This is a genomic window from Kitasatospora sp. NPDC059577 (assembly GCF_042735475.1).
Taxonomy (GTDB): Bacteria; Actinomycetota; Actinomycetes; order Streptomycetales; family Streptomycetaceae; genus Kitasatospora.
The window spans coordinates 21,486-70,420 of the sequence record NZ_JBHWBZ010000030.1; the positions used below are offsets into that span (position 1 = coordinate 21,486).

General features: G+C 74.9%; 46 protein-coding genes. 20 read left to right on the forward strand and 26 right to left on the reverse strand.

Annotated features, from left to right (window positions below; all coding sequences use genetic code 11):
- Together ACFV0O_RS22925 and ACFV0O_RS22930 are read right to left on the reverse strand one after the other, a co-directional pair.
- The coding region (locus tag ACFV0O_RS22925; protein ID WP_380344728.1) for an NAD(P)H-binding protein at nt 1-240 on the reverse strand (240 nt) is incomplete at its 3' end.
- Between the two features lie 66 nt (nt 241-306).
- Nucleotides 307-1,227: an EamA family transporter gene (locus tag ACFV0O_RS22930; RefSeq protein ID WP_380344731.1), complete on the reverse strand. Its 921-nt coding sequence runs from the start codon at nt 1,225-1,227 to the stop codon at nt 307-309.
- Nucleotides 1,228-1,338: 111 nt separating this feature from the next.
- On the opposite strand from ACFV0O_RS22930, the gene ACFV0O_RS22935 reads away from it, so the two are divergent.
- On the forward strand, nt 1,339-1,836 hold the full coding sequence (locus ACFV0O_RS22935; RefSeq protein ID WP_380344734.1) for a MarR family winged helix-turn-helix transcriptional regulator: 498 nt from the start codon (nt 1,339-1,341) through the stop codon (nt 1,834-1,836).
- A gap of 68 nt (nt 1,837-1,904) precedes the next feature.
- Here ACFV0O_RS22935 and ACFV0O_RS22940 read toward each other — a convergent pair whose 3' ends face one another.
- A complete protein-coding gene (locus tag ACFV0O_RS22940) occupies nt 1,905-2,738 on the reverse strand; it encodes a methyltransferase domain-containing protein (protein ID WP_380344736.1) in 834 nt (277 codons plus the stop codon).
- 50 nt (nt 2,739-2,788) lie between these two features.
- On the opposite strand from ACFV0O_RS22940, the gene ACFV0O_RS22945 reads away from it, so the two are divergent.
- Both ACFV0O_RS22945 and ACFV0O_RS22950 read left to right on the forward strand, forming a co-directional pair.
- Nucleotides 2,789-4,264 (forward strand): PLP-dependent aminotransferase family protein, encoded by a 1,476-nt coding sequence (locus ACFV0O_RS22945; RefSeq protein ID WP_380344739.1) that lies wholly within the window; start codon nt 2,789-2,791, stop codon nt 4,262-4,264.
- A gap of 393 nt (nt 4,265-4,657) precedes the next feature.
- Nucleotides 4,658-5,680, forward strand: coding sequence for a glycoside hydrolase family 3 N-terminal domain-containing protein (locus ACFV0O_RS22950; protein WP_380344742.1), 1,023 nt, complete (start codon nt 4,658-4,660; stop codon nt 5,678-5,680).
- Between the two features lie 172 nt (nt 5,681-5,852).
- Here ACFV0O_RS22950 and ACFV0O_RS22955 read toward each other — a convergent pair whose 3' ends face one another.
- Nucleotides 5,853-6,677, reverse strand: a complete 825-nt coding sequence (locus ACFV0O_RS22955) for a polysaccharide deacetylase family protein (RefSeq protein ID WP_380344745.1) — start codon at nt 6,675-6,677, stop codon at nt 5,853-5,855.
- Nucleotides 6,678-6,900: 223 nt separating this feature from the next.
- Between ACFV0O_RS22955 and ACFV0O_RS22960 the strand changes: the two genes are divergently transcribed.
- The 3 genes from ACFV0O_RS22960 (at nt 6,901) to ACFV0O_RS22970 (ending at nt 8,159) form a co-directional block, all read left to right on the forward strand.
- The gene (locus tag ACFV0O_RS22960; protein ID WP_380344747.1) at nt 6,901-7,368 is read left to right on the forward strand and encodes a hypothetical protein; all 468 of its coding nucleotides are present in this window, start codon (nt 6,901-6,903) and stop codon (nt 7,366-7,368) included.
- Nucleotides 7,369-7,615: 247 nt separating this feature from the next.
- A complete protein-coding gene (locus tag ACFV0O_RS22965; RefSeq protein ID WP_380344887.1) occupies nt 7,616-7,960 on the forward strand; it encodes an ArsR/SmtB family transcription factor in 345 nt (114 codons plus the stop codon).
- Between the two features lie 43 nt (nt 7,961-8,003).
- Nucleotides 8,004-8,159 carry a DUF6126 family protein gene (locus ACFV0O_RS22970; protein ID WP_380344750.1) on the forward strand — a complete coding sequence of 52 codons (156 nt, stop codon included), beginning with the start codon at nt 8,004-8,006 and terminating at the stop codon, nt 8,157-8,159.
- A gap of 52 nt (nt 8,160-8,211) precedes the next feature.
- Here the strand turns inward: ACFV0O_RS22970 and ACFV0O_RS22975 are convergent, their stop codons facing one another.
- The gene (locus ACFV0O_RS22975; protein ID WP_380344753.1) at nt 8,212-10,674 is read right to left on the reverse strand and encodes a cytochrome P450; all 2,463 of its coding nucleotides are present in this window, start codon (nt 10,672-10,674) and stop codon (nt 8,212-8,214) included.
- Between the two features lie 353 nt (nt 10,675-11,027).
- On the opposite strand from ACFV0O_RS22975, the gene ACFV0O_RS22980 reads away from it, so the two are divergent.
- The 5 genes from ACFV0O_RS22980 to galE all read left to right on the forward strand — a co-directional run bounded on the left by ACFV0O_RS22980 (nt 11,028) and on the right by galE (nt 16,984).
- Nucleotides 11,028-11,798, forward strand: a complete 771-nt coding sequence (locus tag ACFV0O_RS22980; RefSeq protein WP_380344756.1) for a sigma 54 modulation/S30EA ribosomal C-terminal domain-containing protein — start codon at nt 11,028-11,030, stop codon at nt 11,796-11,798.
- Nucleotides 11,799-11,981: 183 nt separating this feature from the next.
- A complete protein-coding gene (locus ACFV0O_RS22985; protein WP_380344759.1) occupies nt 11,982-12,419 on the forward strand; it encodes a hypothetical protein in 438 nt (145 codons plus the stop codon).
- A 262-nt stretch (nt 12,420-12,681) separates the two neighbouring features.
- Entirely contained in the window at nt 12,682-14,892 is a 2,211-nt protein-coding gene (locus tag ACFV0O_RS22990; protein WP_380344761.1) for an RICIN domain-containing protein, read from the forward strand.
- 262 nt (nt 14,893-15,154) lie between these two features.
- Nucleotides 15,155-15,817 (forward strand): hypothetical protein, encoded by a 663-nt coding sequence (locus tag ACFV0O_RS22995; protein ID WP_380344764.1) that lies wholly within the window; start codon nt 15,155-15,157, stop codon nt 15,815-15,817.
- 153 nt (nt 15,818-15,970) lie between these two features.
- Nucleotides 15,971-16,984: a UDP-glucose 4-epimerase GalE gene (gene galE / locus ACFV0O_RS23000; protein WP_360257543.1), complete on the forward strand. Its 1,014-nt coding sequence runs from the start codon at nt 15,971-15,973 to the stop codon at nt 16,982-16,984.
- 186 nt (nt 16,985-17,170) lie between these two features.
- On the opposite strand, the gene ACFV0O_RS23005 is transcribed toward galE, so the two are convergent.
- Both ACFV0O_RS23005 and ACFV0O_RS23010 read right to left on the reverse strand, forming a co-directional pair.
- A complete protein-coding gene (locus ACFV0O_RS23005; protein WP_380344767.1) occupies nt 17,171-17,857 on the reverse strand; it encodes a transglycosylase SLT domain-containing protein in 687 nt (228 codons plus the stop codon).
- Between the two features lie 72 nt (nt 17,858-17,929).
- Entirely contained in the window at nt 17,930-18,136 is a 207-nt protein-coding gene (locus tag ACFV0O_RS23010; RefSeq protein WP_380344769.1) for an antitoxin, read from the reverse strand.
- A 258-nt stretch (nt 18,137-18,394) separates the two neighbouring features.
- Here ACFV0O_RS23010 and ACFV0O_RS23015 point away from each other — a divergent pair, with 258 nt between their 5' ends.
- Together ACFV0O_RS23015 and ACFV0O_RS23020 are read left to right on the forward strand one after the other, a co-directional pair.
- On the forward strand, nt 18,395-19,012 hold the full coding sequence (locus tag ACFV0O_RS23015) for a DUF6542 domain-containing protein (RefSeq protein ID WP_380344772.1): 618 nt from the start codon (nt 18,395-18,397) through the stop codon (nt 19,010-19,012).
- Complete coding sequence (locus ACFV0O_RS23020) at nt 19,005-20,657, forward strand: LCP family protein (protein ID WP_380344775.1); 1,653 nt, start codon at nt 19,005-19,007, stop codon at nt 20,655-20,657. Before ACFV0O_RS23015 ends, ACFV0O_RS23020 begins: the two co-directional genes overlap by 8 nt.
- A gap of 36 nt (nt 20,658-20,693) precedes the next feature.
- On the opposite strand, the gene ACFV0O_RS23025 is transcribed toward ACFV0O_RS23020, so the two are convergent.
- Entirely contained in the window at nt 20,694-21,539 is an 846-nt protein-coding gene (locus tag ACFV0O_RS23025; protein ID WP_380344778.1) for a nucleotidyltransferase, read from the reverse strand.
- Nucleotides 21,540-21,662: 123 nt separating this feature from the next.
- Between ACFV0O_RS23025 and ACFV0O_RS23030 the strand changes: the two genes are divergently transcribed.
- Entirely contained in the window at nt 21,663-22,100 is a 438-nt protein-coding gene (locus tag ACFV0O_RS23030) for a DUF4259 domain-containing protein (RefSeq protein ID WP_380344780.1), read from the forward strand.
- 194 nt (nt 22,101-22,294) lie between these two features.
- Here ACFV0O_RS23030 and ACFV0O_RS23035 read toward each other — a convergent pair whose 3' ends face one another.
- Nucleotides 22,295-23,524: a DUF6777 domain-containing protein gene (locus ACFV0O_RS23035; RefSeq protein ID WP_380344783.1), complete on the reverse strand. Its 1,230-nt coding sequence runs from the start codon at nt 23,522-23,524 to the stop codon at nt 22,295-22,297.
- Nucleotides 23,525-23,974: 450 nt separating this feature from the next.
- Between ACFV0O_RS23035 and ACFV0O_RS23040 the strand changes: the two genes are divergently transcribed.
- Nucleotides 23,975-24,934: a streptophobe family protein gene (locus tag ACFV0O_RS23040; protein ID WP_380344785.1), complete on the forward strand. Its 960-nt coding sequence runs from the start codon at nt 23,975-23,977 to the stop codon at nt 24,932-24,934.
- 83 nt (nt 24,935-25,017) lie between these two features.
- Here the strand turns inward: ACFV0O_RS23040 and ACFV0O_RS23045 are convergent, their stop codons facing one another.
- The 5 genes from ACFV0O_RS23045 to ACFV0O_RS23065 form a co-directional block, all read right to left on the reverse strand.
- A complete protein-coding gene (locus ACFV0O_RS23045) occupies nt 25,018-25,515 on the reverse strand; it encodes a hypothetical protein (RefSeq protein WP_380344788.1) in 498 nt (165 codons plus the stop codon).
- Between the two features lie 85 nt (nt 25,516-25,600).
- A complete protein-coding gene (locus ACFV0O_RS23050) occupies nt 25,601-25,975 on the reverse strand; it encodes a DUF1304 domain-containing protein (RefSeq protein ID WP_360257521.1) in 375 nt (124 codons plus the stop codon).
- The gene (locus tag ACFV0O_RS23055) at nt 25,963-27,027 is read right to left on the reverse strand and encodes a serine/threonine-protein kinase (RefSeq protein WP_380344791.1); all 1,065 of its coding nucleotides are present in this window, start codon (nt 27,025-27,027) and stop codon (nt 25,963-25,965) included. Before ACFV0O_RS23055 ends, ACFV0O_RS23050 begins: the two co-directional genes overlap by 13 nt.
- Nucleotides 27,024-27,758: a hypothetical protein gene (locus ACFV0O_RS23060; RefSeq protein ID WP_380344794.1), complete on the reverse strand. Its 735-nt coding sequence runs from the start codon at nt 27,756-27,758 to the stop codon at nt 27,024-27,026. Before ACFV0O_RS23060 ends, ACFV0O_RS23055 begins: the two co-directional genes overlap by 4 nt.
- Before the next feature lie 172 nt (nt 27,759-27,930).
- Nucleotides 27,931-30,315, reverse strand: coding sequence for an FHA domain-containing protein (locus ACFV0O_RS23065; protein WP_380344797.1), 2,385 nt, complete (start codon nt 30,313-30,315; stop codon nt 27,931-27,933).
- Between the two features lie 158 nt (nt 30,316-30,473).
- Here ACFV0O_RS23065 and ACFV0O_RS23070 point away from each other — a divergent pair, with 158 nt between their 5' ends.
- Nucleotides 30,474-31,823: an acyltransferase gene (locus tag ACFV0O_RS23070; protein WP_380344800.1), complete on the forward strand. Its 1,350-nt coding sequence runs from the start codon at nt 30,474-30,476 to the stop codon at nt 31,821-31,823.
- A 48-nt stretch (nt 31,824-31,871) separates the two neighbouring features.
- On the opposite strand, the gene ACFV0O_RS23075 is transcribed toward ACFV0O_RS23070, so the two are convergent.
- The 12 genes from ACFV0O_RS23075 to ACFV0O_RS23130 form a co-directional block, all read right to left on the reverse strand.
- Complete coding sequence (locus ACFV0O_RS23075) at nt 31,872-32,660, reverse strand: DUF3050 domain-containing protein (protein WP_380344803.1); 789 nt, start codon at nt 32,658-32,660, stop codon at nt 31,872-31,874.
- 217 nt (nt 32,661-32,877) lie between these two features.
- On the reverse strand, nt 32,878-33,849 hold the full coding sequence (locus ACFV0O_RS23080) for an alpha-ketoacid dehydrogenase subunit beta (protein ID WP_380344806.1): 972 nt from the start codon (nt 33,847-33,849) through the stop codon (nt 32,878-32,880).
- Nucleotides 33,846-34,982: a thiamine pyrophosphate-dependent dehydrogenase E1 component subunit alpha gene (locus ACFV0O_RS23085; protein ID WP_380344808.1), complete on the reverse strand. Its 1,137-nt coding sequence runs from the start codon at nt 34,980-34,982 to the stop codon at nt 33,846-33,848. Before ACFV0O_RS23085 ends, ACFV0O_RS23080 begins: the two co-directional genes overlap by 4 nt.
- Nucleotides 34,979-35,893 carry a phytanoyl-CoA dioxygenase family protein gene (locus ACFV0O_RS23090; protein WP_380344811.1) on the reverse strand — a complete coding sequence of 305 codons (915 nt, stop codon included), beginning with the start codon at nt 35,891-35,893 and terminating at the stop codon, nt 34,979-34,981. Before ACFV0O_RS23090 ends, ACFV0O_RS23085 begins: the two co-directional genes overlap by 4 nt.
- A 32-nt stretch (nt 35,894-35,925) precedes the next feature.
- Nucleotides 35,926-36,912: a 4-hydroxyphenylpyruvate dioxygenase gene (gene hppD / locus ACFV0O_RS23095; protein ID WP_380344814.1), complete on the reverse strand. Its 987-nt coding sequence runs from the start codon at nt 36,910-36,912 to the stop codon at nt 35,926-35,928.
- A gap of 77 nt (nt 36,913-36,989) precedes the next feature.
- Entirely contained in the window at nt 36,990-38,345 is a 1,356-nt protein-coding gene (locus tag ACFV0O_RS23100) for a beta-ketoacyl-[acyl-carrier-protein] synthase family protein (RefSeq protein WP_380344817.1), read from the reverse strand.
- A complete protein-coding gene (locus ACFV0O_RS23105) occupies nt 38,342-39,958 on the reverse strand; it encodes a class I adenylate-forming enzyme family protein (RefSeq protein WP_380344819.1) in 1,617 nt (538 codons plus the stop codon). Before ACFV0O_RS23105 ends, ACFV0O_RS23100 begins: the two co-directional genes overlap by 4 nt.
- 271 nt (nt 39,959-40,229) lie before the next feature.
- Nucleotides 40,230-40,757, reverse strand: coding sequence for a hypothetical protein (locus ACFV0O_RS23110; RefSeq protein WP_380344822.1), 528 nt, complete (start codon nt 40,755-40,757; stop codon nt 40,230-40,232).
- Between the two features lie 13 nt (nt 40,758-40,770).
- Nucleotides 40,771-42,036, reverse strand: a complete 1,266-nt coding sequence (locus ACFV0O_RS23115; RefSeq protein WP_380344825.1) for a beta-ketoacyl synthase N-terminal-like domain-containing protein — start codon at nt 42,034-42,036, stop codon at nt 40,771-40,773.
- Between the two features lie 56 nt (nt 42,037-42,092).
- Complete coding sequence (locus tag ACFV0O_RS23120; protein WP_360257484.1) at nt 42,093-42,377, reverse strand: acyl carrier protein; 285 nt, start codon at nt 42,375-42,377, stop codon at nt 42,093-42,095.
- Complete coding sequence (locus tag ACFV0O_RS23125; protein ID WP_360257482.1) at nt 42,374-42,649, reverse strand: phosphopantetheine-binding protein; 276 nt, start codon at nt 42,647-42,649, stop codon at nt 42,374-42,376. Before ACFV0O_RS23125 ends, ACFV0O_RS23120 begins: the two co-directional genes overlap by 4 nt.
- Before the next feature lie 82 nt (nt 42,650-42,731).
- Nucleotides 42,732-44,186 (reverse strand): class I adenylate-forming enzyme family protein, encoded by a 1,455-nt coding sequence (locus ACFV0O_RS23130; protein WP_380344828.1) that lies wholly within the window; start codon nt 44,184-44,186, stop codon nt 42,732-42,734.
- A 178-nt stretch (nt 44,187-44,364) separates the two neighbouring features.
- On the opposite strand from ACFV0O_RS23130, the gene ACFV0O_RS23135 reads away from it, so the two are divergent.
- The 4 genes from ACFV0O_RS23135 (at nt 44,365) to ACFV0O_RS23150 (ending at nt 48,803) form a co-directional block, all read left to right on the forward strand.
- Nucleotides 44,365-45,465, forward strand: coding sequence for an alpha-hydroxy acid oxidase (locus ACFV0O_RS23135; protein WP_380344831.1), 1,101 nt, complete (start codon nt 44,365-44,367; stop codon nt 45,463-45,465).
- A gap of 45 nt (nt 45,466-45,510) precedes the next feature.
- Nucleotides 45,511-46,338, forward strand: a complete 828-nt coding sequence (locus ACFV0O_RS23140) for a class I SAM-dependent methyltransferase (protein WP_380344834.1) — start codon at nt 45,511-45,513, stop codon at nt 46,336-46,338.
- Nucleotides 46,339-46,584: 246 nt separating this feature from the next.
- A complete protein-coding gene (locus ACFV0O_RS23145; protein WP_380344836.1) occupies nt 46,585-47,520 on the forward strand; it encodes an alpha/beta hydrolase in 936 nt (311 codons plus the stop codon).
- Nucleotides 47,517-48,803: a PLP-dependent aminotransferase family protein gene (locus ACFV0O_RS23150; RefSeq protein WP_380344839.1), complete on the forward strand. Its 1,287-nt coding sequence runs from the start codon at nt 47,517-47,519 to the stop codon at nt 48,801-48,803. The genes ACFV0O_RS23145 and ACFV0O_RS23150 overlap by 4 nt, the downstream gene beginning before the upstream one ends.
- Nucleotides 48,804-48,935: the final 132 nt, after the last annotated feature.

Sequence of the window (48,935 nt, forward strand, 5' to 3'; positions counted from 1 at the left end):
GGGGCGCCGGCGCGCGCGCGGGGGGGGCGCCGCGCCCCGCGCGCGCGCGCGCGCGCCCCCCCCCCCCGCCGCGCGGGGCCCCCCCCGCCCCCCCCCGACCGCGATGGCGGCGGCGGACGGCAGGCCGTGCGGCTTGGCCGGGTCCCGGAGGACGGCGGTGACCTGGTGGCCGCGGGCGAGTGCCTCGGCGACGACCCGGCCGCCGACGTTGCCGGTGGCGCCGAACACGGTGATGCGCATGGGGAGTTCTCCTTGGACGTGATGCGTGCGGATGGGTGACGAAGGGGCCGGGGTGGCCGCGCGGGGTCAGGCGTTCTCGCGCACCGGTGGTGCGGAGGCCGACCGGGCCCCCGGCGCGGACGGACCGGTCGTGCGGGGCCGCTGGGTCTGGGCGACGACGAGCGAGCCGAGCACGATCAGCGCGCCGAGCGCCTGCAGCGGGCTGAGGTCCTGTCCGAGCGCCAGCCAGCCGATCACGGTGGCGACCACCGGGCTGAGCAGGGCGAGGAAGGAGACCGAGGTCGGTGTGAGCGCCCGCAGACCGCGGAACCAGAGCACGTAGGTGAACGCCGCGCCGATCAGGCAGAGGTAGCCGTAGCCGAGCAGGTTGGCGCCGGTGTAGTGGGTCGGCGGCGCGCCCTCGGTGAGCAGCGTGACCGGCACCAGCAGCAGTCCGCCGGCGGTGAGCTGCCAGCCGGTGGTGGCGAGCAGCGGGGCGGGGGACGCCCAGCGCTTGGAGAGGACGACGCCGGCGGCCATGACCACCGCGCCGCCGAGGGCGGCGGCCACCCCGAGCGCGTCCAATGTCGCACCGGCCCGCAGGACCAGCAGGCTGACGCCCGCCACGCCCGCGATGCCGGAGAGCACGGTGCGCAGGGTGAGCCGGTCGCCGAGGACGGCGGCCGAGAGTCCGGCGGTGATCAGCGGCTGGACGGCGCCGACGGTGGCCGCGATGCCGCCGGGCAGGCGGTAGGCCGCGATGAAGAGGAGGGCCTGGAACGCCCCGATGTTGAGCGCGCCGAGGACCAGCGCGCGCCACCACCAGCTGCCCTGCGGCAGCCGGCGGGTGAGGGCGATCAGCAGCAGCCCGGCGGGCAGGCAGCGCAGGACGGCGGCGAGGAGCGGACGGTGGGGCGGGAGCAGCTCGGTGGTGACGAGGTAGGTCGTCCCCCAGACGGCGGGGGCGAGGGCGGTCACCAGCACGACGGCGAGGCGATGTCTTAGCACTAAGCCAATGTATCTCAGCGCTAAGGCATTCTTCGCCGCTCCTTGGCGGTGACGTGGCTCACAGTTACCTCACCGCTAAGGAAACCCTCGCGCATCGCCTACCCTGGTGCCGTGGCAGATCATGTGGACCGCGTCGTCGCGCAGTGGGCCGCGGAGCGCCCCGACCTGGACGTCTCCCCGATGGAGGTGTTCGGCCGGCTCAAGCGCCTCTACCGCCTGGTGGACGCGGCGCTCAACCGCACCTTCGCCGAGCACGGCCTCGACGCCGCCTCCTTCGACGTCCTCGCCACCCTCAAACGCAGCGGCCCGCCCTACCGCCTCACCCCCACCGGCCTGATGCAGTCCGCCATGGTCACCTCCGGCGCCATCACCCAGCGCCTCGACCGCCTGGAGGCCCGCGGCCTGGTCACCCGGACCCGCAGCGACCAGGACGGCCGCAGCCGCGAGGTCGCCCTCACCCCCGAGGGGCACGCCCTGATCGAACGCGCCCTGCCCGACCACCTCGCCACCGAGTTCGGCCTCCTCCAGGGGCTGGACGACGACCGCACCGCCGCACTGGTCGACGCGATGCGCACCCTGCTGGCCACCCTCGGGGACGGCGAGGAGTAGCCGGGCGATTCCGTCCCGGGGGACCACCCGCTGCCGCGGCCCGGGCGGCCGTCCGCCGCGGCGCGGCCTCACGGGTTGACCGCGACCGCCTTGAAGAAGGTGTAGTGGAACGTCCCGCCCGGCCCGGCCGCGCGGCGCAGCTCCGCGATGCCCCGGTCGAAGTCGTCCGGCGTGCTCAGCCCGGCGGCCAGCGCCTCCGCCCGGACGGCCTCGACCATCGCGACGAAGGTCCGCAGGGTGAAGCCCTCCGCCAGGGCCGGGCGGCCGTCGTCGGCGTAGACCGTCCGCGGGCGCACCGCCACGTCCGTGAAGCCCGCCTCCGACAGCAGCGGGTGGAGGCGGCGGCCGAGCAGCCCGTCGCCGCCCGCCTCCGCCTGGAGGCGGACCAGGTGGTCGATCGTGCGCCGGGCCGCCGGGCTCTGCGGGTGGAAGAAGGCCGAACCGTGGTCGCCCTCGATCACCGTGATCGTGCCGCCCGGCCGCAGCACCCGCCGCAGCGCCGCCAGCCCGGCCGCCGGATCGGGCAGGTGCTCCAGCACGAAGCAGAGGAAGACGTGGTCGAACGCGCCGTCCGGGAAGGGCATCCGGTGCAGGTCGCCGTGGTGCCAGGTGACCTCCGCGTCGGGCGCCTGCGCCGCCACCCGGGCGCGGGCCTGTGCGAGCGACTCCGCCGACAGGTCCATCGCGGTGAGCAGGACGCCGGGGCCGGAGGCCAGCAGGTGCACCGTCTGCGCCCCCACCCCGCAGCCCGCCTCCAGCACCCGGCTCCCGGCCGGGTACGCCGTGCCCGCGTGCAGCAGGTCGGCGAGGGTGTCCGCCTGGTCCCCGAGGCGCTGCGCCTCGGTGTCCGAGTAGCCGTGGACGTAGTTCGTGTTCTCGGGCCGTGCCGTTTCCGTGGTCATGGGCCCCACCCTCGCGCCACTATGGTCCGGTGAACAGGTCCAAACGTGCCGTGTCCGACAGGTCCAAAGAGGCCGGTGCCGACTTCCTCCAGCTCGACACCGCGGACGCCCCGCCCGGCGGCCTCACCGACTGGCTCGCCCGCCGACTGCGTGAGGCCGTCGCCGACGGCCGGCTTCCGGCCGGCAGCCGACTGCCCGCCGGCCGGGTGCTGGCGGCCGAACTCGGCGTCTCCCGCGGGGTGGTCACCGACGCCTACCGGCGGCTCGCCGAGGAGGGGCAGCTCTCCGGGCGCGGGCGCGGCGGCACCGTCGTGGTCGGGGCCCCGGCCGCACCCGTCGCCCCGCCCGCACCCGAGCCGCCCCACCCCGCTGCGGCGGCACCCGAGCTCTTCGGGGACGACCCCGACGCCGAGGTGTTCGACCGGCTGCGCGGCACCCCCGCCCGGATCGACCTCACCCCCGGCCTGCCCGACCTCGCCGCCTTCCCCCGCACCGCCTGGCTGCGGGCCGAACGCGCCGTCCTGGACGGCCTCGCCGCCCACGACCTCGGCTACGGCGACATCCGCGGCACCCCCGCCCTGCGCCGGGCCGTCGCCCACTGGCTCGCCCGCAACCGGGGCATCCGTGCCGACCCCGACGAGGTCCTGATCGTCGCCGGGACGGCCCAGGCCCTCGCCCTGCTCGGCCGGGCCTTCGAACGGACCGGCATCACCGAGGTCGCGGTCGAGGACCCGGGCTCCCTCGGCGCCCGCCGCCACCTCGCCCACTGGCTCGCCGCCACGCCGCCCGTCCCGGTCGACGCCGAGGGCATCCGGGTCGACGCCCTGCGCGCCACCGGCGCCCCCGCCGTCCTGCTCACCCCCGCCCACCAGTACCCGACCGGCGTCGTCCTCGGCGGCGACCGCCGCCGCGAGCTGCTGCACTGGGCGGCCGAGGGCGGCCTGGTCATCGAGGACGACTACGACGCCGAACACCGCTACGACCGGCCGCCCGTCCCCGCCCTGCGGGCCGCCCTGCCGGACCGGGTCTGCTACGCGGGCAGCGTCTCCAAACTGCTCGCCCCCGCGCTGCGCACCGGCTGGCTGCTGGTGCCGGCCCGGCTCCGCGACGCCGTCCTCGACGCCAAGCGCTTCGCCGACCTCGGCAACCCCGTCCTGCCCCAGCTGGTCCTCGCCCGCCTGATGGAATCCGGCGAACTCGACCGCCACCTGCGGCTGCTGCGCCGCCGTCACCGCCGCCGCCGGGACGCCATGATCGCCGCCATCCGCAGCGACCTCCCCGGCGCCACCGTCCACGGCGCGGCGGCCGGCCTCCACCTGATGCTCACCCTGCCGGAGGACCTCGGCTGCACCGACACCGAACTGGCCACCGCCGCCCTCGCCCGCGGCGTGAAGGTCCAGCCCCTCTCCTGGCACACCCGCCTCCCGGCCCCGCCCGGACTGGTCCTCGGCTACGCGGCGGGCGCACCAGCGGAGATCGCCGAGGGCATCGCCGTCCTGGGGCGGCTGGTCCGCCACGCAGGGTGAGCGCGCCCGGTCCGGCCGCCCGGCGACGAGGTCCTCTCCGTTGACCGGTACCGGAGCGGGGCGGGGACGCGCGGGCGCGGCGGAGCGTCCTGGTCCCGGTCGGAAGGCATCCGGGCACCTCGCGTTCCTGCGGTGAAGTAGCTGTCGGATTATCGGATGAATCTGATGCGGGGCGGACTGGTGGAACCGGGCCGTGGGTACGCTGACGGGCCGTAGTCCGCTGTCGACCCAGGAGACGTGATGGCTCCCTTCCGGCGAGTCGCCCAGTTCGGGGCCATGCTGGCGGTCCTGGGGGCCGCACTCGGGCCCGTGCCGACCGGGGCCGCGCCCGGGCCCGTGCCGACCGGAGCCGCGCCCGGGCCGCGCCTCATCCACCCCGAGAGGACCGTAGCGATGGACGCCCAGGAGCAGGAGGACTCCCGCGTGCTCGCCGGCCGGCGGATCGTCCTCTCGTACGCGGGCCCGACCCCACCGCCCGAGGTGCTGCAGACGATCCGGGAAGGCCGGGCGGCCGGAGTGATCCTGTTCGGCGAGAACATCACCGGGCCGGAACAACTCGCCGAAGCGGTCGACGCGTTGAAGCAGGCGGCGGCCGAGGCGCCGAAGCCCCGCACGCTGCTGCTGATGACCGACCAGGAAGGCGGCAAGGTCCGTCGGCTGCCCGGTGCGCCCGAACTCTCCGCCCGCCGCGTCGGGTCGGCGCCGAACCCGCGCGCCGCCGCGGTGGCCTCCGGCACCGGCGCCGCCCGGACCCTCACCGACGCCGGGCTCAACGTCAACCTCGCCCCGGTGCTCGACGTCTACGACACCCCGGACAACTTCATCGACCACCACGAGCGTTCCTTCGGCCAGGACCCCGCCACGGTCGGGCGCCTGGGCAGCGCCTTCCTCGCCGCCCAGCAGGGCCTCGGCGTGGCCGCCACCGCCAAGCACTTCCCGGGTCTGGGCACCGCCCCGCTCGACGGAAACACCGACGAGCGCCCGGTCACCCTCACCGCGCCGCTGCAGGAGATCCGGGCGCGGGACGAGGCCCCCTACCGGGCCGCCATCGCGGCGGGCGTGGGGCTCGTCATGGCCTCCTGGGCGGTGTACCCGGCGCTGGACCCGGAACGCCCGGCCGGGCTGTCTCCCGCCGTCATCCAGGGCGAACTCCGCGGCCGCCTCGGCTTCGACGGCGTCACCGTCACCGACGCGATGGAAGCCGGCGCGCTCGCCCCCTACGGTGACACCGGCGACCGCGCGGTGGCTGCCGCGGAAGCCGGCATGGACCTGCTGCTCTGCTCCGCCCGTGACCCCCGGCAGGGCGCGGACGCCGCCGAGGCCCTGGCCGCCGCCCTCGACTCCGGCCGGCTCGACCGTCACGCCTTCGCCACCGCCGTCTCCCGCGTCGACGCCCTGCGCGCCGCCCTCGACTGACGGGCCGGGCAGCGGAGCAGGCGGCGGGCGGTTGGTGGGCGGCGGAGCGGTCGGTCGGCGGGTGGGCGGCGGAGCAGGCGGGCGTCGGCCCGGTGCGGGAGCCAGGCGGCGATGCGCGGACGCGCCGCCGCCGGCTGCCCCGGCGCGCGGGGCTGCTCCCCGGGCCGGAGGGTCACGGGTCGAGCAGTGTGCGCGGGTCGATGACGCGGTAGCCGCGTGCCCGGGCGCCGTCGATGATGCGGGGGAGGGCTTCGGCGTCGAGGCAGGTGTCGGGTCCGCCCTCGTCGGTGGCGCCGACGTGGAGCTGGAGGACGGCGCCCGGGGTGAGGGCGGCAAGGGCGCGTTCGACCGCGCGGTCCGCCGTCATGCCGTGGCCGGGGCCCAGGTAGCCGTTGGTGTCGGCGGTGAACTCCAGGTCGGCGTAGCCGAGTTCGTTGACGGTGGCGATGGCCTGCGGGGTGGTCTCGCTGTACGGGAAGCGGAAGAACGGCAGCGGGTCGGTTCCGGGGGCGGCGCGGCGGATCGCGGTGTCGGCACGCCGTACCTCGGTGCGGGCCCGCTCGGCGGTGAGGGCGGAGAAGTCCGGGTGGCTGTAGGAGTGGTTGCCCAGGCCGTGGCCGGCGGCGGCGATGGCGCGGATCGCCCCGGGGTGCCGGTCGGCGAAGTCGCCGGTGGGGAAGAACGCGGCCGGGGCGGCGCGGTCGCGCAGGACGTCGAGGACGGTGTCGAGTCCGGTCTCGTCCCAGGCGGCGTTGAAGGTGAGGACGAGGACGCGTTCCTCGGTCGGGATCCGGCGGATCTCGGTGCCCAGGAGGGACGCCGGGGGTGAGGCCGGCCGGGCGGCGCGTGGTGGGGCGGGCGGCGCGGAGGGCGCCGGTGGTGGCGGTGGTGCCGGTGGTGCGGCGGCCGGCGTGGCGGCCGGTGGGCCGGCGGCCGTCAGGGCGAGGAGGGTGGGGAGGGTGAGGAGGCCCGCGGCGGCGGTGCGGAAGCGGTTCACCTGGGGTCAACGCTGCCGTCGCCTGGAAGGTTGTGGCCGTTCGGCCGGTCGAGGGTGATCGCGCCATCGAAGGTCTGGTTTCGGTCGAGGCGGCCGTTCCAAGGGTAAAAGCGTTCGGGGCATAGGAATCGCATGGCAGAGTTTCTGTCGTGGACCTATGAAATGTCATATGTGCCACGCCACCTGTCTCTGATCGTCCTCACCGCCTCCCAAGGAGCAGTCAATGAACCGCATCGCCAGGATCGCGGCGGGCACCGCCGGTGCCGTCGCCCTCTTCGCGGCGCCCGTGCCGGCGTTCGCCTCGGCCGCGACGGCCACCGCCGCCGCGACGACCGTCACCACCTGCGGGTGGTCCGGCCTGCAGGCCGGGCTGTCGACCAAGGTCTGCGCCGACGTCACCGGCGACAGCGTCGTGCTGTACGGGCAGATCGGCCTGGCCGGCCCGCCGTCGCCGGGCACCCCGTGGCCGCCGGCGCCGCAGGAGCTGCTCACCCGGCTGTCGGCCGACGTGGCCGGTGGCACCTCGCTCGGCGCGGTGAACGGCCGCACCGTGTTCACGGTCAGCACCGTGCGGGTCGACGGCATCTCCACGACCGTGCCGTGCGGTTCGACCGTGCACGCGTCCTTCTCGGTGGAGGCGATCTGGCGCGGACCGGCCCCGGTGACGGTCGATGTGCCTGTAGTCTGCTGACGGCTCGTCACCGTGACTGCCGAGCCCGGGAGTTGGCAGCGTCCCGGGCTCGGCGTCGGCGTGCCCGGGCGCGGTCGCAGGTGTGGCGCGGGTCACTTCCGCGCGTCGACGGGAAGCCGCCGGGCTGTGACGACTTGAAGAAATCTTCATCTGTCCGCGATGATGCCTACCGGCCGCGGCACGGACCCGCCCGGTCAGGACGATCACCGAGCCGGCCCGAGCCGGACCCGAGGGAGGCATGCGGACGATGCCGGTCCCGCTGTACCAGGCCAAGGCGGACTTCTTCCGCACCCTCGGCCACCCCGTGCGGATCCGGGTCCTGGAACTGCTCCAGGACGGACCCCGGCCGGTGCGCGAGCTGCTGGCGGAGATCGAGGTCGAGCCGTCCAACCTCTCCCAGCAGCTCGCGGTGCTGCGGCGCACCCAGCTGGTCACGGCCACCCGTGAGGGCAACACGGTGGTGTACGCGCTCAGCACCCCGGACGTCGCCGAACTGCTGCGCGCGGCACGCCGGATCCTGACCGAGCTGATCACCGACCAGGGCGCGCTGCTCACCGAGCTGCGCGCGTCCGGCGTCCGACAGCCCCGCTGAGCCGCACCCGGCCCGTCCGCCGACCCGAGGAGAACCGTCCGCCATGAGCGACAGCACGAGTGACAGCACGAGCGACAGCACGAGCGAGGAGAAGCGGCGCCGCAAGGCGATGCTGATCCGCGCGGGCATCTACGTCTTCGCCACGCACCTGTTCGCCGGTTTCGTGCTGCTGCTGTTCGCACTCGGCGGCCGGAAGTAGGCCCTGTCCGCCCGTGCCCGGGGAGCCCGGCCCGCCGCAGGCGCCCGTCCGTTCACCGGCGCCGCTGCCCGCCGTCCCGCACCAGGTAGCGGTCGGTGGTACTGGTCCAGGCCTGCACGCCGGCGACCAGCTCCCGGGTGCCGTCCAGGTACCAGCGCCCCGCCGGGTGGCGGCGCTGCAGGTCGCGGCGCAGCTCCTCGCTCTCCCGGCGCAGCAGTGCGACCCGGTCGCGGACCGCGCGGACGGCCCGGCTGCGGGTGCAGCCGCGGGCCCGCTGCAGGGTGAGTACGGTGTTGAAGGCGGCCGCGGCCTGCCGTTCCTCCCGTTCCAGTGAGTAGAGGTCGTTGATCAGGGTGGCGGCGTCGGCGGTGTTGGCCCGCAGCCGGTGCAGCGCGGGTTCCGCGTGGAGGGCGGCGGGGGCTTCGGTGCCGTGGACCCGTTCCAGTATGTTCATGAACGGGTAGAGGCAACTGCCGTGCCGGCGCAGCCGCATGGTGTCGGCCAGGCCGAGGCCGCGGGCGGGCACGGTGCCGCGGGCGCGGTGGTCGGCTTCGGCGGGGAAGGTGGCCAGGCACGCCCGCCACTCGCGGGCCGCGCGGGCGCACCAGGCGGGGGACATCGACGCGCTCTGGCGGTTCCACAGTTCCCGCCAGGAGTCGAGGAGCGGGGAGTCCGGCGGGGTGTCGTCGCCGTCGAGGAGGGCGATCAGCGGGTCGACGAGGGCGTGGGCCTCGGCCGGGCGGCGACCGGGGGTGCCGTCGAAGCGGTCGTCGAGGATGGTGAACCAGCCCAGGACGTCCACCAGCAGGTCGAGTTCGGTGCCCCGGGTGCGGGGGAAGGCGTGGCCGATCAGCTCGTGCAGGGCGTAGGCCCGGTAGCCGGGCAGCTCCGCGGGGGTGAGCAGGCCGCGGCGGACCGCCCAGTCGGCGTGCCGGTCGGCGGCGGCGAGCAGGTCGCCGGGCGGGCGCGGTGGCAGTGCGGCTGCGGGGGCGGCGGTGAACGGGCAGCCGCCCGGTGCGGCGGGCTCGTCGGGCGAGGGCGTCGCGCCGCTCCCGGGCGCCGGCCGTTCGGCGCGAGCGGTCATGGGGGCCCGTGTCCCGCCGGACGTCCGCTGGTCGCGCGGGACCGGCCGGACGCACAGCCCCTGCGCCTGGACCGTGGTCCACACCACCTCCCGGGCCCGCGATCCCGGCTCGGCGACCGGCCGCCAGCGGCGCAGGACGCCGGCTGCCGCGACGGTCAGTTCCGCCCAGGCGAAGGCCTCGCCGATGCACTTGTGCTTGCCCGCCCCGAACGGCAGGAAGGAGGGCCGGCCGGCGCCACCGCCGTCCTGCCAGCGCTCGGGGCGGAAGTCGAGCGGTTCGGGGTAGCGCACGGGGTCGCGGTGCAACGCGGTGAGGCTGTAGAGCAGTTCGGTGCCGGCCGGGATCCGGTACGGGCCGAGTTCGACGGGGACCCGGGCGGTGCGCATCAGGAAGGCGTTGGGCGCGTGCAGCCGCACCACCTCCTGGGTGACGCCACGGGTGTAGGTGAGCCGGGCCAGTGCCTCGGGGGTGGGGACGGTGCCGGCGGGCAGGTGCTCGTCGAGTTCGGCCAGGACGCGGGCCTCCACCTCGGGGTGGCGCAGCAGTTCGTCGAGCAGCCAGGTCAGGGTGGTGGAGACGGTCTCGGTGCCCGCGCCGAACATGGTGATCGCCTCGGACCGGACGTCGGCCTCGGTGAGCGGGCGGCCGGTGGCCGGGTCGGTCGCGGCGCGCAGCAGGGCGGGCAGGGTGCCTCGGCCCTCGGCGGAACGGGCTTTCGCCGCAGGTCCGTTGACGGCCTGGTCGACGACCCGGTTGAGCACCCGCACGGCGGCGTCGAAGCGCCGGTTGACGGGCAGGGGCAGTCGGGCGAGTGACGGGTGTGGGTAGAGGGACTGGACGATCTGGCCCTTCACCAGGTCCGGCAGCGCCCGGTGGAAGGCGAGGGTGGCGTCCTCGCTGAGGCGGGCGCCGAACAGGGAGCGGGTGACGATCTCCAGTGCGAGGTGGTTCATCTCCTTGGCGACGTCGAGGACCTGACCGGGGCGCCAGCGCCCGACGCGTTCCTCGGTGACCTGGTGCATCACGGCCAGGTACTCGGCCATCCGGTCCGGGCCGAAGGCGGGCTGGATGATCCGGCGCCGGTCACGGTGGGCCTGTCCTTCGGACATCAGCAGGCCGTCGCCGAAGGCCGTCTTGAGGGTGTCCTGGACGGCGCCGCGCGGGCAGTCGTGGGCGAGCGCGACGAGCAGGGTGTGGACGAGCCGGGCGTCGGTGACCACGCAGACGGTGCGTGGTCCGAGCCGGATGCGGACCACGCCGCCGTGGCGGGCGAGGGAGCCGAGGAAGCCGAGCGGGTCGCGCAGCAGGGCGGCGGCGTGCCCGAGGCCGGGGAGGGCGCCGGGGGCCAGCGGCGGGACGGCCGCGCGGGCCAGGGGGGACGGGCGCGGCGCGGTTCTCGGGGGGACGATCCGTTTCCGTGTCTCGGTCATCAGGGTCATGACACTACCTCTCACAGAGGGGCCGGCGCGGACGGTGCCGGGAGGGGCACCGGCGGGTCGGCCGCGAGGCGGGGGGACCGGCCAGTGCGGTCCCCGCGCGCACCCCCACTGGAGGGCGCACGCCATGGCAAACGCGCCCGTTCCACGGGCGTTGCGCCGAACGCGCGGGGATCACTCCAACGGCCGATCTCCCTGACCCTTCCGTGCCTGCCCGGGAGAGTCGGGTTGACCTGCGCCGATGTGCTGGACCCGAAGGCCCCCCGCAGGGCCCGACCGCAGGGTCTTTGGACCCTCGCCGCGCGGCCGCCCGAAGGCCAGCATGGTGGCGGAGAAGGAGGGCTCTGATGACCCGTTTGCGCCACCGGCCCGCGCTCGACGTCCGGGTGGAGATCCGCGGCGAGCTGCCGCGCGAGGACGCCGAGTATGCCAGGGCCCGGGCGCTGGTCACAGCCACGGCGCTCGGGCCGGACACGCACGCGCTGCGGCTGCGGCTCACCCGGACGGTGAGCGGGGACCGGTGGCTCAGCCGGCCCGCGCTGGCCCAGGTGGACGTCGAACTGGAGGACACCGGGCCGGTCCGGGTGCAACTGGCCACCGGGACCGCACGGGAGTCCGTCGACCTGGTGCTGGGAACGCTCACGGGACGGGTCGTCCGGCTGCGCGAGCAGGGCGACATCGGCTTCGCCGCCACGTACGAGAGCGCCTACCGCCCGCAGTACGTCGACCGTCCGCTGGCCCGACGGCGGATCGCCCGGCACAAGACGGTGGTGCTCGCCACCCGCACCCCCGGGCAGGCCGCACGCGAACTGCTGGCGCTGGACCGGCGGTTCCACCTCTTCGCGGACGCCGCGACCGGACGCGACAGCCTGGTGCACCGCTGCCCGCTCAGCGGCGTCGTGGAGCCGTGCGCCGTCGGCAGCGACGCAGTGCCGCCGCTCGACCCCGCCGAGGCGGCCCGCCGGCTCTGGCTCACCGGCCGCCCGTTCGTCGGGTACACCGACGTCGCCGACGAGCGACTGCGCGTGCTCTACCGCCGCTACGACGGCCATTACGGCTTGATCGAACCGGTGTCGGGCCGCCGGAACGGGGCAGGAACCCAGTCGGCACGGGACTGACACGGCGATGACACGACCGCACACGGATGCTCCACGAACTCCGGCACCCCGGCACTCCGGTGCTCCCGGCGGTCAGGGGGCCCCGGTGCTCCGCGGAACGCCGGTGCCGTACGAAGCACCAGTACTCCACGAACTCCACGAACTCCACGAACTCCACGAACTCCACGACGAGGGGCCGGGACCATGGACTGCGACGAGGTCATGCTGACCGTCCGGATCACCGCAGCCGAACGGGCACTGCTGCGCGAACTCGCGCGCGGGCACGGCGGCGACGTGTCCGACGTGGCGGTGGACGGCCTGCTGGAGGTCATCCCCGCCCTGCACGACGACGCGTCCGTGCTGCCGCTGATGCGGGTCCTGGCCCGGCCCGCGCCCTTCGCCCTCACCTTGTGGCTGCCCGCCCCGGTCGCGGACCTGCTGCCGCTGCTCGGCGAGCGGCTCGTCCGTGCCGGCGGCCCGTCGGCCGGGCCGGCCAGCGCCGCGCTCTCCGCCGCCCTGCGGCTCTGGCTCGCCGGGGACCGCGTCGCCCTGGCGGGTGCGCTGGCCCGACTGCACGGCGGCTGCGGCGCCGCAGCCGTGGCGGCGTCCGCCGGGGCGCGGGCCGTGGGGGCCGCGGCCTGACTCTCGTCCGTCGCTGACGGACCGCCACGGTCCGGACGGTGCGCACACTTCCGGGTGCGCCTTCGGCCCTCCCACGCCGTTTCCTCGGTCCACGGACGGTTCTCCCGTGCCGTCGGCCTGCGCCGCCCGATCGAACGGATCGAAAAGTTTCGCAAGAGGTTTCTGTTATTCCCTGGGGTCCCTTTCGCTCTCCGGAGTGTCGGAAGGCCTGCGCCGCTCATTCACCACAGGGCGCGGGTCGTCGCACGAGGAAAGGAACGCGATGGGACACCGGAGCAGCGAGCTTCGTCGGCGAAAGCGCCGCAGGCTCACCCGCAGGAGCGCCCTGGTCGCCGCAGCCGTGGCGGCAGGGCTGGTGGCGGGGACGCTCGGCATCCGCACCGCGCTGGAGCCGGCGGGCGTGCACGGCGCCGTCACGGCCGCGGCGGACGTGGCCGACAACTCGGGCTCGCAGGCCGGGTTGATCGGCGACGACGGCGGGCCGGGGGAGACCGGCACCGCCGAGGGCGCCACCCAGGCGCCCGCGCCGAAGCGGGACGAGAAGGCCGTGCCGCTCAAGGCGATACCCAAGGACCAGCCCGATCGCGGCCTGGTCTACGCGGGACTGAGCCTGCCGGGCAGCGACCGCTGCGGCGGCACGCTGGAGGTCACCGGCAGCACCCAGTGCAGCCACGGCCCGGACGTTCCGCCCAAGGGCGTCGACATCCACCAGGACGTCGCGCCGGTCGCGGCCCCGGCCGCGCAGGCACCCGCGCTCACCCCCGCAGCCGGTGCCCAGCCGCCCGCCGCCGCCGACCTGCTGAAGGGCTCCGCGCCCGTCCTGGACGCCACGCAGAAGGCGCTGCTCGGCGGCTCCGGCACCGCTGCCGCGGAGCCGGCCGGGGCCGCGCCCGCCGGGTCGAAGCTGATCTGCGACGGTGACGGCAGCAGCGGCAACCGCGTCCAGGTGGTGTACGTCCACGCTCCGGGCAGCGACCGGTTCGCCCAGTACCTGCCCTCGTTCAAGAAGTGGGCCGCCGACGTCGACGTCATCTACAACGCGAGCGCCGCGGAGACCGGCGGCGAGCGGCACGTCCGCTTCGTCACCGAGGGTGACTGCACGGCCTCGGTGCTGAACGTGCAGATCTCCGACTCCGAGATCCAGGACTTCAACGCGAGCAACCGGGCCCTCGCCGCGCAGGGGTTCAACCGCAAGGACCGCAAGTACATGATGTTCACCGACGCCAAGGTGTACTGCGGGATCGGCACCTTCGCCGGGGACGAGCGCCCCAGCCAGGACAACCTGAGCAACTTCGGCCCCTCGTACGGCCGGACCGACTCCGGCTGCTGGAGCGGCAGCACCGCCGCCCACGAACTCGGGCACAACCTGGGCGCGGTGAACAACAGCGCGCCCAACTCCAGCAAGGCCGGGCACTGCGTCGACGAGTGGGACATCATGTGCTACTCGGACGCCCCCAACTACCCGCAGATGCGGACCGTCTGCCCGGACCGCGCCCATGACGACCGGCTCGACTGCAACCACGACGACTACTACAACACGTCTCCCGCGCCGGGCAGTTACCTCACCACGCACTGGAACGTCGCCAACAACCGCTTCCTCATCTCCGGCGGCGGCACCGGTCCGAACCCCACTCCGACCCCGACCCCGACCCCCACGCCGACCCCGACCCCGACTTCGACGACCTCGCCCACCCGCACGCCCTCGCCGTCCCCGACGCCCACCGGCAGCCCCACCGCCACGCCGACCGGCTCCCCGTCGCCGACCGCGACCCCGACTGCGGGCAACACCGGTCCTGACGTGACGGTCAGCCAGATCACCCAGAACTCCGTCATGCTGAGCTGGAAGGCCGCTCCGTCGGCGGCCGGCTACGACGTGCTGCTGAACGGCCAGGCGATCGGCACCGTCCGCTCGACCGTGGTCGGCGTGGTCCGCCTCGCCCCCGGCACCTCGTACACCGTGGCGGTCGCCGTCCGCGACGCCGCCGGCGCCGTCGGCAAGCCCGGCCGCGCCGCCACCTTCCGTACGGTCTCCGACGCCGGTCGCCCGCAGCCCGGCGCGAACTACACCATGGTCAACGGCCTCACCGGCCAGGCGGCCGACCTGTGGGGCAGCTCGATGAACGACGGCACCGTGGCCATCGCCTACCAGCGCACCGGCTACGCCAACCAGAAGTGGCAGTTCGAGGACGCCGGCGACGGCTCGGTGCGGATCAAGTCGGCGCGCTCCAACAAGTGCCTGCAGCTCGGCGGCGCCCCGGTCGCCGGCCAGTACGTCGCCCAGCAGCCGTGTTCCGACGCGGCCGCGCAGAAGTGGCAGCTCACCGCCGCGGACGGTGGGTTCACCGTCACCGCGAACGGTGGTTCGATGGTGCTGGGGCTCAGCGACCGTTGGTACTACGGCGGTTGGCTGCTGGAGCTGCAGCAGGCGAACGGCCGGCCGTACCAGACCTGGTCGCTGCTGAAGACCTCGTGAGCCGGTAGGCCCGCGAGTCCGCGGGGCGCTGCGGCAGTGGCGCGTCACGACCGCCGTGACCGTTGCGACTGTTGCGACCGTTGCGACCGTCATCACTGCGACCGTCGAGCGTCACGACCGCCGAGCGCCACGACCGCGAGCCGCACGACCTGAACCGTTCGGTTCCCACGCCGGGTCCGGCCGTCCTCCCTCCCGAGGCGGCCGGGCCCGGCGCCCCCGCTTCCCGCGCCCGTCCCGCACACCGCCACGAGGAATGACCGTCATGCGAACCCGCCCGATCCTCGCCGCCGCCGCGCTCGCCGTGGCGGCCGTCCTGCCCGTCGCCGTGCCCGCGGCCGCCCACGGGGACAGCGTCCACCTCGACGTCACCGGCCAGCAGAACGGCCATGTCAGCACCGTCGCCACCTGGGAGAACGACCGCGACCCGGTCACCGAGGGCTTCGCCGGCACCCTCTCCGCCACCGCCGCGGACGGCCGCGCGGTGGGCCCGTGGCGCCTGGTCACCGTCCCGGGCCACCCGGGCACCTACACCACCCGGGAGATCCTCCCCGCCGGGCACTGGCAGGTGACCGTGGACTGCGCGTTCCCTTCCCTGGGCCACGCCCAGCGCGAACTCGACGTCGACGCCACCGTCATCAACGACCCCGTGCCCGCAGGCACGGCGGCCTCGCCGTCGGCCGGCTCCACCGCCGGGCCCGCCCCGGAACCGGCCACCGGGCCGACCCTGGAACCGGTCACCGGGTCCGCCCCCGCCCCGACGTCCGGTCCCGCGCAGCCGACCACCGCCGGGGCCACCCGTGACACCACGGCCGCCCCCGACGGCGGGTCCGGCTCCGACAGCACCACCTGGGCCGCCGTCGGCACCGCCGCCGCGGCCGTCCTCCTGACCGCCGCCGGTCTCTGGCTCCGCCGCCGCCGGTCCTGAACGGCCCGGCCCTGCCCAGCCTCCGGGCGCCCCGCCCCCGGACGCCCCCGGCCCCGGGACGCCTCCGCGGGAACCGCCCGGGTACGAACCGACGTCCCTTCCTGTCATCGGGCGCCACCGGGCGCCCGGCCGATCGCAGGGGAGCGTCCGCGCATGAAGAAGGTCCTGATCGCCGGCGGTGCGGGGTTCATCGGCAGCACGGTGGCGTCCGCGCTGATCGACCGGGGGATCACCCCGGTCGTGCTGGACGACCTGTCGAAGGGCCGCGCCGAGTTCGTCGAGGACCGGATCTTCTACCGGGGCGACATCGCCGACACGGCCCTGCTCGACCGGATCTTCGCCGACCACCCGGACATCGACGCGACGGTGCACTGCGCCGCGAAGATCGTCGTACCGGAGTCGGTGGCCAAGCCGCTGTACTACTACCGGGAGAACGTGGCCAAGACCATCGAGCTCCTGGACTCCCTCCAGCGGCACGGCTGCACCCGCGTCCTCTTCAGCAGCTCCGCCTCCATCTACGCGCCGACCCCGGACGCCCGGGTCGACGAGAGCAGCCCGGTCGACGCCAACAGCCCGTACGCGCGCACCAAGCAGATGATGGAGCAGGTGCTCCAGGACTGGACCCGCGGCGAGGGGGCCGAGCGCCAGCGCGTCATCGCCCTGCGCTACTTCAACCCGATCGGCGCCGACCCGCAGCTGCGCACCGGCCTGCAGGACCTCCACCCCACCCACGCCCTCGGCAAGTTGATCGAGGCGCACACCACCGGTGCGCCGTTCACCGTGACCGGCGTCGACTGGGCGACCCGGGACGGCTCCGGCATCCGCGACTACGTCCACGTCCAGGACCTCGCCGAGGCGCACGTCGCGGCGCTGCTCCGCTTCGACGGGGTGATCGCGCCGGACGCGGCGGACCGCTACCGCGTGATCAACGTCGGGACGGGGGACGGCACCACCGTCCGTGAGCTGATCGCCGCCTTCGAACAGGCCGTCGGCACCCGGCTCGACGTCCGGGAGGCGGGGCCACGCCCCGGTGACGTGATCGGCTGCTACGCCGCCGTCGACACCGCCCGCGAGCTGCTCGACTGGCAGCCCCGGCGCGGCATCGCCGAGGGCGTCGCCGACGCGCTCGCCTGGCGCGCCGCGTGGGCCGCCCGCCTCGGCGTCTGACGCCCGGGGAGCCGGGGCCGACGGCAGCCGGCCCCGGCTCCCCGGCTCATGCCGCGCGCCACGGTCCTGTTTCACGCCGTCACTTCACTCCGCCGTTGCACGGCGTCACTTCACCGGTGTCACTTCACGGTGTCACTTCACGGTGTCACTTCACGGCGTCACTCCACCGGTGTCACTTCACGGGTCTCACTTCACGGCGTCGCCGGACTTCGCCCAGTTGTCGCGCAGCCGGTCCAGGTAGGACTGCGCCTGGGAGCCGATCTTGACGCCCCGGGCGAAGGCCAGCATGTTGCCCGCGCCCGCGTTGTAGCCGAGGGCGACGAGTTCGTCCCGGCTCAGCGACACGCCAGGGTGGGCAGGTAGTCGAGCCGCGAGGTCGTGCAGGTGCCAGGCGGCCGCCTGGACGGCCAGGTTGCGGTCGTCCGGGAGCTCCTCCCACTGGCGGGTGGCGAACGGGCGGCCCGGCTTGGTGTCGTCGAACGCGGCCCGGTGCATGTTGGCGATGCCGAAGGAGGCGTCCGGTTTGCTGCGCTGCCAGGCGCGTTCGAGCTCGGGGTCGTGCGGCTTGTACGACTCGTTGTAGAGGATCGCCATCAGCAGCTGCGGGTTGACCCCGGCCTCGGCGGCGTACTGGCGGACCGGCGCGGCGTAGTCGGCGGGGTCGTACCGGCCCGGGGGCTTCGACGGCTCGGCCGGGGCTCCGGTCGACGGCGCGGTGCCGGACGCCGGGGACGACGCGGCGGCGGACGGCGAGGGGTCGGCGGAGGTCGGGCCGTCGTGGCCGTTCCCGCGGACGAGGCCGAGTCCGGCCACGACCACGACGCCGATCACCAGCCAGCGCCCCCAGCCCGACCCCTTCTGTTCCTCGCTCACCGCTGCCGGCCCCTCCCCGTTCGCCCGTGTGTCCGTTCGATCGCCGTACGGTCGGTCGTGCCCGGTGGCAGGTTACTCGGCGGGCTTCCGGTCGTCGTCGAGGTTGTGCAGGAAGTCCTTCGCCTTCGCGACGCCGGTGTCGATCTGCCCGCTGTACTTGCCGTCCGTGCGGTCGTCGATCGCGTCACCGACCTTCTCCAGGCCTTGCCCGATCACGTCGCCGTGCTCGCGGGCGAGGTCGGTGGCCTTGTCCGCGAGGTTCTTCAGACTCTCAAACATGGTGACGCTCTGCTCCTCTGATGCGTTCCTGATGGTGTGCCGACGTGGCGGGGATCATGACCATCCTAACGACGGCCCGCCGAACGGTTCGCCTGCTGCCGGTCGGCGGCGAGTGACGTGGTCGACTCGGGTTTGTATGCTCCAAACCGACTTCTACAGAGGTGTAGAGGACGGGATCGCCGCCGGGACCGAAGGCGTCCCGGCGTCGGCGACGGTGCGATCGCGCCGCCGCAGCCGCAACGATCGAGGGAAGTGCGCATGGCCGGCCAGCGGGCGAGAACGCCGTACCAGGACGCGGGACCGCGCACCGAGGACCGTGCCTTCCCGGCCCAGCGCTCCCGCACGGCCGACGGCCCGGCAGGCGCGGCGGACGCCGGGCGCGGCGGCGCGGAACGGTCGGCGCGGGTGCTGCGGGCGGGGGCGGCGCGCCGACGGCAGCAGGCGCGGCGGCGCGGCGGCCTGGTGGCCCTGTGTGCGGCGGTCGGACTGCCCGTGCTGGGCGGTGTCGCGGACGAACTCGGCGGGCCCGGGGTCGGCCCGCTCTTCGCGGTGGCCTCGGTGCTGGGGACGGGCGCCGCGGCGGCGGTGTGCAGCCGGGCGGGCCGGTGGTGGGTGGTGACGGCGGCTCCGGTCGTGGTGCTGCTCGTCGCGTCGGGCGTGGAGTACGCGGCGCGGCCCGACCGGTACCGGGGCGGGAACCTCGGCACCGGTGCGCTGCGCTGGGTGGTCGAGGCGTTCCCGGTGATGGCCGCCGCGGTGGGCCTGGCGTTGGCGGTGGCCGTCGGCCGGGCAGTGGCCGACGGCCGCCGGGCCGTGCTCGGCCGTCGACGACCCGGCGGTCCCGGCGTCCCGGCCGGGGCGAGCCGCCGTGGCTGAGCGCAACCGGAGCCGGAACGGCAACCGCACCGGCGGCACCGCGGGACGGACGGGCCGCGGCGGCGTTCCGCGCGGTCGCGCCCCGCGGCGCGGGGCCGCCCCGCTGACCGTCGCCGGGCGCACCCTGGCCTGCGCCGTCTCCGTCGCCGTGCTCGGTGCCAGCGGCTTCACCTGGTACGAGTACCGCAGCCTGGACGACGGCATGTTCAAGTCCACCGCGTTGAGCGAGGCGAAGAAGAACGCCCCGCCGCACCTCGACAAGTCCGTCAACCTGCTGCTGATCGGCCTCGACAGCCGCAAGGACATGGACGGCAACGACCTGCCCAAACAGTTCGTCGAGGACGAACTGCACGCCGGATCCAGCGGGATCGGCGGCTACAACACCAACGCCCTGATCGTGCTGCACATCCCGGCCGACGGCGGCAAGGTCACCGCGCTGTCCGTCCCGCGCGACGACTACGTGCAGACCGTGGGCGCCGACGGCAGGATGCACAAGATCAAGGAGGCGTACGGCATCGCCAAGGAGGCCGCCGAGCCGAAGCTGGCCGGCAAGGGACTCTCCAAGGCGGAGCTGGAGCGGCAGAGCCGGGAGGCCGGCCGCTCGGCCACCATCCAGACCGTGCAGAGCCTCCTGGACGTCCCGATCGACCACTTCGCGGAGGTCAACCTGATCGGCTTCTACGACATCGCCAAGGCGGTCGAACCGATCCAGGTCTGCCTCAACCACCCGGTGGACGATCCGATCATCGCGCGGACCGCCACCCACGAGGGCGGCGGCACCGGCCTCAGACTCCCGGCCGGAATCAGCTCCCTCGACGCTGCCCAGGCGCTCTCCTTCGTCCGCCAGCGCCACCACCTGACCAACGGCGACCTCGACCGCACCCACCGGCAGCAGGCCTTCATCTCCTCCGTCGAGTACAAGCTCAAACAGCAGGGCATCCTGAACGACCTCGGGCAGATGCAGAAGCTGTTGGCGGTGGTGAAGAAGGACGTCGTCATCGACAACGAGTGGAACATCCTCGACTTCGCCCGGCAGGCGCCCAACCTGACGGGCGGCAACGTGGAGTTCAACACCCTGCCGATCGCCGGGTTCAAGACCGTCGGCGGGCAGGAGGTCAACACCGTCAACCCGGACCTGATCAAGAAGATCGTCCGGCAGCTGTTCAACCACGAGACGGCGTCGGGCACCGCCCCCGGGGGCACCGCGGGCGACACCGCCGCGCCCACCGCCGCCCCGCCCCCCTCCGCGTCGGGCGGTCCGCCGAAGGCGGTGGTCGACGTCAACGCGGCGGCCGGCGCCGGTGCGGCCTCCAACGAGTCCAGGTCACTGGCCGAACTCGGCTACCCGGCGGGCAGGATCGGCGACGCCCCGGCCAGGACGAAGGTCACCACCGTGGCCTACGGCACCGGGGCGAAGGCCGACGCCCAGCAACTCGCCACCCGCTACGGCGTCACGGCGGTGTCCTCCGGTGCCGTGGCGCCGGGCCACGTCCTGCTCACCCTCGCCACCACCCGGACCCCGACCGCAGCCGCTTCCGCGTCTTCGGGGGGTGCCGCGTCGGGCACCCCGTCCGCCGACCCGTCGGCGGCCCTGCCGATGCAGGGGCCCGCGGTGAGGGCGGGCGGGATCCCCTGCGTGGACTGACGGGCCCGGGCCCCGGGCGCTGGGCAGCGGCAGGGGTCAGGGGCGCGGGGCCTTCTCGCCGTGGACGGCGGTGTACTCCGCCGCGAGCCAGGGGCCGAGGTCGTCGATGAGCACGGCGAGCACGGCCCGTTCCGCGTCGGCGGTGCGGGCGTCGGCGGGAGTGCGGGCGGCGGTGGGAGTGCGGGCGGCGGTGGCCGCGAGGCGCATCTGGTCGGCGCGCCCGGGGTAGTGGGCGGCGAAGGCCTCGGCGGAGGCGGTGAGGTCGCTGGTCCAGCCGCCCCAGCGGGGCATGACCAGCGTGAAGCCGGTGCGGACGATCCGGCGGGTGACCGTGCGGGTGAGGGCGCGGACGTCGGCGTCCGTGGCGGCGGCGGCCGCGCGTTCCCGCCAGCCCGGCAGGGCGAGGGCCAGATCGCCGTTGGTCTCCCGGGCGAGCAGCGAGGTGGGGCGGTAGCGGGGGAGCCCGGCGGCGAGGTCCGGGCCCAGCAGCGGGGTGCAGAGGCAGGCCACGAACCAGCCCAGGTCGTGCCGTTCGAGTTCGCTGAGCAGCGTGCCCGTGTCGAAGAGCAGCACGCCGACGCCGTCGACCTGCGCGAACTCGGCGTCCAGCACGGCCTGGAGGGCGTCGGCGTCCGCCCGGTCCGCCGCCGTGGGCTCGTGGTGCAGGGCCAGCAGCAGGTCGAGGTCGGAGACGCCGGGCACCGCAGTGCCGCGCGGGACGCTGCCGTAGAGGTAGGCGCTGTGCAGCCGGTCGGGGCCGAACGCCTCGGCGATCCGTTCCCGGGCGGCGGCCACCACCGGGGCGAACGGCGCCGGCACGCGGGCGAGCGAGCCCTCCCGCGCGATGTGTCCGTCGGCGTCCAGTCCCCGTGTGGTCGTCATGAGGGGCATCCTGCCCCACGGCGGCACCGCTGACCAGCGCATTTCCGCCCGTCCGAGGGATTGTCAGCGGCCTGTGCCAGCATGCGTCGCACACGAGGACGGACGGCGTTTGAGGGGATCGGCGTGGGCACCTGGGACATCGGGCACTTCGACAACGACACCGCGGCGGACTTCGCCGACGCCCTCGACGACGCGGAGCCGGCCGAGCGCGAGTCGATCCTCCGGTCCGCGCTGCTGGGCGCCGCCCGGGCGGGGGAGTACCTGGAGTTCGACGAGGGCGCCGAATCGGTGGCCGCCGCCGCCCTGGTGGCGGCGCAGTGCCCGGGCGGCGCGGCGGTGGAGAGCACCTACGGCCCCGCGGCGGAGATACCGCCGCCGGCCGTCGAGCTGCGCGGTCTCGCGGTGGAGGCACTGGACCGCGTGGTGGCCGAGGAGTCGGAGCTCGCGGAGCTCTGGGACGAGACGGAGGAGGGCCCGGCGTGGCGGCGGGGCGTTCGGGCTCTGCGCGACGTGCTGGAGCCGGTGCCGCCGACGGTGGGCGGACCGCTGTTCGAGTTCTGAGTGGCCGGCGACGACGGTGCACCGGCGGCACCGGGGGCACCGGCGAGACCGAGGGAGCCGATCCCGGCGGACGCGCCGCTGCCACCGGCCGGGGAGGCGGGCGGTGGCAGCGGGGGTCGGCCTGGCGCCGGGTCAGCTCGGCGCGGCGGTCACCGTGGTCGGGCACGGCGGGAGGCCGACGGCGCCGTGGTCGCTCAGGTCGCGGTCGGCGTCTTCGGGGAGATGGTGGTGCTCGCGACCGACGTACTGGTGACGGTGGGCTTGCCGGTGGTCGTGGTGGCGACCGCGCTCGTCGGCGTACCCGTGGTGGCGGTCGCGGTGGCGGCGCTCGACGTCGACTTCGTCGCGGGCGGAGTGCCCGTGGAGGTGGTCGCCGAGGAGGACGACGGCCCGCCCGAGGAGGTGGTCGCTCCCGAGGTCGTGGGGCCGGACGTCGTGGGGCCGGACGTCGTGGAGCCGGAGGTGGTCGATCCCGAGCTCGTGGATCCCGAGGTGGTGGATCCCGAGGTCGTGGAGCCGGACGTCGTGGAGCCCGAGGTCGTGGATCCCGAGGTGGTCGAGCTGGACGTCGTGGGGCCGGACGTCGTGGGGCCTGAGGTCTTCCCCGACCCCGACGGCGTGGACGGCTGCCACGGCGCCGGCGGCGGGACGCCCGGCACCAGCACCTTCGGTGGCTCGACGCCCTTGTCCACGACCTCGATCCGTCCGGTCAGCCGGGCGAACCAGCCGCCGGTCTCGACGTTCACGAGGACGATCTCGGTCACCGGCTGCGGCGCCGGCACCACCACGATCAGTGAGCTCGGCTGGAAGCCCGTCCAGGCCTTGCCGGTGTACTTGGCGTTGCTCATCAGCTTCGGCGGCCCCAGCGGGTTGCCGCAGGCGCAGCGCACCCGGGGTACTCCGTGGGAGTCCACCAGGACGGCCGTGCCCGCCTGCAGCACGGACTGGTACTCGGCCACGGCGCCGCTCTTGTAGCTGTGGTTGGTCACCCGGGTGTCCACCCGCAGGTACGCCGAGGTCAGCGACCGCAGGTAGGCGGGGATGTCGGCCTGGGCGATGCCGGCCGCGGAGGCCCAGGCACGCCCGGTGTCCCCGCCCGAGACCATCCCGATCAGCCGCTCGGTGTCGCAGCTGGACTTGCCCATCTGCGCGCCGTACAGCCCGGCGGAGCTGCCCTCGACGCTGTGGAGCGTGGCCGGCGAGCCGCCCTTGGAGGTTGCGCCGCCCGGGTGGGGGGACGCGCCGCCGGGCTGCTGCGCCGCCGAGGTCGCGGGGGCGGGGGCGGTCATCCCCTGGGTTTCCACCGACGGGGTGAACGGGGCGGGCCCGGGGTCGGCCGGGGCCTGGAGCGCGACCTCGTTCGCGGCCGGGATGGCCTCGGTGTGGCTGCCCTGGTTGCTGACGATCAGGACGGTGGCCACCACGGCCACCACCAGGGTCCCGGCCGCCGCGGCCAGCCCCTTCCCGGAGCGCCACCACGGCCTGCGCCGCCCGCCACCTCCGCCGACAGGCCTGGAACCCCCGGGGCCCGAGGGCGGCGGGGGCACGGACGGCGGTCCGGACGTCCCCCCGCCGGAGGGCGGACCGGCCAGCGGGCCGGACGGGGGACCGGAAGGAGGGCCGTACGGTGGCTCGCTCGGCGGGCCGGACGGCGGCGGTTGGGAGGTCATCGAGGCTCCGTTTCGCAGGCGGCCGGCGATCACGTCCGGCACGGGAAGCTCCTGCCACTGGTTTCCATTTCTCCCCCGGCGCCCCGATCGCCGCAACAGCAGGTGCCCCGGCCGTCGCCGAGCGTGCGCGGCCACCGTCGGTCACTCTGGGAAGGCGGCCGGGCCGGAGGGGCCGGGACGCCCGTCGAGTGACCAGGAGGTGGCATGCAGCAGCCCATGACCGGGGCCGCGGGCCCGCCCGGTGCCGTCCGCGGCTGGTTGGACGCGCTCGCCGTCGTGCTGGCCGGAATGGTCGCGATGGCGGCGGTGGCCGCGCTCGGTCTCTGGCTGGCCGGGGCCGCCGACCTCCCGGGCGGCGGTTTCCCCTCGGTGGTCGCCGCGCCGCTGCCGCCGGCCCTGGTGCGCTACCAACTCGCCGTCCGCCCGGCCGCGTTCGCGCTCTGGATGGTGCTGTTGGCGTACCTGGCGCTCGGTGTGGTGGCGGGGGTGCTGACCGCGATCGTGAACGGCAACGCCCGGCAGACCATGGCGGTGGTGCTGCTGGTGCTGCCCGACCTGGTCTGGATGGCCTTCGGGATCGGTCTCGGCGCCGACTGGCAGGGCAGGCTCTCCGGCGCGCTCGGCCTCCCGGTCCCCAAGCCGCTCGCGGACGTGCTGCGCGTCCCGAAGGGGCAGACGGCGACGGTCGACCTCGGCACCCTGGCCGAGCAGGACGCCCGCAGCTGGTGGCTGTTGCCGCTGGCCGCCGTGGTGCTGTTCGCGGCCGCGTTCCTGGCGGCCCGCCGCTCGCCCCGCACCGTCCGGCTCTGGCGGCACGCGGTACGGTTCGCGCTCGCCGCGGCCGTCACGATGCTGCTGGTGGGCCTGTGGACCCGGATGGACGCCGAGTACGGGATCTCCGTGCTCGGCGTGGGCCTCGACCAGGGCGGCCTCGGTGACCTGCTCGGCTCCGTCCTCGGTGAGTCGAACCCGGTGGCCGGCATCGGCGGCGGCAGCATCACGCTGCACCCGTCACTGTGGACGGCGGTGCCGCTGGCGGCGGGCTGGGGGCTGGTCACCGGTGGGCTCGGCGCACTGCTCGCCACCCGGGTGCAGCACCGGGGCGAGGTCGACGGCGGCGGCGCTGCCGGGCAGGCGGCGGAGGACGGGTCGTCGGGCAGGTGACGACGGGGCGGCCGTCGGTCGGGTGACGGACGAGGGACCGCCGGCCGGCGGACCGGCCGGGGTGCTCGGGTCGGCCGGGGTGTTCAGAACAGTCGGTGCCCCTGCACCCACACGGTCTTCCGGCCGGTGTTCCGAATGAGCCGGAGCTTGTTGACGCCGTCGTGCATGCCCGCGCTGAGCACCAGCGACGGGCCGACGATCACGCCCAGGGCGGCCAGGCCGAGGAGCATGCCGATGTTGCCGACGGCCTGGTCGTCCCCCTCCTCGACGGTCTGGCCGCCCAGGTGGATCAGCATGGGGACGGTGGCCAGGAGCGAGAGCAGCAGCAGCCACCCCAGCACCCGTTGGACCTGTCGCTTGGCCCGCGCCCTGGCGGCGCTCTCCACCCGGACCGAGAACGACCGTCGGCAGCGCGGGCAGATGACGCCGATCTCCCTGGATCCGCCGGTCGGCCGGGGCGAGCCGCCCTCCGGAAGGTGCGAGATGCTCCAGTTGACCTTCGTCATGCCGGTCTTGTGCTCGACGCTCACCCGGCAGCCGAGGCCGACGACGTACCGGTCGGTGATCGGGAATCCGGCCACTGTTGTCTCCCCCCAGCCGCCGCGACCGTCGCGGGGCAGGCGGATTGTAGCCGCGCAAAAGGGTGGTAAAACCTGTGACTGATCGTCAAAAAGCCTCGGTCAAAAGGATGACCGAGGCCGGGACGATCTGAGCGAGTGCGCCGTGCCACAGCTTCGGTTCCGAGACGAACAGGGTGATCCCGCCCGCGACCATGAACGCGGCGATGTAGAGGATCACCGCCCGGCCCGAGCCGCTGTGCCCGGAGTGCAGGAGGACCAGGCCGGTGACCAGACCGAGGGCCAGGAACAGGTTGTAGAAGCCCACGTTGAAGCGCCACAGCCGGACCTCGGGGGCGTCGGCGGTGTTGCCGGTGAGCAGGTAGCGCACCCGCGGGTGCCCGTACAGGAAGCTCTCCAGCGGCCACGCGACGAGGTGGATCGCGGCGGCGACCATGGCGAAGACCTGGCTCACGGCGTCCATGGCGGGCGGTTCCCTCCCGAGGTCGACGGCGACAGCGGTGCGGACGGCGGACGGACCACCGGCGCGGCCCAGGCGGGCGGCTCCGGCGGCGCGTGCGGCCCGCCCCGGGCGACCGCCGGGACGACCCGGGTCGGCGGACCGCCCGCTTCCCACGGGCTCGGGGCGGATCCGGCCGGTGCCGTCGCCGCGCGCAGCTCGGCGACGAACTGCCGACAGCTCTCGAACCGTTCGCCCGGCGTCTTGGCGAGCGACCGGGCCACCGCCGCCGCCACCGGGGCGGGCAGGTCGGGCCGCTGCTCGTCCAGTGCGGGCGGCGGGTCGTTGAGGTGCGCCCAGAGCAGCGCGAGGTCGCTCTCCCGGCGGAACGGCGGGGTGCCCGCGAGCATCTCGAACACCACGCAGCCGAGGCTGTACTGGTCGCAGCGGCCGTCCAGCGGCTTTCCGGAGATCTGCTCGGGCGCCGCGTAGTCCAGGGTCCCGACGATCTGGCCGACGCTGGTCAGCCCGCTGAGCGAGAGGGACTTCTTGGTGAGCCCGAAGTCCGCCAGGTACAGGTGCTCGGGGTGCTCACTGTCCGTTCCGGCGGCGACCAGCACGTTGCCCGGTTTGACGTCCCGGTGCACCAGGTCGCGGTCGTGCGCGGCGTCCAGCGCGGAGGCGATCTGCAGGGCCAGCCGGGTGGCCCGGTCCACCGGCAAGGGGCCGCTGCGGTTGATCAGGGCCCGCAGGTCCCCGCCGTCGACGTAGCGCATCGCGATGAACAGGATGCCCTCGTGCTCACCCGCCTGGAAGACCGGGATGATGTTCGGGTGGTCGATCGCTGCGGCGGCCTCGGACTCGTGCATGAAGCGCTGCCGGAACACCTCGTTGCGGGCGAGTTCCGGGGCCAGCAGCTTGACCGCGACGGTCCGGCCGAGCCGCAGGTCCTTGGCCCGGTAGACCACGGCCATGCCGCCGCGCCCGATCTCGCCCTCCAGCCGGTAGCCCGCGACCTTCCTCCCGACCAGGCCGGCGGGCAGGCTCGGGGCGGACAGCTGTTCGTCGGGGGTCACGGCTCACCGGCCTGGGTCGGGGCGTACGGGCCGGGCGTCGGCGCGGGCCCGGGCGAGGCGGCCGGCGTCGGTGCGGGACCGGGCGGGGGAGTGGGCGACGGTGCCGGTGCCGCGGCCGTGGGCGGCGTCTCGGAGGGCGTCGCGGACGGTGCGGCCGTGGGCGGCGTCGCGGACGGTGCGGGGGAGGGCGGCGTCGCGGAGGGCGTCGCCGACGGTGCGGGGGAGGGCGTGGGCGCGGAGGCCGGCGGGCGCCGGTCGGTGGCCGCGTACGTCTGGAGCTGCAGCCCGTCGCAGTAGCACCAGCGGTCGTGCACGGGGTCGAACACCCAGAGCGCCTCGCCGTCGACCGCCAGGCCCACCCGCAGGCCGCGCGAGCGCTCCCGGAAGGCCTCCAGGTCGAGGGTCCCGGCCGCGAGGTCCTCCAGCAGGGCCCGGTAGCGGGCCAGCGCGGCCTCCGCCTCGGCGAGGGCCGGGCGCGGGTCGGCGGTCCGGGCGGGTGGCCCGCCGGCCGCCGGCGGTGGATGCGGCAGGGCGACCAGCAGCCGGCCGTCGACCCAGGTCATCCAGCCGTTGGAGCAGAGGACCTGCGCCCAGTCGCCCTGGCGGGCGAGCAGCTGCAGCGGGAGCAGCTCGTCGAGCCGGGCGGTGGGCCGGGCCGGATCGGGGGCCGTCCAGGAGGCCAGACCGCCCGGCGGGACGACGTGGGTGGGGTTGAACGCGAACTCGTCCATGGGCGGCTACATTTCCTCCGCCGCGCGACCCCCGCCGCGCGCGGCACGACTCGCACCACAGGGCTGTTCTCACTCTACCGGCGCGGGCCCCGGTCGACCCGGCGTCGCGGGCCGACCCGATGTCGCGGGCCGGCCCGATGTCGCGGGCGGTGCACGGTGCACGGTCACCCGACTACTTGCGCATGATCGCGGGCTCGTGCCGCCGCAGCAGGGCGAGGACCGCCAGCCCGTACGCCACCGACAGGCCGATCATCGCGCCCATGCCGACCAGCCAGCCGGTGCGGGCGTGGCGGAACAGCGGGTCCGCGGTGATCGGGGAGGGCACGGTGAGCCGGTTCAGATCGACCGTCCTGGCCATGGACGACAGGCCCCACCGGGACGGGAACAGCCAGGCGAACTGCTCCAGGCCGGGCACGCCGTACAGCTTGAGCATCAGCCCGCTGAGGACGATCTGCACGATGGCGAGGAGCACGAGCAGCGGCATCGTGGTCTCCTCCTTGTCGACGGCCGCGGAGACCACCAGGCCGAGCATCATCGCCGTGAACGCGAGCATCGCGACCGCGATGATCAGCTCGGGCAGCTGCGGCATCACCACGCCCGTCGTCACGCCCGGCGGGGCGCCCGGGCGTGGCAGCGCGGAGAGCTTGACCCCGCCCAGGCCGACCACGGTCAGCACCGCGGCCTGCGCCACCGTGACCGCGCCGAGCACCACGACCTTCGAGACCAGGTACGCCGATCTGGACAGCCCGACCACGCGTTCGCGCCGGTAGATCGCGCGTTCCTTGACCACCTCGCGCACCGAGTTGGCCGAGCCGGTGAGCACGCCGCCGAGGCAGAGCGTGAGCAGGCAGTTGATGGCGTTCTCGTCGGTGAGCCGGGAGCCCGCCATCACCCGGCACATCAGGCCGATGACGAACGGCAGCACCGTCATGACGGTGAGGAACAACCGGTCGGCGGCGAGCACCGCGGCGTACCGGCGGACCAGGGTGCCCAGCTGGGAGAGCCAGCTCTGCGGCTTCTCGTGGCCGATGGTCGGCGCGGAGGCCGCGGGTTGGTGCAGCGGGTGCGCGGCCTCGGCCGTCACGTACCGCTGGTACTGGGGGGAGGCGAGGAAGCGGGACCGGCAGACCCCCTCGGTGTCGTTCTCGAACGCCTCGAAGGCCTCCGGCCACTCGTCGTGGCCGAAGTAGTCGAGGGCTTCGCCGGGCGGTCCGTAGTACGCCGTGCGACCGCCCGGCGCCAGGACCAGCAGGCGGTCGCAGACGTTCAGGCTCAGCACGCTGTGCGTCACCACGACCACCGTGCGGCCGTCGTCGGCGAGCCCGCGCAGCATGCGCATCACCGAGCGTTCCATCCCCGGGTCCAGACCCGAGGTCGGTTCGTCGAGGAAGAGCAGGGACGGCTTGGTGAGCAGCTCCAGGGCGACGCTGACCCGCTTGCGCTGGCCGCCGGAGAGACTGGCGATCACCTGGTCGGCCCGGTTGTCCAGGCCCAGTTCGTGCATCACCTCCAGGACCCGCGCCTCCCGCTCGTGCGGGTCGGTGTCGCCGGGGAAGCGCAGCTCCGCGGCGTAGGACAGCGCGCGGCGGACGGTGAGCTGGGTGTGCAGGATGTCGTCCTGCGGGACCAGGCCGATCCTGCGGCGCAACTCGGCGTAGTCGCGGTAGAGGTCGCGCCCGTCGTACAGCACGGTTCCCTCGTCGGCGGGGCGCAGCCCGGTGAGCGCGTTGAGCAGGGTGGACTTGCCCGCTCCGCTCGGGCCGGCCACCGCGAGCAGGGTCTTCTCGGGCAGCGGGAAGCTGACGTCGTCCAGCAGGACCCGCCGGTCCGGGCCGACGTGGACGACCAGGTGCTGGACGTCCAGCGAGATCTCGCCGGTGTCGGTGTACTCGACCAGACGGCCGTCGACCAGGCACAGCGCGGAGTGGCCGATGCCGACGATGTCCGCCGGGCCGACCGGGGCGCGCCTGACCGGGCGGCCGTTGAGGTAGGTGCCGTTGTGACTGTCCAGGTCGACGATCTCGTGGCCGCCGTCCGGCAGTTCGCGCAGCTCGGCGTGGTGGCGGGAGACCACCAGGTCGTCCAGGACCAGTTCGTTGTCCGGCGCCCGGCCGATCCGCACGGTGCGGCCGGGCAACTGGAGCACGGAACTCGGGCTGCGGAAGACGCCGGAGGACTGCGGGGCGAGCAGGACGGTGCGCGCGCCCGGGCCCGGACCGCCGTCCGGGGCGGCGCCGGGGAGCCCGGCGAAGCTCGCGGCCGGGCCGTCGACCGGATCGCCGAAGCGCAGCCGGGTGCCCGGGCCGATGTCGTCGCGGCTGACCCGGTGGCCCTCGTCGTAGGTGCCGTTGGTGCTGCCGACGTCCTCCAGCAGCCAGTGACCGTCGGTGGCGCGCAGGACCGCGTGGTGCCAGGACACCCGGGGGTCGTCCAGCACGATCTCGCTGGTCGGGTCGCGACCGACGTGGTAGGCCCGAGCCGGATCGATCAGCTGGGAGTCGGTGTCGGTGACCAGGACGAGGGGTGGCGCGGTGATCGCGCCGGAGCGCTCTCCCATGCTGCGCATTCTATCGCCGACGGATGCCGACGGCCCTTCCGGACTCCGGGATTGGACTGGACCACTGCCCCGAGGCGGCACTATCGTTCGGCATGCCCGCGCGGGTCGCCGAGCGCAGGGTGTCGCCGAGTGTCATCGAGTGCTTCGGAACGGAACCCATGAGCATCTGGCCCCAGTTGCGCCGATCCCGGACCGTCCGAGCCGGGCGCGCCAGCGGCCGGGTGCTGCGCTGCGGCCTGATGGACACCATGCTCGCCGACCTCGCCGTCTCGGTCGTGCTCTGCTTCGAGCGGCCGCTGGACGACGACCGGCTCGCGGCCGGCCTGGCCCGCGCCCTGGACCGGGTACCGGTCTTCGCCGGGCGGCTGCGCACGGTCGACGGCGTCCTGGAGGCGGTCTGCGACGACTCCGGCGTGCCGCTCGACGTCTACACCGTGGACGGCACGCTCGCCGAGGCGATGGGCCGGGTGACGGCAGCCGGCTCCGAACTCGTCGACCGGGTCGACGCCCCGGGCGCCCGGCGCGGCGGAGCGCCGCTGCTCACCGTCCGGGTCACCCGCACCGCCGACGGCGGGACGGTGCTCGGCTGCTCCTGGCACCACGCGATCGGCGATCTGAACAGCTTCATGCTGCTGCTGCGGGTCTGGTCGGCGGCGGTCGAGGGGGAGCCGCTCCCGGAGGCCGAACTCGTCGGCGACCAGGACGAGTTGCTGGACCTGGCGCTGCCGGCCGAGGACTGCGGCCGGCCCGGCTTCCGGGTGCCCTCGGCGGCGGAGGCGGAGCTGCTGGCCCGGGAGGTGGCCGCCGGTCCGCGCGCCAACCGGACCGTCCAGATCGCCTTCACGGACGCCGAAGTGACCAGGATGCGCGAGGAGTTCGGTGCGGCGGCCGGGCGCCGGCTCTCCTCCGGGGACGTGCTCTGCGCCCACCTCGTCGACACCCTGCGGGAGTTGGACGGCGACGACGCCGAGCGGATGCTGACCGTCCCGGTCAACGCGCGCCGCTGGCTCGGCCTCTCACCCGCCCTGGTGGGCAACCTGCTGAGCGAGGTCCACGTGGCGCACCGGCCCAAGGACGGGCCGGCGGCGCTCGCGGGCGCGTTGCGGACGGCGGTCGAGGAGTTCCCGAGCGCGCACCTCAACCTCCGTGCCAATTTGGGGTTCCTGACTGCGCTCGGCCGGTCGCGGCTGCGCGAGTGCGTGCCGCTGGGCTTCGACCCGCAGGCGCGCCGGTTCAGCTTCTCCAACTGGAGCCGCTTCGGCGCCTACCTGGTCAGCTTCCAGGGGAACCGCCCGGTGTTCTTCAGCCCGGCCGCCAACTACCCGTTGCCGTGGGTGTGCTGGACGGTCGAGGGGTTCCGCGGCGAGGGATACCTGGCCACGGTGGTGCTGCCGGCCCGGCTCGCCGCCCGGGTCCGCGGGGCGGAGGGCCGGGCGGCGCTGCACCGGTACCGGACGGCGGCCGACGAGCCGCCCGCGTCGGCCGCCGTGCTGCCGAAGGTGGTCTGACCGCTGCCGGACGGACGGTTACCGGCAGGACGGCTACTGGCAGGGCGGTTACCGGAAGGACTGCTCGATCGCGGTCCACAGCCGGGAGCGGGCCTGCAGCGCCGTGCGCACGGTCTCGGCGCAGGAGTCCCACTTGTCCTGGTCGTCGCCGCACAGGTCGATCAGCATCTGCATCGCCATCGGGGTGTGCTGCTCGCCGTCGACCTCGATGTGCCGGGCCAGGTAGTCCTTGAACACCGTCAGCACACCGTCCGGGTCGTCGATCGCGATCACCTGGGCGAACATGTCCGGGATCAGGTCCTCGCGGCCGAAGGCGAAGGCGGCGGCCCGGCAGTGCACCGGGGCGGTCTCGATGATGGACCAGGTCGTCCCGGTGAAGTCCACGGCAGCCTGCGGGACTTCGGCCGCCTTGAGCGCCTCGGGCACGGTGGTGCCGGTGCCCAGCAGCGCCAGGAACTCCTCCACCGGGCGGGCGTCGGCGCCGGCCTGACGCATGCCCTCCAGGTACAGCTCGAAGTGGCTGGTGTAGCCCTCGCCGAGCTCGTCGCTCTCCTCGACCAGCACGATCTCGTTGATCAGCCGGCGGCTGGCCGTCGGGCCGCTCGGGACCCACGGCACCTCGACGCAGGTCAGATCGCGCTGCAGGCTCTTCAGCAGTGACATGAAGTCCCAGACGGCGAAGACGTGGCTGTCCAGGAAGGTGCGGACGCGCTCGATGCTGGTGAGCCGGTGGTAGACGGAATGGCCGACCACCTCGCGGCGCAGCGGGTCGATGGCCTGCTGCAGGCTGGTCAGTCCGGGGTGCGAGCGGTCCCAGTGGTAGCGGTTGGCGGACATGCGGATCTCCTTGTCGGTCACGGGCTTTCGCGGGTGCGGGGAACGGGCGGGGAACGGGCGCAGGACGGGTACAGAACGGGTGCGGGGCCAGAACGAGTGCGGGGCCAGGACGGGTGCGGTGAGGGGCGGGCGTTCGGGTCGGGCCGCGCTGTGGAGGGGGACGGTCACGGCTGATCCGCGCCGGCTGCTTCACATCAACTGTCCCATGGCGGAAGCTTCATGACGGATTTTTCATGACGGCGTGCAGCGCGGCCCGTAGGTGCTCGCGGTTCGGCTGCACGGCCCGGTCCAGGGCCGGGGCGAAGGGCAGGACGGCGCCGTCGGGCCGGGTGATCCGGCGCGGCGGGGTGACCAGGCGCAGTTCCTCGGCGGCGGTGGCCAGCACCTCCGCGCCGAAGCCGCAGCTGCGGTTGGAGTCGTCGATCACGACCAGCCGGCCGGTGCGTTCCAGCGAATCGGCGAGCGCGTCCCAGTCGAAGGGGTGGACGGTGCGGGGGTCGAACACCTCCACCGAGATGTCCGCCGCGACCTCCTCGGCCACCGCGAGCGCGTCGTGCACCAGGTGCCCGAGGGCGACCACGGTGACGTCGGTGCCCGGGCGGTGGATCCGGGCCCGGCCGAGCGGCACCGGTACCAGGTCCCAGGTGACGGTCTCGCGCACCGGCAGGGCGGCGGCGGGCGCGAACACCACGACCGGGTCCGGGTCCCGGATCGCCGAGCGCAGCAGCCCGTAGGCGTCCGTCGGGGTGGCGGGCACCACGGTCTTCAGCCCGGCGTGCGCGAACAGGCTGTACGGGTGGTCGGAGTGCTGCCCGGCCCAGCCGTCCCGGGAGCCGGAGCCGGGGACCAGGCAGGTCAGCGGAACGCTCGCCTGGCCTCCGGTCATCAGCGAGAACTTGTGTGCCTGGTTGACGAGTTGCTCGAAGACCAGGAACAGCAGCGAGGGGATCTGGAACTCCAGCACCGGCCGCCGGCCGGCCAGTGCGGCGCCGACCGCCATCGCGGTGAACGCCTGCTCGGACAGCGGGGTGTCGACGATCCGGCCCGGCCCGAACCGGTCCAGCAGGCCCAGGGTGGGACCGGCCAGGCCGGCGCCGATGTCCTCGCCGAAGACGCAGACCGCCGGGTCGGCGGCGAGTTCGTCGGCCAGCGCCCGGTTGAGCGCCTTGGTGTACGAGAGCCTGGTCACGGCGTCACTCCCGCCCGGGGCCGCAGCCCGTCGGCGTACAGGTGGTCCGACGCGCCCGCCGGGTCCGGGTGTTCGGAGGCGAGTGCGAACTCCTCGGCGGCCGACAGTTGTTCGGCCACCGAACGGTCCAGCTCGGCGACCGTCGCGGGATCGAGCAGGGCGGCGGCCCGGGGGAGCGGATCGCGCCCGCGCCAGGCCTCGACCTCCTCGGGGGCGCGGTAGCGCAGCTTCATCCGGCGCTCCATCGTGTGGTGGCCCTCGTAGCGGTAGGTGCGGCACTCCAGGAAGCCGGGGCCGTCGCCGCCACGCGCCCGTTCGACGGCCCGCAGCGCGGCGGCGCGGACGGCCTCGGTGTCCATGCCGTCCACCTCCTCGGCGGGGATGCCGAAGCCGGCCGCCCGCCCGGTGGCGCTGCCCGCGACGGCGGTGGCGGCGGGCAGGGTGGTGGCGTAGCCGTTGTTCTCGCAGACGAACAGCACCGGGAGGCGCCACATCGCGGCCAGGTTGAACGACTCCAGCAGCACGCCCTGGTTGAGCGCGCCGTCGCCGAAGAAAGCCACGGCCACCGGAATCCGCTCCGCCGGCCCCGGTTCCGCCGGCCCCCGGTCGGCCGCGGCCTGGCGGGCCGCCCAGGCGGCGCCGACCGCGATCGGGGCACCGGCGCCGACGATGCCGTTGGCGCCGAGGATGCCCAGCGAGACGTCGGCGGCGTGCATGGAGCCGCCCCGGCCGCCGTTCGATCCGCCGACGCGGCCCAGGAGTTCGGCGAGCAGCCGGTGCGGCGCGGTGCCCCGGGCGAGCACGTGGCCGTGGCCGCGGTGGGTGCTGGTGAGCCGGTCGGCCGGGCCCAGCGCGGAGCAGACGCCGACCGCGACGGCCTCCTGCCCGATGTACGGGTGGATGCCGCCGGGGATCGCGCCGGACTTCACCAGGCCGAGCGCCAGTTCCTCGAAGCCGCGGATCAGCCGCAGCATCCGGTAACGCTCGGCGGTCGTGCCCAGGTCGGCGGTCGTGCCCGGGTCGGCGGTCGTGCCCGGGCCGGCGGTCGTGCCCGGGTCGGCGGGTCGGACCGGCCCGCCCGCCGCGGTGGTCGGCCGGACCGGGCCGGCGGGCGGGGCCGGCGGGGCCGTCACGGCCGTCCCCGCCAGACCGTCGGGCAGAACTCCGGGTCGGCGTAGTCCGGTCGGCCGTCGGCGGTGCGGCGCACCAGCACGTCGTGGTTGTACACCACCGGGCTGCCGTCCGCCCGGTCGTGCCGCTGGTACTCGTTGGCGCCGTCCTGGAGGTGCAGCGAGACGGCGCGGCGCGGGTAGGAGGCCAGGTTGGGGCCGCTGCCGTGGTAGGTGCGGCAGTGGTGGAAGGACATGTGGCCGCGCGGGATCCGCATCGCGACCTTGGTCACCCGCGCCCCGTTGTGGGCCGCGTTGGCGGCCAGGATGCCGTCCAGCTCGGAGCCGTCGCGGTCGGCGAAGTGCCGGGTGGAGTCCTCGCCGGAGGGCAGCTCCTGCCAGCGGTGACTGCCGTCCACCATGGTGATGGTGCCGTTCTCCTCGTGGCAGTCGTGGAACGGGACGAAGGCGGTGAGCATCTCCTGCGAGGTGCAGGTCTGCCAGTAGTGCTTGTCGAAGTGCCACGGCACCCGGTTGCTGGGCTCCCCGGGCACCGGCGGCTTGTAGATCAGGGTCGCCTGGAAGATCCGGATCTCCTCGGCCCCGGCGAGCAGCGCGGCCACCGCGCCGACGAGCGGCTTGCGCAGGACCGCGCCGATCGCGTCGCTCTCGTGGTGGACGTAGTCGTTGTGCCGCTGTACCGGCCCGTCCGAGGGCTGCCAGGAGGCCAACCGGGGCGGGCGGACGGGGAGTTCGCGGTCCCGGTGGCCGGCGTAGTACAGCTCGGTGGCGGCCTGCAGGGTGTCCAGTTCCTCGTCGCTGAACAGCCGGCGGGACAGGTACCAGCCGTGCTCGCGGTAGTGGGCCACCTCGTCGGGGGTGGGCAGCAGTGCCTGCTCGGCCTCGGTGAGCCGGAACTCGGCGGTCGTGGTCATGCGGGGGCCTCCTTCGGGTGCGCGGGGGGTGGTCAGACCGAGGCGGCGGAGCTGTGCCGCTTGATGGCCTCGTAGAGGGCCTTGATGTTCGCGGTGCCGAAGGTGCCGGCACCCTGGCGCTCGATCAGCTCCAGGAAGTAGGTGCGCCGGGGGTGCGTCGAGCGGGCGAAGATCTGGAACAGCTGGCCGCCGTGGTCCTGGTCGACCAGGACGTGCAGGTCGCGCAGGATCTCCACCGGGATGACCGTCTCGCCGAAGCGTTCGGCCAGGACGTCGAAGTAGGCGCCCGGGGTGGTCAGGAACTCCACGCCGCGCGCGCGGATGGTGCGCACGGCGGTGGTGATGTCGCGGGTGATGAAGGCGAGGTGCTGCACGCCGGCGCCGCCGTGGGCGGCGAGGAAGTCGTCGATCTGGCCGGGCCGGCGGCCGGTGTCGGGCTCGATCAGGGTGAAGGTGACCGCGCCGGAGGGGCTCTGCACCACCTTGGAGTCCATGGCCTGCTCGCCGACCTCGATGTACTCCTCGAAGATCGTGCGGAAGCCCAGCGCGGCCTCGCAGAACCGCACGGACTCGACCAGTCGACCGGCCGGGAGGCAGATCGCGACGTGGTCGAGCTCGTCCAGCAGGCGGGGCTCCGGGGTGGGTTCCCCGGTCGGCAGCGGGACGAAGCGCAGCGCGGTGTCGCCGAAGCCGGCGATCAGGGCGCCGTCCCGGTCGAGCACCCGGGCGCCGTGCCGCTCGGCGCGCTCCAGCGCGGCCCGCGGGTCGGTGCAGCCGAGGGCGAGGACGGCGACGCCGTCCCCGTGGCGGGCGACGAAGTCGGCCACCGGGTGCTCGGGGTCGGCGGCGGAGGACAGGTGCAGCCGGATGGTGCCCTGGCGCAGCCCGACGGTGCGGGTGCCGTCGGGCGCGGTCGCCGGGGCGTCGGCGGTGAAGCCGTAGTCGGCGCAGAGTCCGGCCGCGGTCTTGTCGGCGTCGGCGCAGTGGAACTCGGTGTGGGCGATGGTCTGGACGGACATCGGGATCTCCCCCCGGAGGGATGGCAGGTCGTGGATCGGCGCGTTGCCGGTCGATCGGGTGCTGGGCCTCCCGGTCGCTACCGGGACGCCCGCGTGCTGGTCGGGCCGAGGACGAGGCTGAGGTTGTGGCCGCCGAAGGCGAAGGCGTTGCTCAGCGCGGCGCGCACCGGGGCGGGCCGGGCGGCGCCCCGGACGTGGTCCAGGTCGCAGGCCGGGTCGGGGTCGGTCAGGTTGAGCGTGGGCGGCAGCGTCCCCCTCGCCACCGCCAGGGCGGTGACCGCCGCCTCCAACGCGCCCGCGGCGCCCAGGAGATGGCCGGTCGCGCCCTTGGTGGAGCTGACCGCGGGCCGGTGCGCGCCGAAGACGGCGTGCAGGGCCGCGGTCTCGGCCACGTCACCGAGCTTGGTGCCGGTGCCGTGGGCGTTCACGTAGTCGATGTCGCCCGGGGCCAGGCCCGCGTTGGCGAGCGCGGCGCGCATCGCGTCGGCGGCGCCGCTGCCGTCCGGCCGGGGCATGGTCGGGTGGTGGGCGTCGGTGGAGGCGCCCCAGCCGATCACCTCCGCGTAGCCGGCGGCGCCCCGCGCCTCGGCGTGCTCGACGCTCTCCAGGACGAGGACGGCGCTGCCCTCGCCGAGCACGAAGCCGTTGCGGCGGGTGTCGAAGGGTCGGCTCGCCTGCTCGGCGTCCTCCCAACCCTGCGCCAGGGCGCGGGCGTTGGTGAAGGCGGCGGCGATGGTCGGGTGCAGCGAGGACTCGGTGCCGCCGCACACGACCACGTCCGCGTCACCGGCGCGGATCAGCCGCAGCCCCTCGGCGATCGCCTGGGCGCCGGCCGCGCAGGCCGTCACCACGGCGGAGCTGTAGCCCCGGATGCCGTGCTTGATGGCGACCCTGGCGGCGGCCATGTTGGAGAGCATGCCCGGCAGCAGGTACGGGCTCACGCCCGGGCGGCCGCGCTCCAGCCGGCGGTGCGACTGCTGCTCGAAGGTCTCCAGCCCGCCGCCGCCCGTCGCCAGGACCACGGCGGTGCGGTGCGGGTCCGCGTCCCGGCCGACCACCAGCGCGGCGTCGGCGAGCGCGTCGTCGGCGGCGGCCAGGCCGAGCAGCACGAAGCGGTCCACGCAGCGGGTCTCGGTGGGCGGCAGCACCTCCCGGCCGTCCACGGCGGGGGCGATCCCGGCGGCGGGCAGCCAGCCGTGCGCGGCGTGGTCCTCGGGGACGGCGCGGACGCCGGAGCGCCCGGCGACCAGGGCCTCGAACACCTCGGCGGGCTTGCGGCCGAGCGGGGAGACCAGGCCGATGCCGGTGACGACGGCTCCGCGGCGGGCGGCGGTGCGCCCGCCCTGCCGGCTCGGTCCGCTTGGCGCGCTCAGTCCGCTCGGTCCGTGACCAGGCTCGCCCGGTCCGTCGACGCGTCCGCTCCGGCCGTTCACGCGCCCACCGTCGCGAGGTGGCGCTCGCGCAGCAGGACCTTGCGGACCTTGCCGGTCGGGCCGAGCGGGATGTCGTCGGGGGAGACCACCAGCACCCGGCGGACGGTCGCGGCGGCGGCCTCGTCCAGCGCGGCCACGACCGCCCCGGTGCGGTCCGCGGCCCGGTCGGCGTCCTCGGTGAGGAGCAGCAGGACGTCGGTGACCACGCGCCTGCCGTCCCGCACCGCCACCACCGTGCAGTCCAGCACGTCCGGGCAGGCGGCCAGCACCCTCTCCTCCGACATCGCGGTGAACAGCCTTCCGCCGTCGGCGAGTTCGACCGAGTCGACGGCCCGGTCGACGTGGTAGTAGTAGCCCTCCTCGTCCCGGTACATCAGGTCCCCGGTGAGGAAGCGGCCGCGGATCCGGGTCCGGAAGGTGGTGGCCGAGTCGTTCCAGTAGCCGAGCGCCAGGGTCGGTGAGGCGGTGGCGAGTTCGCCGACCTCGCCGGGCCCGAGCGGCTCGCCGTCCGGACCGACGACCGCGCAGTCCACGAAGGCGTGCGGGCGTCCGACGCAGCGGCCGTAGCGCTCGGTGCCGGGGCCGTGGGTGATGAAGAAGTGCGAGTGGCCCATCTCGGTGGAGCCGAGGCCGTCCACGAACTGCGAGCCGGGTGTGCGGGCGCGGCCCGCGCGGGTGACGGTCTCCCGGCTGCCGGTGGCGATCAGCCGGCGGATGTGCACCTCGTGGGCGCAGTCGCCGGTGTTCCACCAGAGTGCGACGGAGGTGAGGTCCCGGGTGGTGAGGTCGTGGCGGGCCAGGTCGGCCCAGGTGGCGGCGAAGCCGACCACGCCGGTGGGCCGCCACTGCTCGATCGCCCGGAGCACGCCGTCGCCGGATTGCCGGGACAGGAAGGCGAGTCGGGTGTGCGAGCTGAGCGCGAGGTTGAGCGCGATCAGGGTCGCGGCGTGCGGGGCGGGCAGGGCGCTGAGCATCCGGTCCTGGCCCTGCGGGCGGGGCAGCCGCAGCCGGTGGCGGATCGCCGCGTACAGGCTCGCGTGGGAGTGGACGACGGCCTTGGGCATGCCGGTGGTGCCGGAGGAGTGGGTGATCGCCACCGGGTCGCCGGACCAGTGCCGGTACGGCGCCGGCGCGTCCTCCGGGTCGCCCGCGCCGAGGGTGCCGATCTCGGGCAGCAGGGGCGCGCCGGGGTCGTGGCCGGCCAGCGCGGCCAGGTGGGCCGGGTCGGCGAGGACGCCGGCCGCGCCGAGGCGGGTGATGTAGCGGGCGGCGCGTTCGCCGTCCAGGTTGGGGTTGAGCAGGGCGGGGATGGCGCCGAGCCGGGCCAGCGCGAGGAAGGCGAGCACGTGGTCGGCGGCGGCGTCGGCGTAGACCACGACCGGGTCGCGCCGGGTGATGCCGAGGGCGTGCAGGGCGGCGGCGCGGGCCCGGACCGCACGGTCGAGTTCGCGCAGGGTGAGCGGCTGCCAGGCGGGGTGGTCGTCCACCGGGGTGTCGAAGGTGAGCAGCGGCTCGTCGACGTCCAGCCCGAGCGCGATCCGGGCGGTCAGGACGTTGCCGGCGCCGACGTCGGGGTCGTCCGCGAGCAGGGTGCGGAGACTGCGGATGGTCACGGGGGTGGATCCCTCCATCGGGGCCGGTGGACGGCCCGGGCGGCTGATCGGCTGATCGGGTGGCAGGGTTCGGTCGGCCGTGCGGGCGGCGGGTGACCGGGCGGTGTCGGGGTGAGGCATGTCGGGTGAGGCGTGCCGGGGTGGGGCGGTGTCGGCGGGGCGGCTGGTGTGCCGGGTGCGGCTGCGTCAGGCGCCGGGCCTCACTGTCGGGTACGGCCGGAGGCTCTCGGCGGGTTCGGGTCGGTGGTGTCGGCCTCGTTCGCTTCGGGGCTCAGGCGGCGGGGACGGTGAGCAGCACCGCGGCGGCGTGGTCCCCGTCGGGTGTCTGCTCGGCGGCGATGACCAGCACCCGGTCGGCGTCGCCGTCGGCGAGCAGCAGCGCGGCGAGTTCGTACGCCTCCGCCGGGACGCGGCCGGGTTCGGCCCCGGCCGGGCAGATCGCCACGACCGGGCCGGTCAGACCCCAGCGGGCGGCGATGTGCCCGAGGACGGCGTTCGGGTTGGACTGGAAGAACAGCAGCGGGCCGGTCCGTCGTCCGGGTTCGGAACTCTGCTCGATGGCCCGTGCGGTGGCGAGGTCGCCGCTCGCGCTGGCCAGCAGCAGGGCGGTCCGCCCGGGGGCGGGCGGCGCGCCGTGCTGCTCGCGCAGGCAGCGGTCGGCGGTGTCGGCGACCAGTGGGTTGAAGCCGGAGGCGGAGAAGCCGGGCAGCGGTGGCGGCGGCCCGTCCAGGCCGGGTGCGGGGCGGCGGGCCTCGGCGAGGACCCGCAGGCGGTGGGTGTCGTCGGCAGGGGTGGTCATGGTGGTGTCGGTGTCATCCAGGGGCCAGCAGCAGCGCGGTGTTGGCGCCGCCGAAGGCGGAGTTGAGGCTGAGTGCGTAGGCGGGGCGGGCGGCTCGCGGGCCGTCCAAGACGAGGTCCAGGCCGACGTCCGGGTCCGGACCCAGCCAACCGGCGTTGACCGGGAGCAGTCCGCTGTCCAACGCGCCGATGGTGACGGCCAGTTCGAGCAGGGCGGAGGCCTCCAGGGCGTGCCCGTGCACGGACTTGCTGGAGCTGACCGGCAGGTGGTCGGTGTGCGGGCCGAACACCCGCCGCAGGGCGCGGGCCTCGGCCTGGTCGGACAGGTCGGAGCCGGTGGCGTTGGCGTTGACGTAGCCGACCTCGGCCGGTGCGACGCCCGCGCGGGCGAGGGCGGCCTCGACCGCCCGCGCCACTCCGGTGCCGTCCGGTTCGGGGCGGCAGACGTGGTGGGCGTCCCCGGTGCGGCCCCAGCCGGCCAGCCGGGCGAGTGCGGGTGCACCGCGCCGCTCGGCCGCCGGGGCGGCCTCGACCACGACGGCGGCGGCCGCGTCCGCGAGCAGGGTGCCGGTCCGTCCGGCGCTGAACGGGCGCAGCTCGCCGTCGCGGGCCAGTGCGCGGCCGGCGTCGAAGACGGCGAACACGCCCGGTCCGACCAGGTGGACGGCCGCGACCAGGACCCGCTCGTGCCGGCCGGTGGCCACCAGTGCGGCGGCGTCGGCGACGGCGGTCGCGGCGGCCACGCAGGCACCGGTGTAGACCCGGGTGACGCCCGCGGCTCCCCAGTCCGCGCGGACCCCGGCGGCCACGGCGTCGGCGGTCGCGCGGGTCCGCTCGTCGCTGTGCAGCGCGAGCAGCACGGGCAGCGCGGCGCCCTCGGTGGCGGTCAGCCCGGCCTGCCGGCAGGCCTGGCCGATGGCGTCGAGCATCGCCGCGGCCGACGGGACGGCGCCGGTCGTGGGCGTGGCCTCCGGGACCGGGGCGTCGGGGCCCGGAGTGTCCCGGCCCGGGGCGTCGGACCGGACGGGGTCGGACAGCACCGGATCGGAGCGCAGCGGATCGGTCGGCAGGTCGTCGGCCGGCAGGTCGGTGGCCAGCAGGTCGGCGGGCAGCAGGTCAGCGGGCAGCAGGTCAGCGGGCAGCAGGGCGGCCCGGGTGGTGCGGCGGGCGCTGACGTCGAAGCGGGTGACCGCGCCGAACGTCGCCCTGCCGTGCGTGGCGGCCGTCGTCAGTGCGGCGAGCCCGCGGCCGGCGGCGCTGAGCACGCCGACGCCGGTCACGACCGGCCGGGTCCGCCCCGGCGGCCCGGGCGGTCCGGCGCCCGTGGCGAGGCCGCTCACGGCTGCGCGCCCGCGCGCTCGGCCGGGCCGGCCCGATCGGCCAGGACGGCGTCGCGCAGCAGTGCGGTGGCGTCGTCGACCGTCCGCACCGCGCCGAACTGCTCGTCGTCCAGGTCCAGCTGCAGGCCGTAACGCTGTTCGAACTCGGCGACGAGCCAGGTGAGTTCGAGTGAGCCGAGCTCCTCGGGCACGGTGTCGGCGGCGCGCTGCCCGAACGCCGCCAGCATCGTGAGCACCTCGGCCCGGTCCGGGAGGCCGTCGGGACGCGAGGTGCCGGTCATGCCGCGCTGCCGGAGGTGGCGGCGAGCGCGTCGATCCGCCGGGCGACGTCGGCGGTGAACTCGTCCAGCGTCATCAGCGCGGTGGTCTCCATCTCGTCCAGGTCGAACTTGATCCCGAACTCGTCCTCGACCTGCACCGACAGGTCGGCCAGGGCGAGCGATTCGAGGTCCAGCCCGGCCGGGCCGAGGTCGGTGTCCCCGGTGACCTCGGAGACGTCGTACTGCATCTCGGTGAGGGCGGCGAGGACGAAGGCGCGGATGCGGTCCTGCATGGTGGTGAGCTCCTTGTCGGGGGTGGTGGTGCCTGCGGGGTCGGGCCGCGGTGCCTGCGGGGTCGGACGGTCGGGCGCGTGCTCAGCGCACGTTCGCGGCGGACGTCGCCGCGGAGGTCGTGGCGGTGTCGCGCAGGGCGGCCGGGTCGCGCAGCAGCTTTCCGGTGGCGGTGCGGGGGAGTGCGGGGAGCAGGGCGAGCCGGCGCGGCCGCTTGTAGGCGGCGAGGCGGCGGGCCAGCCCGGCCTGGAGCAGGGAGAGGTCGGCGTCGGCCTCGGTGGCCAGGTAGGCCTCGATGGCGCCGCCGTCGAAGACGACCACGGCCTCGCGGACCTCGGGCAGTGCGGTGAGGGTCTGTTCGACCTCGGTGAGGTCGACCTTCAGACCGCCGATCGACACCTGGGAGTCCAGCCGGCCGAGCACGGTGACCAGGCCGCCGGCCTCGTCCAGCCCGGCCGCGTCCCGGGTGTGCAGCCAGCCGTCCGACCAGCGCGTCGGGTCGTCCAGCCCGGGGTACGGGGAGGCCGTCGCGCCGAGCTGCAACTCGCCCTTCACCAGGCGCATCCGCATCCCGTGGACGGGGCGTTTGGCCGGGTGGAGGGTGCCGTCGAGGTCGGTGGCGATGACCCCGGTCTCGGTCATGCCGTACATGGTGCCGAGCGGGACGCCGTAGCGCCCGGTGAACAGTGCGGGCAGGCCCGGGCGGACCAGTTCGCCCGCGACGATCATCCGTCGCAGCCGGGGCAGCGGCGGGGGAGCGACCGCCCCCGCCAGCAGTTCGGCGTGGAAGGGCACCCCAATGACGGTGGTCGGCCGGTCGGAGCCGGCCACCGCGGCGAGGATGCCCGCGGCCGTCATCCGCTCCGGCACGGTGAGCGCGGCACGGGCGTACAGGCCGTTGAGCAGCCCGCCGACCAGGCCGAGCACGTGCACCACCGACGACAGCAGGACGACTCGTTCGCCCTCGCCGGGGAACTCCACCAGCCTGCGGTAGCAGTCGAGTTCGCGGAGCAGGTCGCCGGCGGTGCGGGCGATGACCTTGGCCGGTCCGGTCGATCCGGAGCTGAGCTGGATCAACGCGTGCCCGGTGCGGGCCGGTCGTCCGTCCGGCAGCGGGACGGCCACCGGCTCCACCTCGGAGAAGCCGCGCAGCGCCGCCGCGGGCCGGTGGGCGGAGCCTACCAGCACCTGCGGGGCCAGCCGCGCGACCGCCGCGTCGATCTCGTGGTCGGTCAACCGGTGGTCTAGCAGGGCGATTTGGGCGCCCAGCCGCCAGCATGCCAGCAGCACCGCGACGAACGCCACCGAGGGTGGCAGCCGCAGCGCGGCCGTGCCGCCGGGGCCCAGCCCGGCGGCCGCCAGGCGGACGGAGTGCTCGTCGACCAGGGCGCGCAGGGCGTCCCGGTCGAGCGGCGCGCCGAGGTGCAGGCACTCCTCGCCGCCGGCGCCGGCCAGCAGCAGCCGGTCGACCCAGTCGTCCGGGGCGTCGGAGTGCGGCGGAGCGGAAGGCGGACGTGAAGAAGGGGAAAAGCCGGTCAACGCGGCTCCATACGAGCGAGGGGATTTGACATGAACGCCGTTCGCAACCAAAACGGTCAATTCCGTTGCCAGACCATGGCACAGACGTTTGGTCAAATCAAGGTCTATACCAATGTGCTCGTTGCTCCTACGCTGCCGAACCGGGACCGGTCCGCGCGTGGCCGTCCTGGAACGAGGAATGCCCGTGGGAGCACTCACGCTGACCGGGATCGAGCGCGCGGCGCGCGCACAACTTTACCCGGAAATCTGGGATTTCATCGAAGGCGGCAGCGGTGCGGAACGCACCCTGGCAGCCAACCGGCAGATGTTCGGACACTATGCACTGCGCCCGCGCACCCTGGTCGACGTCTCCGCCTGCGATCCGGCGCTGACCCTGCTCGGCGCACCGCTCGGCCTCCCGCTCGGCATCGCCCCGATGGCCTACCACCGGCTGGTCGACCCGCAGGGCGAGACCGCCACCGCGCGCGCCGCCGGCCGGGCCGGCGCCCTGTTCGTCGCCGCGATGTTCGCCAGCCGCACCCTGGAGGAGATCGCCGGGGCCGCCACCGGCCCGCTCTGGCTCCAGCTGTACTGGCTGCGTGAACGAGCCGCCCTCGCCGCCTTGGTGGAACGCGCCGAGGCGGCCGGGTTCCACGCGTTGGTGCTGACCGTGGACGCCCCCAGGATCGGCCGCCGGCTGCGCGACCTGCGCAACGGCTTCGCCATCCCGCCCGCCGTCCGCGCGGTCAACCTGGACCCGCGCCTGATGTCCGCCAGCCACCGTGCGGCAGGCGGCAGTTCGGGCATCGCCGAGCACGCCCGCGAGCAGTTCGACCCCACCCTGAGCTGGGCTGACCTCGCCTGGCTGCGCGAGCGCACCCGGCTGCCCCTGGTCCTCAAGGGCATCCTCACCGCCGAGGACGCCAGGCTGGCCGTCGAGCACGGCGCCGACGCTGTCCTGGTCTCCAACCACGGCGGACGTCAACTCGACGGAGCCGTCCCGGCCCTGGCCGCCCTGCCCGAGGTGGTCGAGGCCGTCCCCGCCGAACTGCCGGTGCTGCTCGACGGCGGCGTGCGCACCGGCGCGGACATCGCCGTGGCCCTCGCCCTCGGCGCCCGCGCCGTGCTGGTCGGCCGTCCGGCGTTCTGGGGCCTCGCCACCGACGGCGAGACCGGCGTGCACCGGGTGCTCGCCCTGTTGCGCGAGGAACTGGAGCACACCATGGCCCTGTTGGGCCGCCCCCGGCTCGCCGACCTGGACCGCACGGCCCTCGCCCCCTGGCCGTGCGCGGTCGGCTGAACCGTACGGCGGCCGCACCCCGTAGTTCCGAGAGAGAGACCCGACATGACCGAACAGACCGAACAGACCGAACAGACCGAACAGACCGAACGATTCCCCGGCTGGGACTGGGACGACCCGGACGGCCTGGCCGCCCGCCTGGACGACTTCAGCGCGCAGGTCGCCACGTGCGACACGCTCGAAGCGCACCCCGGCGGGCTGCCGCGCGACCACGCGGGCTTCCGCAAACTCGGCCTCACCGGAATCGAGTTCGCCGCCTTCCGGACCGCCCACCCGGAGGGCCTGGGCACCGACCTCACCGCCCTGCGCGGCACCGGCACCGGCACTGTCAGCGGGACCGGCAGCCGCACCGAGCCCGGCACCCTCTACCGGGTCGACGGCGACCGCTGGTTCACCCAGCTCGACATCGCCGAGCCGCTGCCCTTCGCCGACGCCAGCGTCGACTGGGTGTACGCCGAGCACCTCATCGAGCACGTCACCATGCCCGTCGCCGTCGGCTGGCTGCGCGAGGCCCGCCGGGTGCTGCGCCCCGGCGGCGTCCTGCGTCTGACCACCCCCGACCTCGCCCGCTACCTGGCCGGCTACGTCACCGGCGACGGCTTCCTCACCAAGCACCGGCGCCGCCTGACCACCCTGGGCTTCGGCCCGCCGATGCCGGCCCGCCCGGCCTTCCTGGTCAACCAGATCTTCCGCTACTACGGTCACCAGTGGATCTACGACCTGGACGAGCTGCGGCACGTCCTCACCCTCGCCGGCTTCGCCCCCGAGCAGATCCGCCACTGCGCCTACCGCGAGGGCGTCCGGCCGGACGTCGCCGACCTCGACACGGCCTTCCGCACCGACGAGACCGTCTACGTCGAGGCCGACCGCTGACCGACCCGGCCGGCTGCTGACCGACCCGACCGACCGCTGACCGCCGACCGCCGTGACGACCCCGGGGCCGCGCGCCGAGCACGCCGGACGACACCGGCCACCGCGGCCGCCCGGCAACACCGGCCGGCCCGGCTCCCCGGCAACACCGGCCGACCGCCGACCGTCGTGACCACCCGCAGAACTCCCCGGCCGACCGCCGACCCCCTGTCGCCCGCCGAACCCCGCCGCTCCAGAACGGGACCACCCATGCCCCTGCACCCCCAGGCCGAGGCCCTGCGCGCCCGTCGCGCGCGCAGCGGCGCCCCGCCGCTCTACACCCTCACCCTGGCCGAGGCCCGCGCCGCCGACCTCGCCGACATCCGCGCCGCGGCCGGTACCCCCGAGCCCGTCGCCGCCGTCGAGGAACACCGCGTCGAGGGCCCCGGCGGCGAACTCGCCCTGCGGCTCTACCGGCCCGAACCGCCCGGCCGCCGACTGCCCGCCCTGCTCTACCTGTTCGGCGGCGGCTGGACCCTCGGCTCACCCGACACCAGCGACGCGGTCTGCCGCCGGCTCACCAACGCCGTCGGCTGCGTCACCGCCTCGGTCGGCTACCGGCCGGCCCCCGAACACCCCTTCCCCGCGGCCCTGCACGACTGCAGGGCCGCCCTCGTCCGGCTCGTCGAACGCGCCGAGGAGTTCGGCATCGACCCGGACCGGCTGGCGGTCGGCGGCGACAGTGCCGGCGGCAACCTCACCGCCGCCCTGACCCTCCTGCTGCGCGCCGAGGGCGGCCCCGCCCTGCGCCACCAGCTGCTCGTCTACCCCAACACCGACCACGGTGCCGACACCCCCTCGCTGCGCGAACACGACGACCCGCTGCTCTTCAACCGCCGCTCGGTCGCCTGGTACTGGGGCCACTACCTGGCCGACCCGGCCGACGGTGCCGGCCCGTACGCCTCCCCGCTGCGCGCCGCGACGCTGGCCGGCCTGCCGCCCGCGACCGTGCTCACCGCCGAGTACGACCCGTTGCGCGACGAGGGGGAGCAGTACGCCGAGGCGCTGCGCGCGGCCGGGGTCCCGGTGGAGCTGCGCCGCTACCCGGGCGTGCCGCACGGCTTCTTCGCCATGACCGGCACCCTGGACGCCGCCGCCGAGGCCCAGGCGTTCGCCGCCGGGCGGCTGCGGGAGGCCCTGCGGTGAAGCTCCCGCTGGAAGACCTGCACGCCTCCCTGGCCGACCCGCTGCTGGACGCGATGACCTTCCTCAACGAGGTCACCACCCGCTACCCCGACGCCGTCTCCTTCGCCCCCGGCCGGCCCTACGAGGGCTTCTTCGAGCCCGAGGACGTCCCCGCGCACCTGGACCGCTTCCTCGCCCACCTCGCCGACCGCGGCCTCGACCGGGACGCCGTGCGTACCGCGTTGTTCCAGTACGGCCCCACCAAGGGCATCATCGCCGACCTGGTCGCGCGCACCCTCGCCAACGACGAGGGCCTGACCGTCGCCCCCGAGTCGCTGGTTCTCACCGTCGGCGCCCAGGAGGGCATGCTGCTCACCCTGCGCGCGCTCTGCGCGGGCCCCGACGACGTCCTGCTGGTCAGCTCGCCCTGCTACGTCGGGGTCACCGGCGCCGCTCGGCTGCTCGACCTGACCACCCGGCCGGTCCCCGAGGGCCCGGAGGGCGGACCCGACCCGGAGGCCGTGGCCGCCGCGGCCCGGGCCGTCCGCGCCGAGGGCCGGCGCCCCCGCGCCCTGTACGTCGTCCCCGACTTCGCGAACCCGTCCGGCACCAGCATGCCGGTCGAGGCCCGTACCCGGCTGCTGGCGGCGGCCGCCGAGGAGGACGTCCTGGTCATCGAGGACAACCCGTACGGCTTCTTCGCCCGCACGCCGGGCCTGCGGCCCACCCTCAAGGCGTTGGACGGTCACGGTCGGGTCGTCTACCTCGGCTCCTTCGCCAAGACCTGCTTCCCCGGCGCCCGGCTCGGCTACGTCGTCGCCGACCAGGAGGTCACCGGGCCCGACGGGCGCTGCAGCCTGCTCGCCGACGAGCTGGCCAAGCTGAAGAGCATGACGACGGTCAACACGCCCGCGCTGAGCCAGGCCGTCATCGGCGGCATGCTGCTGGCGCACGACTGCCGCCTGCGCGCCGCCAACGCCCGGGCCACGGCCCACTACGCGGCCGGCATGGACACCCTGCTGCGGGAGCTGGACCGGCACTTCCCGGCCTCCGAACGGCGCCGTCTGGGCGTCTCCTGGAACCGGCCGGACGGCGGCTTCTTCGCCGTCCTCACGGTGCCCTTCACGGCCGACGACGCGGCGATGGAGCGGTGCGCCCGCGACCACGGGGTGTTGTGGACGCCGATGGCGCCGTTCTACCCGGCGGGCGGCGGAGAGCACCGGCTGCGGCTGTCCGTCAGCTCGCTGACGCAGGCGCGGATCATCGACGGGGTGGCGAAGCTGGCGGCCTTCATCACCTCCTGAGGGCGCGTCCGGGCACGGCGGAGGGGCCCGCCCGCCACCCGCCCGCCCCCGGGGGCCGCGCCCCCCCGCGGCGGGGGCGGGGGGGGCGGGGGTGGGGCCCCGCCGGCCCCGCGGGGCGCGGCGGCGGCCCCG

What these genes read in the sequence shown, in the direction of transcription:
- ACFV0O_RS22965 (WP_380344887.1), top strand. Translation starts at nt 7,616, where the DNA reads ATGCCGGTCCCGCTGTACCAGGCCAAGGCGGACTTCTTCCGCACCCTC.
- ACFV0O_RS23025 (WP_380344778.1), bottom strand. Translation starts at nt 21,539, where the DNA reads ATGACGACCACACGGGGACTGGACGCCGACGGACACATCGCGCGGGAG.
- ACFV0O_RS23010 (WP_380344769.1), bottom strand. Translation starts at nt 18,136, where the DNA reads ATGTTTGAGAGTCTGAAGAACCTCGCGGACAAGGCCACCGACCTCGCC.
- ACFV0O_RS23065 (WP_380344797.1), bottom strand. Translation starts at nt 30,315, where the DNA reads ATGGGAGAGCGCTCCGGCGCGATCACCGCGCCACCCCTCGTCCTGGTC.
- ACFV0O_RS23120 (WP_360257484.1), bottom strand. Translation starts at nt 42,377, where the DNA reads ATGACCGGCACCTCGCGTCCCGACGGCCTCCCGGACCGGGCCGAGGTG.
- ACFV0O_RS22990 (WP_380344761.1), top strand. Translation starts at nt 12,682, where the DNA reads ATGGGACACCGGAGCAGCGAGCTTCGTCGGCGAAAGCGCCGCAGGCTC.
- hppD (WP_380344814.1), bottom strand. Translation starts at nt 36,912, where the DNA reads ATGTCCGTCCAGACCATCGCCCACACCGAGTTCCACTGCGCCGACGCC.
- ACFV0O_RS23060 (WP_380344794.1), bottom strand. Translation starts at nt 27,758, where the DNA reads ATGGACGAGTTCGCGTTCAACCCCACCCACGTCGTCCCGCCGGGCGGT.
- ACFV0O_RS23015 (WP_380344772.1), top strand. Translation starts at nt 18,395, where the DNA reads ATGGCCGGCCAGCGGGCGAGAACGCCGTACCAGGACGCGGGACCGCGC.
- ACFV0O_RS22950 (WP_380344742.1), top strand. Translation starts at nt 4,658, where the DNA reads ATGGACGCCCAGGAGCAGGAGGACTCCCGCGTGCTCGCCGGCCGGCGG.
- ACFV0O_RS23125 (WP_360257482.1), bottom strand. Translation starts at nt 42,649, where the DNA reads ATGCAGGACCGCATCCGCGCCTTCGTCCTCGCCGCCCTCACCGAGATG.
- ACFV0O_RS22995 (WP_380344764.1), top strand. Translation starts at nt 15,155, where the DNA reads ATGCGAACCCGCCCGATCCTCGCCGCCGCCGCGCTCGCCGTGGCGGCC.
- ACFV0O_RS23110 (WP_380344822.1), bottom strand. Translation starts at nt 40,757, where the DNA reads ATGACCACCCCTGCCGACGACACCCACCGCCTGCGGGTCCTCGCCGAG.
- ACFV0O_RS23075 (WP_380344803.1), bottom strand. Translation starts at nt 32,660, where the DNA reads ATGTCCGCCAACCGCTACCACTGGGACCGCTCGCACCCCGGACTGACC.
- ACFV0O_RS22985 (WP_380344759.1), top strand. Translation starts at nt 11,982, where the DNA reads ATGGACTGCGACGAGGTCATGCTGACCGTCCGGATCACCGCAGCCGAA.
- ACFV0O_RS22975 (WP_380344753.1), bottom strand. Translation starts at nt 10,674, where the DNA reads ATGACCGAGACACGGAAACGGATCGTCCCCCCGAGAACCGCGCCGCGC.
- ACFV0O_RS23145 (WP_380344836.1), top strand. Translation starts at nt 46,585, where the DNA reads ATGCCCCTGCACCCCCAGGCCGAGGCCCTGCGCGCCCGTCGCGCGCGC.
- galE (WP_360257543.1), top strand. Translation starts at nt 15,971, where the DNA reads ATGAAGAAGGTCCTGATCGCCGGCGGTGCGGGGTTCATCGGCAGCACG.
- ACFV0O_RS23070 (WP_380344800.1), top strand. Translation starts at nt 30,474, where the DNA reads ATGAGCATCTGGCCCCAGTTGCGCCGATCCCGGACCGTCCGAGCCGGG.
- ACFV0O_RS22940 (WP_380344736.1), bottom strand. Translation starts at nt 2,738, where the DNA reads ATGACCACGGAAACGGCACGGCCCGAGAACACGAACTACGTCCACGGC.
- ACFV0O_RS23040 (WP_380344785.1), top strand. Translation starts at nt 23,975, where the DNA reads ATGCAGCAGCCCATGACCGGGGCCGCGGGCCCGCCCGGTGCCGTCCGC.
- ACFV0O_RS22970 (WP_380344750.1), top strand. Translation starts at nt 8,004, where the DNA reads ATGAGCGACAGCACGAGTGACAGCACGAGCGACAGCACGAGCGAGGAG.
- ACFV0O_RS23140 (WP_380344834.1), top strand. Translation starts at nt 45,511, where the DNA reads ATGACCGAACAGACCGAACAGACCGAACAGACCGAACAGACCGAACGA.
- ACFV0O_RS23050 (WP_360257521.1), bottom strand. Translation starts at nt 25,975, where the DNA reads ATGGACGCCGTGAGCCAGGTCTTCGCCATGGTCGCCGCCGCGATCCAC.
- ACFV0O_RS23090 (WP_380344811.1), bottom strand. Translation starts at nt 35,893, where the DNA reads ATGACCACGACCGCCGAGTTCCGGCTCACCGAGGCCGAGCAGGCACTG.
- ACFV0O_RS23135 (WP_380344831.1), top strand. Translation starts at nt 44,365, where the DNA reads ATGCCCGTGGGAGCACTCACGCTGACCGGGATCGAGCGCGCGGCGCGC.
- ACFV0O_RS22960 (WP_380344747.1), top strand. Translation starts at nt 6,901, where the DNA reads ATGAACCGCATCGCCAGGATCGCGGCGGGCACCGCCGGTGCCGTCGCC.
- ACFV0O_RS22980 (WP_380344756.1), top strand. Translation starts at nt 11,028, where the DNA reads ATGACCCGTTTGCGCCACCGGCCCGCGCTCGACGTCCGGGTGGAGATC.